The sequence below is a fragment of the Noviherbaspirillum soli genome (assembly GCF_015352955.1).
GTDB lineage: Bacteria > Pseudomonadota > Gammaproteobacteria > Burkholderiales > Burkholderiaceae_D > Noviherbaspirillum_A > Noviherbaspirillum_A soli.
Genome location: NZ_JACYOX010000005.1, coordinates 112,495 through 166,282 on the forward strand (window position 1 = coordinate 112,495; position 53,788 = coordinate 166,282).

At 64.4% G+C, this 53,788-nt stretch carries 40 protein-coding genes (1 of these 40 cut by a window edge); 26 read left to right on the forward strand and 14 right to left on the reverse strand.

Annotated elements, in window-relative coordinates; all coding sequences use genetic code 11:
* The 4 genes from xdhB to IGW04_RS06965 all read left to right on the forward strand — a co-directional run.
* Positions 1-1,004 carry the 3' end of a xanthine dehydrogenase molybdopterin binding subunit gene (xdhB, locus tag IGW04_RS06950; RefSeq protein ID WP_194712324.1) on the forward strand. The gene continues 1,336 nt to the left of window position 1, outside the view, so only the last 1,004 of its 2,340 coding nucleotides appear in the window; its start codon lies off the left edge, out of view; the stop codon is at positions 1,002-1,004.
* A 10-nt stretch (positions 1,005-1,014) separates the two neighbouring features.
* Positions 1,015-2,010: a xanthine dehydrogenase accessory protein XdhC gene (xdhC, locus tag IGW04_RS06955; protein ID WP_194712325.1), complete on the forward strand. Its 996-nt coding sequence runs from the start codon at positions 1,015-1,017 to the stop codon at positions 2,008-2,010.
* Complete coding sequence (gene guaD / locus IGW04_RS06960) at positions 2,007-3,323, forward strand: guanine deaminase (protein ID WP_194712326.1); 1,317 nt, start codon at positions 2,007-2,009, stop codon at positions 3,321-3,323. Before xdhC ends, guaD begins: the two co-directional genes overlap by 4 nt.
* Before the next feature lie 268 nt (positions 3,324-3,591).
* On the forward strand, positions 3,592-4,704 hold the full coding sequence (locus IGW04_RS06965; protein WP_194712327.1) for a porin: 1,113 nt from the start codon (positions 3,592-3,594) through the stop codon (positions 4,702-4,704).
* Between the two features lie 184 nt (positions 4,705-4,888).
* Here the strand turns inward: IGW04_RS06965 and IGW04_RS06970 are convergent, their stop codons facing one another.
* Positions 4,889-5,287, reverse strand: coding sequence for a hypothetical protein (locus IGW04_RS06970; RefSeq protein ID WP_194712328.1), 399 nt, complete (start codon positions 5,285-5,287; stop codon positions 4,889-4,891).
* Between the two features lie 81 nt (positions 5,288-5,368).
* On the opposite strand from IGW04_RS06970, the gene IGW04_RS06975 reads away from it, so the two are divergent.
* From IGW04_RS06975 to IGW04_RS06985, 3 genes are all read left to right on the forward strand, one after another.
* Positions 5,369-8,653: an ankyrin repeat domain-containing protein gene (locus IGW04_RS06975; RefSeq protein WP_194712329.1), complete on the forward strand. Its 3,285-nt coding sequence runs from the start codon at positions 5,369-5,371 to the stop codon at positions 8,651-8,653.
* A gap of 138 nt (positions 8,654-8,791) precedes the next feature.
* Positions 8,792-9,739, forward strand: coding sequence for a LysR family transcriptional regulator (locus IGW04_RS06980; protein WP_194712330.1), 948 nt, complete (start codon positions 8,792-8,794; stop codon positions 9,737-9,739).
* Between the two features lie 28 nt (positions 9,740-9,767).
* The gene (locus IGW04_RS06985; RefSeq protein WP_194712331.1) at positions 9,768-11,162 is read left to right on the forward strand and encodes an 8-oxoguanine deaminase; all 1,395 of its coding nucleotides are present in this window, start codon (positions 9,768-9,770) and stop codon (positions 11,160-11,162) included.
* A 417-nt stretch (positions 11,163-11,579) separates the two neighbouring features.
* Here IGW04_RS06985 and IGW04_RS06990 read toward each other — a convergent pair whose 3' ends face one another.
* The 5 genes from IGW04_RS06990 to IGW04_RS07010 form a co-directional block, all read right to left on the reverse strand.
* The gene (locus tag IGW04_RS06990) at positions 11,580-13,133 is read right to left on the reverse strand and encodes a DHA2 family efflux MFS transporter permease subunit (protein ID WP_194712332.1); all 1,554 of its coding nucleotides are present in this window, start codon (positions 13,131-13,133) and stop codon (positions 11,580-11,582) included.
* A gap of 1 nt (position 13,134) precedes the next feature.
* Entirely contained in the window at positions 13,135-14,334 is a 1,200-nt protein-coding gene (locus IGW04_RS06995; protein ID WP_194712373.1) for an HlyD family secretion protein, read from the reverse strand.
* A gap of 2 nt (positions 14,335-14,336) precedes the next feature.
* Entirely contained in the window at positions 14,337-15,827 is a 1,491-nt protein-coding gene (locus tag IGW04_RS07000) for an efflux transporter outer membrane subunit (protein ID WP_194712333.1), read from the reverse strand.
* Positions 15,828-16,203: 376 nt separating this feature from the next.
* Positions 16,204-16,812: a hypothetical protein gene (locus tag IGW04_RS07005; RefSeq protein ID WP_194712334.1), complete on the reverse strand. Its 609-nt coding sequence runs from the start codon at positions 16,810-16,812 to the stop codon at positions 16,204-16,206.
* A gap of 448 nt (positions 16,813-17,260) precedes the next feature.
* Complete coding sequence (locus IGW04_RS07010) at positions 17,261-17,647, reverse strand: hypothetical protein (RefSeq protein WP_194712335.1); 387 nt, start codon at positions 17,645-17,647, stop codon at positions 17,261-17,263.
* A gap of 232 nt (positions 17,648-17,879) precedes the next feature.
* Between IGW04_RS07010 and IGW04_RS07015 the strand changes: the two genes are divergently transcribed.
* From IGW04_RS07015 to IGW04_RS07030, 4 genes are read left to right on the forward strand one after another with little or no spacing between them, the layout of a single operon-like run.
* Positions 17,880-18,863, forward strand: coding sequence for a S1C family serine protease (locus tag IGW04_RS07015; protein ID WP_194712336.1), 984 nt, complete (start codon positions 17,880-17,882; stop codon positions 18,861-18,863).
* A 19-nt stretch (positions 18,864-18,882) separates the two neighbouring features.
* Complete coding sequence (locus IGW04_RS07020; RefSeq protein ID WP_228526905.1) at positions 18,883-19,899, forward strand: AAA family ATPase; 1,017 nt, start codon at positions 18,883-18,885, stop codon at positions 19,897-19,899.
* Positions 19,874-20,842: a DUF58 domain-containing protein gene (locus IGW04_RS07025; RefSeq protein WP_194712337.1), complete on the forward strand. Its 969-nt coding sequence runs from the start codon at positions 19,874-19,876 to the stop codon at positions 20,840-20,842. Before IGW04_RS07020 ends, IGW04_RS07025 begins: the two co-directional genes overlap by 26 nt.
* On the forward strand, positions 20,843-21,901 hold the full coding sequence (locus IGW04_RS07030) for a VWA domain-containing protein (protein WP_194712338.1): 1,059 nt from the start codon (positions 20,843-20,845) through the stop codon (positions 21,899-21,901).
* 107 nt (positions 21,902-22,008) lie between these two features.
* Here IGW04_RS07030 and IGW04_RS07035 read toward each other — a convergent pair whose 3' ends face one another.
* Complete coding sequence (locus tag IGW04_RS07035; protein WP_194712339.1) at positions 22,009-22,911, reverse strand: LysR family transcriptional regulator; 903 nt, start codon at positions 22,909-22,911, stop codon at positions 22,009-22,011.
* Positions 22,912-24,119: 1,208 nt separating this feature from the next.
* Positions 24,120-25,643 carry an MDR family MFS transporter gene (locus tag IGW04_RS07040; protein ID WP_194712340.1) on the reverse strand — a complete coding sequence of 508 codons (1,524 nt, stop codon included), beginning with the start codon at positions 25,641-25,643 and terminating at the stop codon, positions 24,120-24,122.
* Positions 25,644-25,851: 208 nt separating this feature from the next.
* Between IGW04_RS07040 and ku the strand changes: the two genes are divergently transcribed.
* Positions 25,852-26,733, forward strand: coding sequence for a non-homologous end joining protein Ku (gene ku, locus IGW04_RS07045; RefSeq protein ID WP_194712341.1), 882 nt, complete (start codon positions 25,852-25,854; stop codon positions 26,731-26,733).
* The gene (gene ligD, locus IGW04_RS07050; RefSeq protein WP_194712342.1) at positions 26,730-29,348 is read left to right on the forward strand and encodes a DNA ligase D; all 2,619 of its coding nucleotides are present in this window, start codon (positions 26,730-26,732) and stop codon (positions 29,346-29,348) included. The genes ku and ligD overlap by 4 nt, the downstream gene beginning before the upstream one ends.
* 252 nt (positions 29,349-29,600) lie before the next feature.
* Here the strand turns inward: ligD and boxA are convergent, their stop codons facing one another.
* From boxA to IGW04_RS07075, 5 genes are all read right to left on the reverse strand, one after another.
* Positions 29,601-30,848: a benzoyl-CoA 2,3-epoxidase subunit BoxA gene (gene boxA, locus IGW04_RS07055; protein ID WP_194712343.1), complete on the reverse strand. Its 1,248-nt coding sequence runs from the start codon at positions 30,846-30,848 to the stop codon at positions 29,601-29,603.
* Positions 30,849-30,896: 48 nt separating this feature from the next.
* Complete coding sequence (gene boxB / locus IGW04_RS07060) at positions 30,897-32,324, reverse strand: benzoyl-CoA 2,3-epoxidase subunit BoxB (RefSeq protein ID WP_194712344.1); 1,428 nt, start codon at positions 32,322-32,324, stop codon at positions 30,897-30,899.
* Between the two features lie 52 nt (positions 32,325-32,376).
* Positions 32,377-34,035, reverse strand: a complete 1,659-nt coding sequence (gene boxC / locus IGW04_RS07065) for a 2,3-epoxybenzoyl-CoA dihydrolase (RefSeq protein ID WP_194712345.1) — start codon at positions 34,033-34,035, stop codon at positions 32,377-32,379.
* Positions 34,036-34,481: 446 nt separating this feature from the next.
* Entirely contained in the window at positions 34,482-35,267 is a 786-nt protein-coding gene (locus IGW04_RS07070) for a hypothetical protein (protein ID WP_194712346.1), read from the reverse strand.
* Between the two features lie 96 nt (positions 35,268-35,363).
* Positions 35,364-36,263, reverse strand: a complete 900-nt coding sequence (locus tag IGW04_RS07075; protein WP_194712347.1) for a helix-turn-helix transcriptional regulator — start codon at positions 36,261-36,263, stop codon at positions 35,364-35,366.
* A gap of 189 nt (positions 36,264-36,452) precedes the next feature.
* On the opposite strand from IGW04_RS07075, the gene IGW04_RS07080 reads away from it, so the two are divergent.
* The 4 genes from IGW04_RS07080 (at position 36,453) to IGW04_RS07095 (ending at position 40,621) form a co-directional block, all read left to right on the forward strand.
* Positions 36,453-36,929: a DUF4863 family protein gene (locus IGW04_RS07080; RefSeq protein ID WP_194712348.1), complete on the forward strand. Its 477-nt coding sequence runs from the start codon at positions 36,453-36,455 to the stop codon at positions 36,927-36,929.
* Between the two features lie 90 nt (positions 36,930-37,019).
* A complete protein-coding gene (locus IGW04_RS07085) occupies positions 37,020-38,585 on the forward strand; it encodes a benzoate-CoA ligase family protein (protein WP_194712349.1) in 1,566 nt (521 codons plus the stop codon).
* Positions 38,586-38,587: 2 nt separating this feature from the next.
* Positions 38,588-39,394 carry an alpha/beta fold hydrolase gene (locus tag IGW04_RS07090; RefSeq protein ID WP_194712350.1) on the forward strand — a complete coding sequence of 269 codons (807 nt, stop codon included), beginning with the start codon at positions 38,588-38,590 and terminating at the stop codon, positions 39,392-39,394.
* 57 nt (positions 39,395-39,451) lie between these two features.
* Positions 39,452-40,621 carry an ABC transporter substrate-binding protein gene (locus IGW04_RS07095; protein ID WP_194712351.1) on the forward strand — a complete coding sequence of 390 codons (1,170 nt, stop codon included), beginning with the start codon at positions 39,452-39,454 and terminating at the stop codon, positions 40,619-40,621.
* Between the two features lie 763 nt (positions 40,622-41,384).
* On the opposite strand, the gene IGW04_RS07100 is transcribed toward IGW04_RS07095, so the two are convergent.
* The gene (locus IGW04_RS07100; RefSeq protein WP_194712352.1) at positions 41,385-41,564 is read right to left on the reverse strand and encodes a hypothetical protein; all 180 of its coding nucleotides are present in this window, start codon (positions 41,562-41,564) and stop codon (positions 41,385-41,387) included.
* A 191-nt stretch (positions 41,565-41,755) separates the two neighbouring features.
* On the opposite strand from IGW04_RS07100, the gene IGW04_RS07105 reads away from it, so the two are divergent.
* From IGW04_RS07105 to IGW04_RS07145, 9 genes are all read left to right on the forward strand, one after another.
* The gene (locus IGW04_RS07105; protein WP_194712353.1) at positions 41,756-42,628 is read left to right on the forward strand and encodes a branched-chain amino acid ABC transporter permease; all 873 of its coding nucleotides are present in this window, start codon (positions 41,756-41,758) and stop codon (positions 42,626-42,628) included.
* A 2-nt stretch (positions 42,629-42,630) separates the two neighbouring features.
* Positions 42,631-43,653, forward strand: a complete 1,023-nt coding sequence (locus IGW04_RS07110) for a branched-chain amino acid ABC transporter permease (RefSeq protein ID WP_194712354.1) — start codon at positions 42,631-42,633, stop codon at positions 43,651-43,653.
* Positions 43,643-44,404: an ABC transporter ATP-binding protein gene (locus tag IGW04_RS07115; RefSeq protein ID WP_194712355.1), complete on the forward strand. Its 762-nt coding sequence runs from the start codon at positions 43,643-43,645 to the stop codon at positions 44,402-44,404. The genes IGW04_RS07110 and IGW04_RS07115 overlap by 11 nt, the downstream gene beginning before the upstream one ends.
* Before the next feature lie 7 nt (positions 44,405-44,411).
* On the forward strand, positions 44,412-45,113 hold the full coding sequence (locus tag IGW04_RS07120; protein ID WP_194712356.1) for an ABC transporter ATP-binding protein: 702 nt from the start codon (positions 44,412-44,414) through the stop codon (positions 45,111-45,113).
* A 329-nt stretch (positions 45,114-45,442) separates the two neighbouring features.
* The gene (locus IGW04_RS07125; RefSeq protein WP_194712357.1) at positions 45,443-46,606 is read left to right on the forward strand and encodes an ABC transporter substrate-binding protein; all 1,164 of its coding nucleotides are present in this window, start codon (positions 45,443-45,445) and stop codon (positions 46,604-46,606) included.
* Positions 46,607-46,682: 76 nt separating this feature from the next.
* Positions 46,683-47,738, forward strand: coding sequence for a branched-chain amino acid ABC transporter permease (locus tag IGW04_RS07130; RefSeq protein WP_194712358.1), 1,056 nt, complete (start codon positions 46,683-46,685; stop codon positions 47,736-47,738).
* A complete protein-coding gene (locus IGW04_RS07135; RefSeq protein ID WP_194712359.1) occupies positions 47,735-49,519 on the forward strand; it encodes a branched-chain amino acid ABC transporter ATP-binding protein/permease in 1,785 nt (594 codons plus the stop codon). The genes IGW04_RS07130 and IGW04_RS07135 overlap by 4 nt, the downstream gene beginning before the upstream one ends.
* 16 nt (positions 49,520-49,535) lie before the next feature.
* Positions 49,536-50,285, forward strand: a complete 750-nt coding sequence (locus tag IGW04_RS07140; RefSeq protein ID WP_194712360.1) for an ABC transporter ATP-binding protein — start codon at positions 49,536-49,538, stop codon at positions 50,283-50,285.
* A 383-nt stretch (positions 50,286-50,668) separates the two neighbouring features.
* Positions 50,669-53,662, forward strand: coding sequence for a hypothetical protein (locus IGW04_RS07145; RefSeq protein ID WP_194712361.1), 2,994 nt, complete (start codon positions 50,669-50,671; stop codon positions 53,660-53,662).
* The last annotated feature ends 126 nt before the right edge of the window (positions 53,663-53,788 follow it).

Genomic DNA, 53,788 nt, shown 5'->3' on the forward strand with positions numbered 1-53,788 from the left:
AAGGCATCGCGATCACGCCGGTGAAGTTCGGCATTGCCTTCAACGTCAGCCACCTGAACCAGGCCGGCGCACTGGTGCATGTCTATGTCGACGGCTCGGTGCTGGTCAACCACGGCGGCACCGAGATGGGCCAGGGTTTGAACACCAAGGTGATGCAGGTGGTGGCGCATGAACTGGGCATCACGCTCAACCGGGTGCGGGCCACCGCCACCGACACCAGCAAGATCGCCAACACATCTGCCACCGCCGCCTCCACCGGCGCAGACCTGAACGGCAAGGCGGCGCAGGCGGCGGCGCGCCAGGTGCGCGAGCGGCTGGCCGAATTCGCCAGCGGCCGCTACGGCGGCGCCGCCAGCGAGGTGCGCTTTGCCGCCGACCAGGTGCATGTGAACGGCGAGGTCTATCCCTTCGTCGAGATCGTGGCGCAGGCTTACCTGGCGCGGGTGCAGCTGTGGTCGGACGGCTTCTATGCCACGCCCGGCCTGCACTGGGACAGCAAGACCATGACCGGCCATCCGTTTTCCTATTACGCCTATGCGGCGGCGGTGTCGGAAGTGGTGGTCGACACCCTGACCGGCGAATGGAAACTGCTGCGCGCGGACGGCCTGTACGACGCCGGCAACTCGCTGAACCCGGCCATCGACGTCGGCCAGGTGGAAGGCGCATTCATCCAGGGCATGGGCTGGCTGACCACCGAGGAACTGTGGTGGAACGAGGCCGGCAAGCTGATGACGCATGCGCCCTCGACCTACAAGATCCCGGCGGTGTCCGACTGCCCGGAAGCGTTCTCGATGCGCCTGTTCAACAACAGCAACGTGACCGACAGCATCCACCGCTCCAAGGCCACCGGCGAGCCGCCGCTCCTGATGCCGTTCTCGGTGTTCTTCGCCATCCGCGACGCGATCGCCAGCGTCGGCGACAACAAGGTCAGCCCGCCGCTGCGCGCGCCGGCCACCAGCGAAGCGATACTCGATGCGGTGGACGCGGTCCGCGCCGCCGCCTGAGGAAGCCGCCATGTTCATCTGGCTCTCCGAATTGCTGAAGCAGCAGGCGCCGGCCGTCCTGGTGACGGTGGCGCATGCCGAAGGCTCGGTACCGCGCGAAGCCGGCGCCAGGATGCTGGTAACGGCTGACCGGCTGCACGACACCATCGGCGGCGGCCATCTGGAATACGTGGCCGAGCGGATGGCGCGCGCGATGCTGGCGCAGGCGCCGGACGAAGCCGGCGCGCAACGCCGGCTGGAACGGCTGCCGCTCGGTCCGACGCTGGGGCAATGCTGCGGCGGCGTCGCCTTTCTCGCCTTTGAGCGGGTCGAGCCGGCCGGCCATGCGCATTTCCAGCAGATCGCCGACGCGCTGGCGCGCAATGCGGCCTGCCTGCGGCGGGTGCCGCTGGACAGCGCCGCGCCGCCGCTGCTGGAACCAGCCCTGGCCAACCCGGAGCCGACCCGCTTCCTTAGCGATGCACAGGGCGCGCGCTGGCTGCTGGACCGGTGCGCGCCGCCGGCGGCCCAGCTCTACCTGTTCGGCGCCGGCCATGTCGGCGCGGCCATCGTGCGCGCCATGGCGGACCTGCCCTGCCAGATCATCTGGATCGACGAACGCGAGGACATGTTTCCGGCGCAGTTGCCGGCCAACGTCCGCATGGAAGCCACCGATACGCCGGAGGCGCTGGTCGCTACCGCACCCGGCCATGCCAGCTTTCTGGTGATGACCCACAGCCATGCGCTGGACCAGGCACTGGCCGAAGCGATACTGCGGCGAGAACGCACAGGCTGGTTCGGCCTGATCGGCTCCAAAACCAAGCGCGTGTCCTTCGAACGCCGGCTGCGCCAGCGCGGCATCACGGACGAGCGGCTGGCCGGCATGGTCTGCCCGATAGGAATACCAGGCATCGCCGGCAAGGAGCCGGCGGTCATTGCAATCGCGGTCGCGGCGCAGCTGCTGCAGCTCTGGCAGGCCCAGGCCGCAGCCGGCGCGGCCGAACACGGAAAGAAGCAACAGGCATGAGCAACACCATCCAGGCATACCGCGGCAGCGTGCTGCATTTCAACGACGACCCGGCCTTCGCCGGCGACAGCTATCACTGGCATGAAGACGGGCTGCTGGTCGTCGATGGCGAGCGCGTGCTCGCCGCCGGCGACTACGACGCGCTGGCCGCCACCCTGCCGGCCGGCGCGCAGCTGCACGACCTGCGCGGCAAGCTGATCCTGCCAGGCTTCATCGACACCCATATCCATTACCCGCAGAGCGACATGATCGCCTCGCCCGCGCCCGGCCTGCTGCCCTGGCTGGAAACCTATACCTTCCCCACCGAGCGCAAGTTCCAGGACCCGGAACACGCCGGCGACGTCGCCCGCTTCTTCCTCGACGAACTGGCGCGCAGCGGCACCACCACCGCCATGGTCTACTGCACCGTGCATCCGGAATCGGTGGATGCCTTCTTCACCGAAAGCAGCGCGCGCAACCTGCGCATGATCGCCGGCAAGGTGATGATGGACCGCAACGCGCCCGCCTTCCTGTGCGACACCGCCGAGAGCGGCGCCCGCGACAGCGAGGCGCTGATCAGGCGCTGGCACAAGCAGGGCCGGCAGCTGTATGCGCTCACGCCGCGCTTTGCGCCGACCTCCACCGAAGCCCAGCTCGAACTGACCGGCGACCTGGCGCGCGCCTATCCCGATACCTACATCCAGAGCCACGTCGCCGAGAACACCGACGAGATCGCCTGGGTCAAGACGCTGTATCCGCAGGCGCGCAGCTATCTGGATGTCTATGACCGCTACGGCCTGCTGCGCGACCGCGCCATGTACGGCCACTGCATCTACCTCGACGATGCCGACCGCGCCCGCATGGCCGAGACCGGGGCCGCGGCGGCGCTCTGCCCGACCTCCAACCTGTTCCTGGGCAGCGGCCTGTTCGACTTCCCCGCCGCCGACGCCGCGCGCATGCGGCTGTCGCTGGCCACCGATGTCGGCGGCGGCACCTCGTTCTCGATGCTGCGCACCATGAACGAGATCTACAAGGTGGCCCGCATGGGCGGCACCTACCTGCCGGCGCTGCGCATGTTCTATCTCGCCACCCTGGGCGGCGCGCGCAGCCTGTGCCTGGAAGACACGATAGGCAGCTTCAGGCCCGGCAATGAAGCCGATTTTGTTGTATTGGACCCACAGTGCACGCCGCTGCTGGCGCGCCGCACCGGCCGCTGCGAATCGCTGGAAGAACTGCTTTTCGCCCTCGCGCTGCTGGGCGACGACCGCGCTGTCGCAGCGACCTATTCCGCCGGCCGGCTGCTCGCATCCTCCTCTGGCGCAGAGGCTGATTGACGACACTGCCAGGCTGTTGTTCAACAACAACCCGGCCATCAAACTGACGAAGCATGGTTTCGTCTCGTTTGCACCACAAGACGGCATGTCGCGCCTGATCGCGGTGCAGACAGTGGCAAAAATCCATGACTGATATCCATGGCTATGAAAAAATAACCGTAATCAACATATGGCACCAGTTTTGCTTAGAGAGCAAATGTTCGATTTTTTTATCGTTTCGTGCCCCAAACGGAATTTTTTAACCACTTGTAAGAAACCCGGAGAAGTCATGCAATCCAAATCCCCTCTCGTCAAGCTGATGCTGTCCACCGCCATTGCTGCGGCCTTTGCCAGCCCTGCCATGGCGCAGACCAGCGTCAGTGTCGAAGGCATCGCTGACGTGTATGTCGGCTCGATGAAGAACAGCGGCGACGCCGGCCGCGTTACCTCGCTGGGCAGCGGCGGCATGTCGACTTCCTACCTGGGCTTCAAGGGCGTCGAAGACCTGGGCGGCGGCCTGAAGGCGTCGTTTACACTGGGCGCCTTCTTCCAGATCGACAGCGGCATCCAGGGCCGTTTCCCCACTGACACCCTGTTTTCACGCGACGCCAACATCGCGCTGTCCGGCAACTTCGGCGCCCTGACCCTGGGCCGCATGATCTCCCCGGTGACCCTGCCGGCATTCCTGTTCAACCCGATCGGCGACTCCTTCACCTTCTCGCCGCTGATCCTGCACAAGGCCGTCCCCACCAATGGCTGGGCGAGTTCCTTCGCCGGCGACACCGGCTGGAGCAATGCGATCCGCTACACCACCCCGTCCTTCGGCGGCCTGACCGCCAACCTGTACTACCAGCCGGGCGAGGCATCCGCTGCTGCCGGCAAGAAGAACGTTGGCGGCAACGTGCTGTACTTCAGCGGCCCGCTGTCCCTGACCGCTGCCTACCATGACGTGGAAGTCAACAACCCGACCGACCCCATCAATGGCGTAAGCACCGTCAAGCCGGTGAGCCTGACCGGCGGCAATGTACCGTTTGGCACCCCCGCGCCCATCGCCGCGACCGAGCAGAAGCTGTGGCTGGTTGGCGGCGCCTACGACTTCGGAATGGCCAAGCTGTTCGCCACCTATGACCAGGCGAAGAACAACTTTGCCGACCTGCGCGACAAGACCGGCACCCTGGGCCTGTCGATCCCGGCTGGCGGCGCCGGCAAGATCCTCGCATCCGTCGCACAGACCCGCCGCACCAGCGACCTCTTCTCCGAACGTCGCCGTACCACCTATACCATTGGCTATGACTACAACCTGTCCAAGCGCACCGACCTGTACACCTACCTGATGAACGACAAGGTCACCAGCTACGACAACGCGCAGAGCTTCGCCGTCGGCGTGCGTCACCGCTTCTGATCCATCCCTGTCGCCGGCATGGCGTCCATGGCGTCCGTGCCGTGCATGCTGTATTGGAAGACATCAGCCCCGCTTGCAGCGGGGCTTTTTTATTTTCACGCAAGGGCCGTGCACACGCTGGCGCGGCATGCACAGCCCTTGCAGCGATTCGATCGAGGCTGGCATGTTCCTGGAACGCGGGACCTCAGCTTATTGACACATCGATGCCGCATTTTCTCTTGAGAAGAAACGCTGCGGTACGAAGCAGCGGATCGCCGGCGCCAATCGCAGTGGACGGGTTGCCGATCGACTTCCAGTCCCTGAAGCCCTGCACGCCGGGTGGCATGCCCAATTCCTTCATGGCCAGCGCGTACCAGCCATAGCGGTCGACTTCCCCCTGGAATTCGGCAGCATGTCCGCGCTCGGCCATCAGGTCGCTGGCGCGCCGTGCTATCCGGCCCTGCTCATCGGGAGACGACCGGGAAAAGGCGTTTTTTGCCAGCAGCACATTGAGCGCAGCGTCCACGCGCCTGCCTGACGCGAGATTGCGCCGCAACAGAAAAACAAAAATGAGCAGAGTAGCGGCGAGCGCGAGGATTTCCATGAGTAGCCTTGCCATTGAACGGCGTTGATCGGGGGGGGGGCAAGTTTAGCAAACCGCAAGCCTCTCACCCATCCCTGCGGCATGGCGCCCATGCCACCAGCGTACCGGCTGCCGCGATGGGACGGCACTGAACTTCATTTTCCACCAAGCCACAAACGGCGCTTCTTTCCGGCCGACCTGACAGGTTTTGCAGGCCTCGCACAAGCGGCACCTTGTTTAACATTTCAAGAGAGCACGGACATGGATGGCAGAGATTGCATTTCACTTAGAACCAGCATCGATGGGGGCACCAACTCGGACCGGGTCACGTCGCTCGATGTCGACTTTGAAACGGAAGAATCCTCCTCCGAAGAGGGCCATTTGAATTTGCTCCCCAGGCCAAGCGCCCAACAACAGCCGCCCGTTGGCAGGCCCGCGGTGTACAGCCGTGCCGCACCGCCGCCAACGCCCGTTACCGACAGGCCGGTCGATGGCGCAAACATGCGGCCCGCGGAGTCGATATTTTCAACTGCTTCATTCCCGCCTCATTCGCCATCCGCCAGATCTCTCATGTGCAACGCTTCCCCTTTGCCGCGACGTTCGAAGGCGAAGGTTCTCAGCCCACTGATGAAAGCCGCAAGACGGGATGACATAGCCGGGATTGATCGCTTGCTTGCGCAGAAATCCGGAGGCATTCGGCCCGCGCCCGCCGCGGCCAATGACAACATGCCAGAGGCGCACCTCAGCGAGGTCGACCAGGACGGATACACCGCACTGCATCACGCCGCTTTCAAGGGAAGCAACCGCGCCTTGCTTGCACTGCTGCAGCACGGCGCCGGCGTAGACCTGCTGACTTCCGGCGGCGCCACGGCGCTGATGCTGGCGGTGCAGCAAGGGCGCGGCGTCGCTGTCGAAATCCTGCTGACGCATGATGCGGTGTCGACTGCATCCGACAGCAATTCGACTACGTCCGCATTGACGGAAAAGCCCAATCTCCACGCCTACGAGTCCGCCGCGCAACGCCACCGGGACAGGCCAGAAGCCGAGCGCCAGGAAGAACTTTGCAAGGCGGTGTTCAAGGAAGATTTCAAGACTGCCGCGCGCATGGTGGCTGCCGGCGGCATGGACATCGAGTGCCTCGACCAGCGCGACACTACCCTGCTGGGATACGCCGTTCGCAGTGGCAATGAAAACATGGTCCGCCTGCTGCTGTGCGCTGGCGCGGAGGTCAACGGCATCGATCCGGCTGATACAAGCCCATTGATGCATGCCGTGGCGGCGCAGCAGGCTGCCATCATCCCGGTTTTGCGTGATGCAGGCGCATCGCCGATACAGCAAAGGGCGGACGGCGAATCGGCGCTGACACTGGCCATGCGGTTCGATTCGCTGCCCATCATGCATGCGCTCATTGCCAAGGAGACCGGCTTTCTGAGCGATGGCAGGCGCGGCGAAACACTGCTGACGCTCGCCGTGCATTTCAACAGCAGTCAGATCGCCGCGGAACTGCTGACCCTGGGCTGTGACTTGCCTGACGAGGATGGCAACTGCGCGCTCGCTGTCATTGCCCAAAAAGGCGACTGGAAGGGAGTGGAATTTCTGCTGGCGGCCGGCGCCGATCCGGACCATCAGTCCGATGACGGCCATAGCGCCTTCACCCTGGCGGCCGCCAAGGGCCATTTCCATGTCGTCGACACTCTGCTCAGCCACTGCCGAAAGAGCACCGGTCCAAAAGCGCGCCAGGCGGTGGCGGGATTATTGGAACAGGCCGACAAATGGGGCCGCACGGCATTGATGCTGGCTGCGCTGAACGGCCATGGGGAAACGGCGGAATTTCTGTTGAAGCAAGGGGCCAACCTGCATGGCCGCGACATCAAGGGCATGAATGCGCTGCTATGGGCTGTCGCCAGCGCGGATCCTGACATGGTGAACCTGCTCTTCAACCATCATGCCACCCATTTGCTATTGGACCATGCCGGCAATTCCGGCATCGTGATCGCGGCTACAAACGGCAACCTGGACACACTCAAGGTCCTGCTTACGCCTGTTCGCGCAAACAAGCTCTATGACATCAATACGCCCAACAAGAAAAAGGACACGGCGCTCATCCTCGCGGCCGCCGATGGCCACGAAGCCGTCGTCAGGGAACTGCTGCAGGCAAAGGCCCATGTCCTGCACGTCAATGCGGCCGGACGCAGCGCGAAGCTGGAAGCCATAGCCCAGGGGCACGAGGCGATCGCCGATCTGCTGGAGATGGCGGAACAGGCCTTCCTGAAATCGGCCGAGCCCACAACAGGCATACTGGCGGCGCTCGCCAGGATACCGGTGCTTGGCCCCCTGTTGCCTAGCATCGCCGCCGTCAAGGCTCCGGAAGTCGACAGGGAAGGCAATTCCGCGCTGGCCCTGGCAGCCCGTTATGGTCACAGGGACATGGTCTCCAAGCTGATCGGCGATGCCGACACCACGCTGTCAATCAACACGGGATCGGAAATGCAGTCAGTCGAAAGTGACAACGACAACGACAACGACAACGACAACGACAATGGCAATGGCAATGGCAATGGCAACCCTCCTGTTGGCGAAAGGCTGATACACGGATGGCAGAAGCTTTCCATTAGCAGCGCCGTGGATATCGAGCAGCAGAACGTCAATGGCATGACTCCCTTGTGCCTGGCCGTGGCCAATGGCCGTGATGATGTTGCCAGCCTCCTGCTGGAACGCGGCGCGTTGGTCAACCATGCAAGCCATAACCACTGCACACCGCTCTGGCTGGCCGCCAGCGTGCCGACCTACCAATCCAAGGCGGCACCCGACAGGGATCGACCTGTGGCGCATGGGACCGGCGAGGCGCTGATCAACCTGCTGCTCGACAAGGGAGCCAATGTCAACCAGCCATCCGCCCGTGGAGAAACGCCGCTGCATGCCGCCGCGGCCTTTGGCCGGCTTGCTACCGTCAAGACCCTGCTCGAGCACAAGGCCAGCCTTGACGCGCCAGACCGGTTTGGCCTTTCGGCGCTGGGGCACGCCGCAGTGAATGGCCATGCCGATCTGGTCAAATACCTGCTTGAACAGGGAGCCAAGCCGGATGCCGCGCCTGGCTCCCACGCGCCGCTCACATTGGCCGCGGCCAATGGCCATGACGCGATTGTCATCCTGCTCAGGCGGCGCGGCGCAACGGTCCAGCATGCCGATGCCTACGGCCGCACCGCGCTGATTTTCGCCGCCAAGCAGGGAAAAGTATCCACCGTCGAGCTGCTGCTGAAATTTGGGGCAAACCTGCATCACAAATGCCGGCAAGGCTATACGGCGCAGCAGCATGCCAGCCGGGCCGGACACAGCGGCGTCGTCGCCTTGCTGCAAAAAGGTCACCCTCGCCCGCGCGACAACTGATCTGCCCTGCCGCGTTGGCAGGCATGGCAAGTCTTCCGCCCCCAGGTTTTCCCACGCCTGCCGACGGTACAACCTGGCGCCCCACCCGCCGCTTCCGGTATAGTCCGGGTCAACGCTTCAACAGCCCGCCCGCCTTCCATGTCCCGCCTGCCCGCCCACATCGACATTCACCTGATCCGCATCCTTTACCTGCTGCTATCGGAAAAGAATGTGTCGCGGGTGGCGCTGAAGCTGAACCAGCCGCAGCCGTCGATCTCGGCCTCGCTGCGCAAGCTGCGCGAGCTGACCGGCGACCCGTTGCTGGTGCGCGGCTCGCGCGGCATGGTGCCCACGCAGCATGGCGAAAGCCTGCTGAAGCCGGCCAAGCGCATTCTCGACGAGACCGAGCGGCTGTTCGTGCAGAAGCTGCCGTTCGAGGCGCGCGAGGAAGCACGCACCTTCCGCATCGCCGCGCCCGATTACCTGGACAGCCAGTTCCTGCCCAACGTGGTGGCGCGGGTGCGGCGCGAGTCGCCGAAGAGCCGGGTGGTGATCTTGAACATCAGCCGCGACATCGACCATATCCGACTGCTGTCGGACGGCGACCTCGACCTGGTGATCGCCAACTGGGACGAGCCGCCCGCGCACCTGCACCTGGCCAAGCTGTTCCAGGACCCGATCGCCTGCATCATGCGCGCCGACTGCGCCTATGCCCGCCGCACCGCGCCGGATGCGATGACGGTGGAAGACTACCTGTCGCTGCCGCATGTGGCGCCGTCGCAGATGATGCCCGGCTATCACGGCGTGATCGAGTCCTTCCTGGAACGCCACAACCTGCGGCGCAACGTGGTGGTGGAGTCGGCATACTTCGGCCAGATGCCCTACATGCTGCTGCAAAGCGACCTGGTGCTGACCACCGGCCGCCAGTTCCTGCGCTTCTATGAACAGAACCTGCCGCTGAAGACCTATAGCGTGCCGCTGAAATTTCCGCCGATGCGCTTCTACCAGCTCTGGCATGACCGGGTGCATCATGCGAGCGAACACAAGTGGCTGCGCGACCTGATCGGCGCGGTCGCCCGCGAGCTGCAGCCACGCGCCGCTTCCTGAACGCCTTCATTCAACACCATCCTGAACCATGCCTCTTTCCCCTGCTTCCTCCGCCGCCGGCAAGACCCTGCTGGTGCGCAACGCCCGCCTGCTCGTCACCATGGATGCACAGCGCCGCGAGATACCGGATGGCGCAGTCTTCATCCGCGGCCATGTGATCGAACAGGTCGGCCCGAGCGCCGAGCTGCCGGGCGAGGCCGACGAGATCATCGACGCCAGCGGCCGCCTGGTCATGCCCGGCATGGTCAATACCCATCACCACATGTACCAGAGCCTGACGCGGGTGGTGCCGGATGCGCAGGACGGCGAGCTGTTCAAGTGGCTGGGCGCGCTGTATCCGGTCTGGGCAGGGCTGACCGGCGAGATGATACGGGTCTCCACCCAGACCGCGATGGCCGAGCTGATGCTGTCGGGCTGCACCACCAGCAGCGACCATCTCTACATCTACCCGAACGACTGCCGGCTGGACGACAGCATCGAGGCGGCGCGGCAGATCGGAATGCGTTTCCATGCCACCCGCGGCGCGATGAGCGTCGGCCAGAGCAAGGGCGGCCTGCCGCCGGACGCGGTGGTGGAGCAGGAAGACGCGATCCTGAAGGACAGCCAGCGCCTGATCGAGACATGGCATGACGCCAGCCGCCACGCGATGCTGCGCATCGCGGTGGCGCCCTGCTCGCCGTTCTCGGTCTCGCGCGACCTCATGAAGGCATCCGCCGAGCTGGCGCGCAGCCATGGCGTGGCCATGCATACCCACCTGGCCGAGAACGTCAACGACGTCGCCTACAGCCTGGAGAAATTCGGCATGACGCCGGCGCAATACGCCGAGGACTGCGGCTGGGTCGGCCATGATGTCTGGCATGCCCACTGCGTGCAGCTCGACCAGCCCGGCATCGAGCTGTTTGCCCGCACCCATACCGGCGTGGCGCACTGCCCCTGCTCGAACATGCGGCTGGCCTCCGGCATCGCGCCGGTGCGGCACATGCTGGACCATGGCGTGCCGGTCGGCCTGGGCGTGGATGGCAGCGCCTCCAACGACGGCGCGCACATGCTGGGCGAGGCGCGCCAGGCCATGCTGCTGCAGCGGGTGGGGTTCGGCCCGGATGCGATGACGGCACGCCAGGCGTTGGAGCTGGCCACGCTGGGCGGCGCGAAGGTGCTGGGACGGGACGACATCGGCGCGCTGGCGCCAGGCATGTCGGCCGACCTGGTGATGTTCAGGCTGGACCAGCTGGCTTATGCGGGCGCGCTGCATGACCCGGTGGCGGCGCTGGTGTTCTGCACGCCATCGAATGTGGATTGCAGCATCATCCATGGCCGGGTGGTGGTGAAGGAAGGCCAGCTCGCCACGCTGGACCTGGGGCCGCTGGTGGAGCGCCATAACGGGCTGGCGCGGGCGTTGATGGAAGCGGCGCGGCACGGTTGACGAGGTTGAATGCGGTTGACCTGACGATGGTGGCCGTATTGTTCCGGGCACTGGATTCCGTCTTCTCGCCGCGTCGCGGATGGCGCAGGCAATTTTCGACTGGTCAGGCTCGGGGTAAGCCTTCATGGCAGCGGTTACAGGGGCTTCCGCGGTTGCGGCTGCACTTGATATGCGCACAGCGACAGTTGCCGTTACTGTTGAATTGGCTGTTGGGTTTGAATCGCGTTGAGCGCGCCGCGGCAGCGGCGTTCGAAGCGGAAAAGGTGCTGCGTCGGTAGGGCGTAATACCCCGAAGGGGCATTACGCCATCAGTCGATCAACGAAGTCGGCCGACAATGCCATCCCGGTCGGCGACCACGGTGCAATGCCCTTCGGGTATTGCACCCTACGGAAGGCAACCGCACTGCCCCCGCCCCCTCAATGCGCCCCACCCGCATCCACCGGCGTCTTCGACCTCACCGGCCGCGTCATCCATACCAGCCCGATCAGCAGAATGAACAGGATGGCCGACATGTAGAAGATGTCGGTCGCGCCCAGCGTGCCCGCCTGCACCGACAGGCTGCGCTCGATCACGGCCCAGGCGCCCTGCTCCGACATGCCCTGCGCCTGCATCGCCTGCACCGCCTGGCTGAAAGCCGGGTTGGATGGCCCGGCATGCTCGGCCAGCTGTGCATGGTGCAGCGTGCTGCGGCTGTCCCACAGCGTCGAGGTGAGCGAGGTGCCCATGCCGCCGAACATGATGCGCACGAAGTTCGACAGGCCGGCCGCCGCCGGGATGCGATCCGGCGACAGGCCGGACAGGATGATGGACGTCAGCGGAATGAAGAACATCGCCATCGCCGCGCCCTGGATCACGGTCGGGATCATCAGCGTCATGGTGTCGACTTCGGGCGTGAAGCGCGAGCGCAGGAAGAACACCAGCGCGAAGATCAGGAAAGCGGTCGAGGCGACGAAGCGCGCGTCCACCTTGGGCAGCATCTTGCCCACCAGCGGCGAGAGCAGGATGGCGAAGATGCCGACCGGCGCCATCACCTTGCCGGCCTCGGTGGCGGTATAGCCGATCTGGGTCTGCAGCCACAGCGGCAAAATCACCAGGCTGCCGAAGAACAGGCCATAGGCCACCGAGATCGCCACCACGCCGCCGCTGAAGTTGCGGCCCGCGAACAGCGACAGGTCCACCACCGGATGGTCCTCGCCCAGTTCCCAGATGATGAAGTAGACGAAGGCCACCAGCGCCACCGCGGTCAGCACGATGATCTCGCCGGAGGCGAACCAGTCCAGCTCCTTGCCCTTGTCCAGCATCAGCTGCAGCGAGCCGACCCAGATCACTAGCAGCGCCAGGCCGATCTTGTCAATCGGCAGGCGCACCGTCTTCGATTCGCGGGTGTGGTAGATCGACCAGCTGGCCCACGCCGCGAACAGGCCGATCGGGATGTTGATGTAGAAGATCCACGGCCAGGTGTAGTTGTCCGAGATCCAGCCGCCCAGCAGCGGCCCCATGATCGGCGCCACCAGCGTGGTCATGCCCCAGAACGCCAGCGCCATGCCGCTCTTGGCCGGCGGATAGCTGGCCAAGAGCAGCGACTGCGACAGCGGGATCATCGGCCCGGCCACCGCGCCCTGCAGCACGCGGGCGGCGATCAGGATCTCGATGCTGGGCGCGACGCCGCACAGGAAGGAAGCCAGCACGAACAGCAGGATGGAGGTGATGAACAGCCTCACCTGGCCGAAGCGCATCGTCAGCCAGCCGGTCAGGGGCACCGAGATCGCGTTCGACACGGCAAACGAGGTGATCACCCAGGTGCCCTGCTGCGGCGACACGCCCATGTCGCCGGAAATGGCCGGGATGGACACGTTGGCGATCGACGAGTCGAGCACGTTCATGAACACCGCCAGCGACAGCGCCAGCGTGCCCAGCACGAGCGGCGTGCCGCTCAGCGGCGGCAGGGCGGCGCGGGGAGCGGTGGCCATCTCAGCGCTTCGCCACGGCCGCGCTGTTGTCGGCGATGATGCGGGCGATGTCCTGCTCGGCCTCGCGGTCGGCGGCATCGAATACCCGGGTCTCGTAGGCCGGCGCGGTGCGCGCCGCGCCGCTGGATGTCAGGGACGTGCCTTCGGCATGGGCGATATCCACCTTCACTTCCATCGACAGGCCGATGCGCAGCGGCTTTTCAGCCAGTTCCTTAGGGTCGAGCCTGATGCGCACCGGCACCCGCTGCACCACCTTGATCCAGTTGCCGCTGGCATTCTGCGCCGGCAGCAAGGCAAAGGCGGCGCCGGTGCCGGCGGCAAGGCCCACCACCTGGCCGTGATAGACCACGTCGTCGCCATACAGGTCGGAATGCAGGGTCGCCGGCTGGCCGATGCGCATCTGCGCCAGCTGGCCTTCCTTGAAGTTGGCGTCCACCCACAGCGCATCCAGCGGCACGATGGACAAGAGCGGCGCGCCGGGCGCGACGCGCTGGCCAACCTGCACCGAGCGCCGCGCCACATAGCCGGTGATGGGCGCCGGCAGCCTGGTGCGGGCATAGGCGAGATAGGCGGAGCGCACCTGCGCGGCGGCGCGCAGCACGTTCGGATTCTCGGCCACCGGCGTGCTGCTGGTCAGCGCCTGGTTGGACGCCAGTTGCTCGCGCGCGGCCTGCAGCGCCGACTCCGCCGCCTTGACGGCATTGCGCGCATGATCGATATCCTCGCCGGACACGGCGCCGGTGCCGGTCAGGCGGGTGCGGCGCGCCAGGTCGTCGCGGGCGCGGGCCAGCTCGGTGCTGCGCAGCGCGATGTTGGCATTGAGCGCGCCGGTGTTGACGAACAGGGTGCGGGTCTCGCGCACGGTCTGGGCCAGCTGCGCCTCGGCCTGGGCCAGCGCCACCCTGGCGTCAGCCGGATCGAGTTCCACCAGCGGCTTGCCCATTTCCACCCGCTCGGTGTCGTCGGCATGGATGGCGATGACGGTGCCGCCGACCTGGGGCGTGACCTGCACCACATTGCCGGCGACATAGGCGTCGTCGGTGCTTTCGAAATGGCGGGCGAAGATAAACCACCAGATGCCGTAGGCCACCAGCGCGGCCAGCACCAGCAGGGTGAAGCCAATCAGGAAAACACGGCGCTTGCCGTTGCGGGCCGGGGCCGGCGTTGGGGCTGGCGCGGCCTGTGGAGCGGAACTTTGCATGGTCATGATGCGGATTTCGATGAAGGAGAGGATTGTTCGGTGGCCAGGCCGGCGGCATCGGCGTCGAAGCCGCCGCCCAGCGCCCGGATCAGGTTCACGCGCAGGTCGGCGCGGCGCGCCTGGTTTTCCAGCTCGACCTTGCGCTGCACGATCAGCGCCAGTTCGCTGGCCAGCACCGGCAGCATGTTGGTGGTGCCGACCCGCTCGCGCTCGCGCGCCAGGCGCAGCGCATTGCCGGCGGCCTGGGTGGCGGCACGCTGATGGCCGCCCTGCGCCTCGGCTGCGCGCAGCGACTGCACCTGGTCGGCCACATCGCGCAGCGCATCCACCAGCGTCTGGTTATAGCCGGCGACCGCATTGTCATAGCCGGCGACCCGGCCCTTGAGCTGCGCGCGCAGGCGGCCGCCTTCGAACACCGGCAGGCGGATGGCCGGGCCAATGCCGACGATGCGGCTGCCCGCCTCCAGCAGGCGCGGCAGCGACAGCGTGGAAAAGCCGGCGAAGGCAGTCAGGTTCACATTCGGATAGAACTGCGCCTTGGCGCTGGCGATCTCGCCCTGCGCCGCCTCGACCCGCCAGCGGCTGGCGACGATATCGGGCCGGCGGCCCAGGAGGCCCAGCGGCAGCTGGTCGGGCAAGGCCGTTGCCGAGTCCGGCGGCAGCGCCGGCGCGGCGATCGCCAGGCCGCGGTCCGGGCCCTTGCCCGTCAGCGCGGCCAGCTGGTTGCGGGTCAGGGCCATCGCTTCCTGCCACTGCACGATCTCGGCGCGCAAGCCTTCCAGCTGCTGGCGCGTCTGTTCGCTCTCGCTTTCCGTGTCCAGGCCGGCCTTGAAGCGCAGCGCGGTCAGGCGGCCGAGCTTTTCGCGGGCCACCAGTTGCTGCCGGGTCAGTTCCAGCTGGGCGTTCTGGCGCGCCAGCTGCAGCCAGGCGCGGCTGATGGCGGCCGTCAGCGTCAGGCGCGCGCTGTACTGCTCGGCGTCGACCGCCCTGCCCTGCGCCAGCGCGGCGCGCAGTTCGGCATCGTGCCGCCCCCAGAAGTCCAGTTCATGGGAGAAATTCAGCGCAAGCTGGGTGTCGGCCTTGTATTCGCCAGCCAGCGGCGGCGGAATCAGACCGGTCTCGGTGTAGCGCTGGTAGGTGCTGCTGAGGCCGGCGCCCACGGTGGGCAGGCGGTTGGCGCGGCTCAGGTCGACGGCAGCCTGCGCCGAGGCCAGGCGCGCCGCGGTGACCTGCAGGCCGGGATTGTCGGCCAGCGCCTCTTCCACAAGCGCCCGCAGCGGCGCGCCGCCGAGTTGGGCCACCCAGTCCAGGGTGGGCCAGGCGCCGCCCTGGGCCGGCAGGCTGGCGCTGGCGGATAGGTTGGACGGCATCTGCAACTGCTTGCCGCTCTCTATGCCCTTGAAGCTGGCGCAGGAAGACAGCAGCAGCGCGCCAGTCAGGGCGACGGCGCCGGCCTTGATCCTGGCGGATCGTATTGGCGTGAATCTCGTCATGCTGTACTCGTGGAAATGTTCGGATAGGAACCGGATGACCCGGCATCATGCGCCAGGAAATGCCAGCAGGGCGTTTCAATGTCGGCTTTAATTGACTAGGCAGTAATATAGCCGAAACACGGAAAGCAGAACCGCAGAACAATACTTCCCTGCGTATATAGCGTCAACGCGCAGAAAGATGGTACGAGTCTGTTCCAGGCGGGAGTGTACGTTGCCCCGCCGCCCGGATAAATGCTGCGGACGGCAATGCATTATTGTCTTTAGGGAAACAATGGTAATGGAGATGCCTGGCACGCCCTGTAGACCACGGCTTTACCAATGCAGATCCCCTGGCGCGGGCGTGCAGCAGCCACGCCAGAGGCTCGCTCGGGCGCTGTCAGAAGCGGTAGGTAACGCCAGCCCTGATGACTGGATATACGCGGAAATTGTCGACCTTGTCGCTAAGGCTGGCACGCTCGACGCTGACGTCCTCGGCTAATTGTGCGCACATTGGCTCCGGCAGGCCGCACCCGCTGGTAGCCAGCGCCACGCGCGGTCTGCCTTGCAGCATTGCACCCACATCCAGAGCGACCCCCCAGCCCTTTTCCGCACGGGGCGCCTTGCCCCAGCCCAGCCCGAGGTAGGGCGCGAGATTGCGGAAGTCGATGCGGCCATCCAGTCTTCCGGCTTCCAACGCGCTGTAGCGACGGTTGTTGATCACATAGCCGCCGCTGGCATTGGGCCGGCCGGCCGCATCGATCCGGTTGCCATTGAACATCAGGCCGCCGGTCAGGCGAAAACCCTGGTCGACCGGGTAGTAGTCCAGCAGCATGTCAATTGTGCGCAGCCTGAGCTGGAAATCGTAATCGACAGAACGGGTGCGCTCGGACTGGTCATGTTCGAGCAGGCTTGCGCCAACGCGCAGGCTCAGCTTGTCGTTCAGGGGCGTGACGACATGGACCGCAAATCCGGTCGTACCTGCCGACACCGAGAGGTCGTGACCCATGGCAAATCCGGTAACCGGAAAGGCAACAACAGCAGCCATAGAAAACAGCAACTTATTCATTTATGATAATTTCCAGGAAGATAACAGATAGAAGGCAGCTTTTAGCGACATCAGTCATTATAAAATTTATTTCCTGGAGATAATTCCAGATTTGATTTTTAGAAACTTTTCGTTGTTTTTATACGGCAATATATTTCTCCAAGGATACAATATGCCGTATATGGGATATGATTCGTCCGTCTCCTCCTTCCGTTAAGGGAACGGGTTAGCCCGCGGCCGCAAGGCAACGCGGGCTTTTTTTGTTGTTGGCGGTTCCACCGAAATCAGGCAGAATGCGCGGGCTTCATACAAAAAAATCCATTGCCTGAAGGTGAGGAGACAAAAAAAGCCCGCGTCCAACGACGCGGGCTTTTTCCTTTTCTCCCCGCCTGCTGCGCGGGACGGCCTACTATCTTCCGGCGTCGACGTCGGCGTCTCCGGGATCGATGGCTTCCACGTTTTCCACCCGATCGGTATCGATGTCATTGCCATCGGCCTCGATGCTGTCGCGCGCTGCCGCGGCCCGCTCGCCGGTGCCGCCAGAGTCGGAATCGCTGTCGAGATTGGCATCGCCGACGTCGGGACCGGCGGTGCCGCCAGCCATCGAGGCATCCGGGTCGGAGGTGGTGCCCATTTCCATGTCCAGGCCGACATCGCGTGAAAGACCCGGCCCCTGCATGTCGCTGCCGGTATCGGAAATGTCGCTGGGACCGAGCGCGTCGGTGCCGTGGCCCCGTCCCAGGCTGCGATCCGGGCCGCTGGTGAGATAGTCCGGGTCCAGGGTGCTGTCTGCCATGATCTGCTCCTTATTCATCGATTGATAAATTTAGATGTGAAGCAGGTTGAACAGTTCGGCCGGCAGGCCAGTCCGGGCTTGCGTGGAATCATCGAAAGGCCAGCTGCCGCCTTGAATTTGCGAACAATCAAGCGATGAAAAAAATCGACGCACTGCCGATGCAAACAAGTTCGATAAGTGATACCTTCGACAGACCGTTTGCATTTTAATCAGACTATCCGGACAGGATCTGATGAAGAAAGCGCCGCTCTACAGCAGCTCACGCCGCAGTCCTCCCAGACAGCCTGCGTCGCCCCCTGACGGCGCGCCGGTTCCAGAAGACAGCCGCAAGCCTGCTTCGCCCTCTCCCGCAGCCGCTGCCAGCCCAGCGCCCTCTTCCACAACGTCCATCCACGGCAAGCCACGCCGCATGCAGCGCCTGCGCAGCGTAATGGCGCGCCATGAGCGCCTGCTGCTGGTGCTCGGCTCGGCATTGCTGACCCTGACGCTGATGATGGCCTGGACCGCCAGCCGGCCGCTGCCGCGCGAGCTGAAGCAGGAAGACATCGACGCAGCGGTGCTGCACACCATGCAGGAAAAGGTGATGCCCTCGGCCGAGGCGCGCGCCTTTCGCGCAGTCCATCCCTCGGTGGTGCGCATACGCCAGCTCGGCCATGTCGACGGCAAGGAAGGCGATGTGGTCAAGGGCGTGGGCACCGGCGTGGTGATCCTGGACAAGGGCGTGATCCTGACCAACCTGCATGTGGTGGCCGGCGCCGAGCGGGTGCAGATCACCTTCGCCGACGGCAGCGTCTCCGAAGCCGGCGTGATGAATGTGCAGCCCGAGAACGACCTTGCGGTGCTGCAGGCCAAGACCATACCCGACGACCTGGTGGCCGCCACCCTGCGTCCCAGCCGCGACCTGGCGATGGGGGACCATGTGATCGCCGTCGGCTTCCCGTTCGGCATCGGCCCGTCGGTGTCGGCCGGCATCGTGTCCGGCCTGAAGCGGGAATACCGCTCGCCGGAAGGCAACAAGATCCTATCCAACCTGATCCAGTTCGACGCCGCCGCCAATCCCGGCAATTCCGGCGGACCGCTGGTGACGATGGACGGCGAGGTGGTCGGCATCGTGACCGCCATCCTCAACCCTGGCGACCAGGGTGTATTCATCGGCATCGGCTTCGCGGTCCCGATCGAAAACGCGGCGGCGGCGGTCGGCATGTCGCCCTTCTGAACGCAAACGGAACAATCCCATGATAGAACGTCAGACCGGCGGCACCGATGTATCGCGGCAGATGGAGCAAGTGCTCTATGAAGTCAAGAAAGTGGTGGTGGGACAGGACCATTTCCTGGAGCGGGTGCTGGTGGCCATCCTGGCCCAGGGCCATCTGCTGGTGGAAGGCGTGCCCGGCCTGGCCAAGACCCTCACCGTGAAGACCCTGGCGCGCACCCTGCGCGGCAATTTCAAGCGCATCCAGTTCACGCCCGACCTGGTGCCGGCCGACCTGGTCGGCACCCGCATCTACAACCAGAAGACCGGCGACTTCTCCACTTCCTTCGGCCCGGTGTTCACCCACCTGCTGCTGGCCGACGAGATCAACCGCGCGCCGGCCAAGGTGCAGAGCGCGCTGCTGGAAGTCATGCAGGAATACCAGGTCACCATCGCCGGCGAGACCCACAAGGTGCCGCAGCCCTTCCTGGTGATGGCGACCCAGAATCCGATCGAGACCGAGGGCACCTATCCGCTGCCGGAAGCCCAGGTCGACCGCTTCATGATGAAGATCCTGGTCGGCTATCCGACCGAGGAGGAGGAATTCGTGATCGCCAACCGGGTCACCGGCCCGGCGCCCTCGGTGGCCGCGGTCACCAGCATGGAGCACCTGGCGGAGCTGCAGCGGGAATGCCGCAACGGCTATGTCGACCCGTCGCTGATCCAGTACGCGGTGCGGCTGGTGGCCGCCACCCGCGAGCCGGAAAAACTGGGCGTGCGCGACGTGGCGCCCTACCTGACCTACGGCGCCAGCCCGCGCGCCACCATAGGCCTGGTGGAATGCGCACGGGCGCTGGCCTTCCTGCGCGGCCGCAATTACGCGCTTCCGGAAGACATGGTCGACATCGCGCCCGACGTGCTGCGGCACCGGCTGTCGCTGTCCTACCAGGCGCTGTCGGAAGGCATCAACAGCGACATGCTGATCCAGCGCATCATGAAGCACCTGCCGGCGCCGGAACGCGCGCTCGAAGCCCATGTCCGCTACGACAACAACGCCTGAAGCCCTGCTGCACCGGCTCGAATGGACCGTGCTGCGGCGGCTCGATGGCCTGCTGCACGGCGACTACCGCACCCTGTTCCGCGGCCACGGCGTGGACCTGGCCGACCTGCGGGAATACCAGCACAGCGACGATGTGCGCCATATCGACTGGAACGTCACCGCCCGGCTGCAGACGCCGCATGTGCGGGTCTATAACGAGGAGCGCGAGACCAGCGCCTGGTTCCTGCTGGACCTGACCTCCTCGCTCGACTTCGGCTCCGGCGCGATCAAGAAAGGCGCGATCGCCACCGAACTGGTGGGCGTGCTGGCGCGCATGCTGTCGCGCCACGGCAACCGGGTCGGCGCCGTGCTCTACAGCGGCAAGGTGGAGGCGGTAATCCCGGCCGGCAGCGGGCGCCGCCATGTGCTGCACATCCTGCACCGCATGCTGGCGCTGGCGGAACAGACGCGCCAGCCGGCGGCCCGGCGCGCCGCATCGGCGCCGGCGCCGTCGAAAACCCGGCTGCAGGACCTGCTGCAGTCCGCCGGCCATGCCATCGCCCGGCGCTCGCTGCTGTTCGTGGTGTCGGACTTCATCAGCGAGCCCGGCTGGGAAAAGCCGCTGGCCCAGCTGTCGCAGCGGCATGAGGTGCTGGCGGTGCGGCTCTACGACCCGCTGGAGCAGGACCTGCCCGACCTGGGCTTCCTGATGATGCAGGATGCCGAAAGCGGCGAGCAGCTGTTCGTCGACACCCACGACCGCGGCTTTCGCAAGCGCTTCGCCGCGCTGGCCGAAGCCCGCGAGAACGCGCTGCGCAGCGCGTTCTCGCATGCCGGCGTCGACGTGCTGGAACTGTCCACCGAAGACCATCTGATGGACGCGGTGCTGCGCTTCGCCGACCTGCGCCGCCGCCGCAGCAGCCTGTCGGCCGGCGGCGTGCTGCCCAAACATCTGGAGCATTAAATGACTTTTCTGTGGCCAGAAATGCTGTTCCTGCTGCTGCTCGTGCCGCTGCTGCTGGGCCTGTACTTCTGGCTGCTGCGACGCAGGAAGCGCATGGCGGTGCGCTACGCCAGCCTGGCCATGGTCAGGGAGGCGATGGGGCCGGCGCAGCGCATGCGGCGCCACATACCGCCGCTGCTGTTCCTGCTTTCACTCATCCTGATGCTGCTGGCCGTGGCCCGTCCGGCGGCGGTGGTCACGCTGCCGTCGATGAACGAGACCGTGATCCTGGCCATCGACGTCTCGGGCAGCATGCGCGCCAATGACGTGCAGCCCAACCGCCTCGCCGCGGCGCAGGCGGCAGCGCGCGCCTTCATCGAGGACCAGCCGCAGACCACCCGCATAGGCGTGGTGTCCTTCGCCGGCACCGCCTCGCTGGTGCAGGCGCCGACCCGGGTCAAGGAAGACCTGCTGGCCGCGATCGACCGCTTCCAGCTGCAGCGCGGCACCGCGGTCGGCAGCGGCATCCTGGTGTCGCTCAAGGCGCTGATCCCGGAAGTCGAATTCGACCTGCAGTCGGACAATCCGCGCCCGGCCAAGCGCGAAGGCGGCGCCCGCTCGCTCGACAAGCAGGTGGCGCAAGGCCAGGCCCCGGCCCAGGAATTCAAGCCGGTGGCGCCCGGCTCCTACTCGTCGGCGGTGATCATCCTGCTTACCGACGGCCAGACCACCACCGGCCCTGACCCGCTGGAATCGGCAAAGATGGCCGCCGAGCGCGGCATCCGCATCTTCACGGTCGGCGTCGGCACGGTCAATGGCGAGATCCTGGGCGAGGAAGGCTGGTCGATGCGGGTGCGCCTCGACGAGGATGCGCTGAAGGACATCGCCAAGACCACCCATGCGCAGTACTTCTATGCCGGCAATGCCACCGACCTGACCAACATCTACAAATCGCTGAATTCCCGTCTGGTGATGGAAAAGAAATCGACCGAGATCACGGCGCTCTTCTCGGCGGTGGCGGCCTTCCTCGCGCTGCTGGCAGCCGGACTGTCGATGCTGTGGTTCAACCGGATACTGTAGCGGCTGCCCGCTGATGCACAGCGGGCGCATCATGCCTTGGGCTGCATGTTGAGCGTCCTGCAGGCTACAGTACCGCTGCAAGCCGGAAGCGCGCCGGACAACTCCTGCTAGCCATCCTCGAACAGCGCCTGCCTGAGCGCCTCGGCAAAGGTCAGCGCCGCCACCGGCAGCGTACGGCCGGCGCGCGCCACCAGCTGCAGCCGGCTGCCGGCCAGCGCCGCATCGGTCAGGGGCAGGCTGACCAGCTCCCCCAGCGCGCAGTCGCGCCGCGTGCCGGCTTCGAACTGAAAGCACAGCGCATCGCCATGGCGGGCAAAGGCCTTGATGGTTTCCACCGAGCTGGACTGGACCACCGTGCGCAGCTTCAGCCTGGATCTGGCGATGTGCGCATCGATCAGCCGGCGGCTGCCGAAGGAGGTATCGCCCAGCGCGACCGGATAGGCCTGGCAATCAGCCAGGCGCAGGCTGCGGCGCGACGCCAGCGGATGGTCGGGCCGCATCATCACATGCAGCGGTTGCGCCATGTCGGCCAGCAGCTTGACCTGCGGCGGTGGCGGCGGGTCATGCGCCACCACCAGCTCGACCTCGTCCTGCATCAGCGCCGCCATCAGGCTCTGCGTCCCGCCCACCTGCAAATGAAACTGCACGCCGGGATGCCTGGCCTGCCAGCCGGCGACGATGCGCGGAACGATGTCGGTGCCGACCGACTCCGCGCAGCCCAGCCGCACCTCGCCGCGCATCAGGCCGCGCAGCTGCTCGACCTGGCTGGTTGCCGACTCCAGTTCGGACAGGCTGCGCCGCACGAACGACAGCATCACCTCGCCGGCAGCGGTCAGGCGCACGCCGCGCGGCAGCCGCTCGAACAGCGGCGTGCCGAGGTCTTCCTCGGCATCCAGTATCTTGCGGTTGAGCGCGGTGGACGCCACATGCAGCGCCTCGGCCGCCTTGCGGATCGAGCCGGCGCGGGCAACCGCGTCCAGGTACACATACAGCCGCGGCGGATGCAGCATCGTCACTCCATTTCGTTTTCATGCCAGTGCGGCGGCTACAGCAGCGCCAGCCGCAACGAGGTCACCATCAGGCCAGGCAGCAGCACGCCGGGGACGCAGATCATCAGCAGCGCCGCAAACAGCCGCGGTTTATTGAGCCCGGAGCCGGCCGGCAGGGCCCGGTGCTATTGAATTCAGGACGGCCCGATAGCAAGCGCCCACCGACGGGGGACGCGCGGCTCTCTCCGCAAGAGCAATGCCCCGGATTCCGGAAGCTGGCGGACTACCAGCCGCTTCCACCGTGCCTTCGGTGTTGCAAGGGCTGTGCCAGAGCCATGGATGGGAAGGTGGGGATGCGGTGCACGGATATGGAGCGGGGTGCACTGTGGTGGGATGGGGGCTATGGCACAAGGTGCCGTTGCCGTTGCCGTTGCCGTTGCCGTTGCCGTTGCCGTTGCCGTTGCCGTTGCCGTTGCCGTTAGGGTCCCCGTCTGTGTACCGCCGTGTCGGCGATGCCCGGAGCGGGAAAAGGTGCGGCGTCTGTTTGAGTGGAGCGCAGCGGAGCGAGTTTAGCCGCGCCCCGCTCCGGGCATCGACGGCACGGGAACCCCGCGCAGCGGGGCGGCACAGTCGGGGTCGCCTTTTTTTGGTTACTTTTTTTGGCGAAGCAAAAAAAGTGACTCGCCCGCCGGGGCGAACACCCGGCCTGGTCATGACGGCAGTGCTGTCGCCTTGGGTCACCAGGGGTAAGGCGTCACTGCGAAGCAGCAGTTGCTTTTGCAGTTTGCTGTTTGCGTTGAAAACGTCAACAACAACGTCAACGTCAACGTCAACACCGACAGTGCTGCCCGGGCGTTGCCGGGTGACGCAAGGCGGCTGCACTGCCGTGGAGACAAGCCGGGAGTCCGTCCCGGCGGCCGGGTCACTTTTTTTGCTTCGCCAAAAAAAGTAACCAAAAAAAGGCGACCCGGTGATCGCGCCCCCGCTGCGCGGGGGTTCCCGTGTCAGCGGTACCCGGAGCGGGGCGCGGCTAAACTCGCCAAGCTACGCTTGGCTCAGACAGACGCCGCACCTTTTCCCGCTCCGGGCACCGCTGACACGGCGCGCTCAACGGGACTTCACTGCCACTTCAAAAGCAACGGCAACGGCAACGGCCACTTCGAAAGCAACGACATGCCCCCACCACCATAGCTCAGCCCACCATCGCATCCCATGGCCCCCCGCCTCCATCAACGCCCGCCAGGCCCGGCCAACACCGTATCCGGCAGCCGCCACGCAAACAGGAAGGAGAAGCAGGACAAGGCTGCGCTGATGAAGAAGATATGGCTGAACGACTGGCTGACCGCCGCCGCCACCTGCACGCGCTCGTCGCCGGACAGCCGGGCCAGCGCGCCGCCGACCAGGTCCTTCATCATCTCGCCGCCACCCACCGTGCCCGCCAGGTGCGGCGCGCTGGCCTGGAGCGCCGACAGCAGCATGGCGGTCAGCACCGCCACGCTGATGGCCGCGCCCAGCGAGCGCGAGAAGGCGGCGGTGGCGGTGGCCACGCCGATGTCGCGGCGCGCCACCGCGCTCTGCACCGCCACCAGCGCGGTGGGGAACTGCAGGCCTATGCCTATGCCGATGGCCACCATCAGGATGCCGCTGAGCAGATACCGTTCCGGTCCGAGCAGGCCCAGGCCGGCGATGCCAAAGGGCACGATGGCCGCGCCGATGCGCTGCAGCGGCCGGAAACGGCCGGTGCGCGCCATCAGCTGGCCGCCGGTGTAGGCGCCGAGCGGAATGGCCAGGGTCAGCGGCACCAGCTGCAGCGCCGCGCCGTCGGCGCCGCTGCCGGTCAGCATCTGCAGGCGCAAAGGGATCAGCACCGACAGCGATACCACCTGCGCAAAGGCGATGAACAGGATGCCGCAGCACAGCACCACCGTGGGAATGCGAAACAGGTACAGCGGCAGGATGGGCTCGGCCGCCAGCGCCTGCTGGCGCAGGAAGACGGCCAGCACGGCCAGCGCGCCGCCGAACAGCGCCAGGTTGCGCGTCTCGTCCCAGGCCACGCCCTGGCCGATGCGCGTGATGCCAACCAGCAGCGCGGTCAGGCCCACCGACAGCAGGAACGCGCCGAGATAATCGATGCGGCGCTCCACCCGCGGCGGCGACAGCGCGGCCAGCGCGCGACGCGAGACGAAGAATGCCGCCAGGCCCAGCGGCAGGTTGATCCAGAACACCCAGCGCCATGACAGGTAGTGCGTCAGCAGCCCGCCCAGCAGCGGCCCGGCGACGCTGGCCACCGCGTAGGTGCCGCTGACATAGCCCTGGTAGCGGCCGCGTTCGCGCGGCGACACCACGTCGGCGATGATGCCCTGCGAGATCGAGATCAGGCCGCCGCCGCCCAGGCCCTGCAGCACCCGGCCCACCACCAGCATCGCCATCGAGGTCGACAGCGCGCACAGCACCGAAGCGACCAGGAAGATGCCGATCGACACCGACAGCATCAGCCGCCGGCCGTAGAGGTCGCCAAGCTTGCCGTAGATCGGCGTGATCACCGCCACCGCCACCAGGTAGCCCGACACTACCCAGGCCAGCCAGGCGAAGCCGCCCAGCTCGGCCGACAGCACCGGCAAGGCTACCGAGATGATGGTCTGGTCCAGCGCGCCCATCAGGATGGCGAGCAGAACGCCGATGATGATGGAGCGGACCTGGGCATGGGTAAAAACGGGACGTTCGGTTGCGGCGGGCTGGGACAGATCGGTCATGATGCGAGGATGGCGGAAGCGGGTGGCATGGCAAGGCGGCAAGTATCGCAGATTGGCGCGGCGGACGCATTGCGCCGGGCTGCAAGCGGCCCCTGCTGACATGCGGCGACGTTTGTCATTCCTACATTGCTTTCAGAAATTGTCCTATGGCGCCCTCTCCTGTCCTGCCATAGCCTGAACTGGGGCAAAGTAAAACAAGGAGGACGCCATGCAGAGAAGCCTGTGGAAGGGCGCGATCAGCTTCGGCCTGGTTCATATCCCGGTGCAGATGTTTTCCGCCGAAGACCGCGGCCACGAGCTCGACCTCACCATGCTGGACAAGCGCGACTTCGCGCCGATCGGCTACAAGCGGATCAACAAGGACACCGGCAAGGAAGTCGACTGGGACGACATCGTCAAGGGCTACGAATACGAGAAGGACCATTTCGTCGTGCTGTCGCCGGAAGACCTGAGGCGCGCCAACGTCGAAGCCACCCAGACGGTGGACATCATGACCTTCGTCGATGCCGCCGAGGTGCCGGTGGTGTACTTCGAGCATCCCTATTACCTGACGCCCGACAAGGGCGGCGAGAAAGTCTACGCGCTGCTGCGCGAGGCGCTGGCCCGCTCCGGCATGATGGGCATTGCCCAGGTGGTGATACGCGCCCGCCAGCACCTGGTGGCGCTGCTGCCCATGGGCGACATGATCGTGATGAACACCCTGCGCTACAACGACGAGATCCGCGCGATCGACGATTTCGAACTGCCGCGCAGCAATAGCCGCAAGCTGGCGCTGCAGGAAAAGGAAATCGAGATGGCGCTGGCGCTGGTCAAGGGCATGGCCGGCGACTTCGAGCCCGAGCAGTATCACGACACCTACCGCGAAGACGTGCTGGCCCTGGTGCAGCGCAAGATCAAGGCCAACCAGACCAGGCTCATCACGCCGCCCGAAGCCGAAGAGGAAGCGCCGGCCCGTGGCGACAATATCGTCGACCTGATGGCGCTGCTGCGGGAAAGCGTCAACAGCCGCGGCAAGCCGGCCGCGAAGAAGGCGCCCGCCAAAAAGGCGGCGCACCATGAACCCGCCAGGAAAACCCGGGCCCGCGCATGACACTGGACAAATATTACGCAAAGCGCGATTTCGACAAGACGCCGGAGCCACGCGGTGAAGTGGCCCGGCCCGGCGCACGGCTGTCCTTCGTGATCCAGAAGCATGCGGCCAGCAAGCTGCACTACGACTTCCGGCTGGAACTGGACGGCACGCTCAAGAGCTGGGCCATCCCCAGGGGTCCGAGCCTCGATCCGAAGGAGAAGCGGCTGGCGGTCCATGTGGAAGACCACCCGGTGTCCTATGGCAGCTTCGAAGGCACCATACCGGCGCATGAATATGGCGGCGGCGAGGTCATCGTATGGGACCGCGGCAGCTGGACCCCGGTCGGCGACCCGGCCGAAGGCTATCGCAAGGGGCATTTGAAGTTCAGGCTGGACGGCGAGAAGCTGTCCGGCGGCTGGGCCCTGCTGCGCATGCGCAGGCCGGGCTCGGACAAGGACAACTGGCTGCTGGTCAAGGAACGCGACGAGGCCGCGCGCGAAGGCGCGGAAGCGGAGATCACGGAGCGCCTGCCGGACAGCGTGTTGTCGGGCAAGGGAATCGGCAAACCGGCGCGGGCACCCCGCGCCAAAGCCGGGAAAGCCGCAGCACCAGCGCGCGCCGAGGCCGTGCCCAGGGCGGCGAAGCGAGCCAGCCCCGCCAAGACAGGCCAGGGCATCAAGGCCCCTCTGCCAGCCATGCTCGAGCCGCAACTGGCCACGCTGACCGACCGCGCGCCGGAAGGCGACAACTGGCTGGCCGAGATCAAGTTCGACGGCTATCGCGCCCTGTGCCGCATCGACAAGGGCAAGGCCGTGTTTTATACCCGCGCCGGCAATGACTGGACCGCGAAGTGGCCCGACATTGCGCAGGCCGCCGCGCAACTGCCGGCCGACAGCGCCTGGCTGGACGGCGAAGTGGTGGCGCTGGACGAACAGGGCAATGTCAGCTTCCAGATGCTGCAGAACATGGCGCAGCACCGCGGCCGCCTGGCCTACTACGTGTTCGATCTGCCTTACCTGAACGGCTATGACCTGCGTGCTATGCAGCTGTCCCAGCGCAAGGAATTGCTGCGCACGCTGCTGGAGAAGGCCGACCCGGCCGGGCCGGTGCGCTACAGCGACCATCTGCAGGGCAAGGCGGCCGACGCCTTCTCGCATGCCTGCATGCATGGCCTGGAAGGCATCATGGTCAAGCGCGCCGATGCGCCCTACGCCGCCACCCGCAGCGAAAGCTGGCTCAAGGTCAAGTGCCAGCAGCGCCAGGAGTTCGTGGTGGGCGGCTACACCGATCCGGCGGGCAAGCGCGAGAAGTTCGGTGCGCTGCTCTTGGGCGTGTTCGGGGACGATGGCAGCCTGCGCTACGTCGGCCGGGTTGGCACCGGCTTCAATGCCGACAGCCTGCGCGCGCTGCACAAGGATTTCGCCGATCTGGCCACCGATGCGCCGCCGTTCCGGGAGCCGCCGAAAAAACGCGGCGCCCCCGGCCTGCACTGGCTGCAGCCCAAGCTGATTGCCGAAGTGAAGTTTGCCCAATGGACCAATGACGGCCTGATACGCCAGGGCGCCTTCATGGGCATGCGCAGCGACAAGCAGGCGCGCGAGATCCGCCAGGAGCGGCCCGTGCCGGTGGAAGAAGCCGAGCAGCATGCAAGGGAAGAAGCCGGCGATGCCGCGCAAACCGCCGCCACTGCCACGCGCGCAAAGCGCGGCGCAGGCAGTGCAGGCAGTCGCAAGCCCGCGCCCGACGAGGCCGTGGTGGCCGGCGTCAGGCTCAGCCATGCGACCCGGATCCTGTTCAGCGAGGCCCGCGTGACCAAGCTGGACCTGGCGCATTACTACGAGGACATTGCCGACTGGATCCTGCCCCACCTGGAGCAGCGGCCGCTGACCCTGGTGCGCTGCCCGCAGGGCCATCACTGCTTCTTCCAGAAGCATGCGAACGAGACCACGGCAGAAGGCGTCGGCCGCATTGAAGTGCCTACCGGCGGCGCCACCGCAACCTACATGAGCGCCGGCACCCTGCCCGGCCTGATCAGCCTGGTGCAGATGGGCGTGCTGGAACTGCACACCTGGGGCGCCCGCGAGGGCCATCTGGACCGGCCCGACCGCATGATCTTCGACCTCGACCCGGATGCCGGCCTGGAATGGAAGAACGTGGTCGAAGGCGCGCAGCTGGTGCGCTCGCTGCTGCAGGACATCGGCCTGACCAGCTTCGTCAAGACCACGGGCGGCAAGGGCCTGCATGTGGTGGTGCCGCTGGCACCGCGGCATACCTGGGATGAGGTCAAGGCGTTTTCGAAGGCGGTGGCGGCGCAGCTGGAGCAGGTGCTGCCCGACCGCTTCATCGCCAACATGAGCAAGGCCAAGCGCGGTGGCAGGATCTTCGTCGATTACCTGCGCAATGCGTCCGAGGCGACCGCGGTGGCGGCCTATTCAACCCGCGCCAAGCCGCATGCGCCGGTGTCGACGCCATTGCACTGGGATGAACTGGCCGACCGCGGCCTGCGCTCGGACCGTTACACCGTGCTGAACCTGCGGCAGCGGCTGGCCGGCCTCAAGGAAGACCCGTGGGCCGACTACTTCAGGCTGAAGCAGGAGATCAGCACGAGGATGCGGAGCGCCTTCGAGGCGTGACGCCGAAGGGCCTGCGCTGCCGCTATCGGCAGCGCAGGCTCACTCCAGCCTCGACAGGATCGGTAGGGTGCAATACCCGAAGGGCATTGCACCATTGGCTGCATACCGGAACAGTCATGTCAACGACCTTCCTTGGCCCACGAATGGTGCAATGCCCCTGCGGGATATTGCACCCTGCGCCAGCAGGTGCGTGTGGCAAGGATGCCGTATGCGCGCTACACCGGAGGCCGCTTGATGAGGCTGTGCCGGCAGTCAGTAGGTCTCGACGTGGAAGCGCCCTTCCTTCACCATCTTTGCATGCAGCGCGGCCCAGTCCATGCCGGCGGCGGCGCAGGCTTCGCGCAGCGCTTCCATCACGCCCGCCTCCATGCCCTTCAGGCCGCAGATGTAGACGTAGGTATCGCCGCCGAGCAGTTCGGTCACGGCCGTGCCGGCCTCGCGTATCTTGTCCTGCACATAGGCGCGCGGCTGGTCGGGCTGGCGCGAGAAGGCCAGGTGCATGTCGATGAAGGCCGGCGGCAGCTTGAGCAGCGGACCGAAGTAAGGCAGCTCCTCGGGCGTCCGGGCGCCGAAGAACAGCATCAGCTTGCCATCCAGCGGCTGGCCCTTGGCGAACATGCGGCGCCGGTGCTCGGTCATGGCGCGCATCGGCGCCGAGCCGGTGCCGGTGCAGATCATCAGGATGTTGGAGCCGGCATGGTTGGGCATCAGGTAGTTGGCGCCGAACGGGCCCGTCACCTGCACCTGGGCGCCCTTCTGCAGGTCGCACAGGTAGTTGGAGCCGACGCCCCTGACCGGCTTGCCCTCATGGTCGGACACCACCCGCTTCACCGTCAGCGACAGGTTGTTGTAGCCTTCGCGCTCGCCGCCGCGCGGGCTGGCCACCGAGTACATGCGGATGTAATGCGGCTTGCCGTTCTCGTCCACGCCGGGCGGGATGATGCCGATCGACTGGCCTTCCAGTATCGGAAAGAACTGGTTGCCGAAGTCCAGCACGATGTGATGGATGTCGCTTTCGGTATCGGCGCCGGTGAGCCGGTAATTGCCGGCAACGGTGGCCGTCACCGGGTTCTTGTTCAGGTACAGGTTGATGTACGGATGGGCGGCCGACCATGGCGCGATCGCCGAGGTGGGCGACACCGCGGCATTGATCTGCATGCCTTCGGCCAGCGCCTGCTCAACCGCGGTCTCGGCCGGAGTTTCCACCGCGCTGTCTTCCGGCACGTCCTGCTGCGGCGGCAGCTCGTCCCAGCTGAACTGTTCCTCCAGGCTGTAGGCGGCGCTCCTGGGCAGGGTGCGCCAGTGGTCGATCGAGCCGGTGGGGCATGGCGAGATGCAGGCATTGCAGCCATTGCAGATCGCGGGGTCGACCACGTAGTTGCGGCCGTCATGCGTGATCGCGTCGATCGGGCAGGTCTCCTCGCAGGTGTTGCAGCGTATGCAGACCTCGGGATCGATCAGGTGCTGGCGGATCAGGACAATCTGTTCGGGAGCGTTCATGGGGCTGATTCCATCGAAGGCGCGCCCTTGAGCGCGCCTGTGCATTGCTTAGTTGAAGCGGACGTACTCGAAGTCCACCGGCTGGCGGTTGATGCCCACCGGCGGCGGCGCGATCCAGTTCGCCATCTTGCCCGGCTCGACCACGCGCCCCATCAGCGACGCGACATAGGCGCGGTCTTCCTCGCTGGGCAGCCAGTTGCGCACATTCGCCGCCCATTCGGCTTCGGAAATCACGCGGCCGTCCGGCGACACCTTCTGGCCGGCGAAGGTGCCGATATGGCGATTGAAGGCCTTGTGCGGCGTGACCAGGCGAAAGGCCAGGCCGGCCTTTTCCAGCACCCGGTTCCAGCGCGCCACGCCGGCCACCGAGTCGCGGATGTAGTCGTCGCGCAGCACTTCGTTCAGGGCATTCAACATCGGCACTTCGCGCTCTATCAGCTCGCCGTTGGCGATGTCGAGGATCTTGTACTGGTTGTTCTTCAGCAGATGGTCGTCGTCGCGCTTGGTCTCTTCATAGCGGCCCTTCAGGCCCGTGCTGTAGAAGGTGGCCGCATTGGACGACTGGTCCGCGCCGAACAGGTCGATGGTCACGCTGAAATGGAAGTTCAGGTAGCGCTGTATGGTCGGCAGGTCGATCACGCCATGCTTCCTGACCTCTTCCGGATCCTCGATGCCATGCTGCTTCATGATCGCGGCGGTACGCGCCAGCACGCGGGAAATGCCCGACTCGCCCACGAACATGTGATGCGCTTCCTCGGTCAGCATGAAGCGGCAGGTGCGCGACAGCGGATCGAAGCCGGACTCCGACAGCGCATTCAACTGGAACTTGCCGTCGCGGTCGGTGAAGTAGGTGAACATGTAGAAGGCCAGCCAGTCCGGCGTTTCCTCGTTGAAGGCTTCGAGGATGCGCGGATTGTCCTGGTCGCCGGAATTGCGCTGCAGCAGCGCTTCGGCTTCCTCACGGCCATCGCGGCCGAAGTACTTGTGCAGCAGGTAGACCATGGCCCACAGGTGGCGGCCCTCTTCCACGTTGATCTGGAACAGGTTGCGCAGGTCATAGTTGGACGGCGCGGTCAGGCCCAGGTGGCGCTGCTGCTCGACCGATGCCGGCTCGGTGTCGCCTTGCGTGACGATCATGCGGCGCAGGTTGGCGCGGTGCTCGCCCGGCACTTCCTGCCAGGCCGACTCGCCCTTGTGCTCGCCGAAATTCACCTTGCGGTTCTCGTCCTGCTGCGCCAGGAAGATGCCCCAGCGGTAGTCCGGCATCTTCACATGGTCGAAGTTGGCCCAGCCTTCCGGGGTCACATTGATGGCGGTGCGCAGATAGACGTCGAAATTGTTCGAGCCGTCCGGTCCCATGTCGCGCCACCATTGCAGGTAGTTGGGCTGCCAGTGCTCCAGCGCGCGCTGCAGGGTGCGGTCTTCCGAGAGATTGACGTTGTTCGGGATCTTTTCGCTATAGTCGATTGTGCTCACAATATTTCCCTTTAAAGAGAGGCTGTTGCCGATGTGCTGACTGTGTATCTGATTAAACGCGGTTCATGTCGAACTGGGCCTTGTTGCCGCTGCCATAGACCTTCAGCGCGCCAAGCTCGCCCACCGCGTTCGGACGGATGAAGATCCAGTTCTGCCATGCGGTGAGGCGGCCGAAGATGCGGGTCTCCATGGTTTCCGGGCCGTTGAAGCGCAGGTTCGCTTCCAGGCCGGTCAACGCATCCGGCGACATGCTGGCCCGCTCCTCGATCACCATCCGGGTTTCATCGGCCCAGTCGATGTCGTCCGGGTTGGAGGTGATCAGGCCGAGCGCCATCGCCTGGTCGGCATCGAGCTTCTGGCCCTGGGTCTCGCGGACCTTCGCAACGGTCGCCTCGTCGTCATAGAAGCGGCGCTGCAGGCGCGACTGGCGCGTGACCATGGGCAAGGCGCCGAAATTCATTTCGGAAACCGCAATCTTCGGCGCCTTCTCGGGGCTGTCCGGCAGCGCGAGCATGTAGATGCGGTCGGCCGACAGCGCCACTTCCAGCAGCGAGCCGGCGAAGCAGGAACCCTCCTCGATCAGCGCAAACAGCGAGCGCGAGGACACGTCCAGCCGGGCGAAGGTGCGGCGCATCAGGCCCAGGGTCTGGCGCACCAGCCAGTGCGACTGGTTGGCCAGCATCACGGCATCGGCATCCAGCACGGCCTGCACGTCGCCCTCGGTCTTGAGCAGCCAGGTGCCGATGTCGAGTTCATTGGTGCGCATGTGCAGGATCGCATTGTCGAGTTCGCGCGCCATCTGCAGCGGCCACCACTGCACGCCGGCTTCCTCGATCGCGGCAACCGTCGCCGGCTGCGGTCCTTTCGGGCCGCGCACCGTCAGCACTGCATTGCGGGCGGCGCGGTCGATGGCCACGGTCACATAGTCATAGTCGATGCCGTTCTCGCCGACCTTGCGGTTCAGGGGCGTGAGCTTGACGCTGCGGCCATCGGCAGGACGGTCGCTCTGCGCCGCCAATTCCTGTGCGCGCTTTTGCACCGCTTCCTTGAACTGGGCCGGCTTGGCGATCGCATCCACCAGTTTCCAGTCCACCGCGCGCTGGCCGCGCACGCCCTCGGACGTGGTGCAAAAGATGTCGGCATGGTCATGGCGAACTTTCCTCTTGTCGGTCAGGCGGGTCAAACCGCCGGTGCCCGGCAGCACGCCCAGCAGCGGCACTTCCGGCAGGCTGACCGACGAGGAACGGTCGTCCACGAGGATGATTTCATCGCAGGCCGCGGCCAGTTCATAGCCGCCGCCGGCGCAGGCGCCATTGACCGCGGCGATGAACTTCAGGCCTTCATGGCGGCTGGAGTCTTCCAGGCCGTTGCGGGTTTCATTGGTGAACTTGCAGAAGTTGACCTTCCAGGCATGGCTCGACTTGCCCAGCATGAAGATGTTGGCGCCGGAACAGAAGATGCGGTCCCTGGCGCTGGTGATCACCACCGTCCTGACTTCAGGATGCTCGAAGCGGATGCGCTGCACCGCGTCGTTCAATTCGATATCCACGCCCAGGTCGTAGGAATTGAGCTTCAGCTTGTAGCCTTCGCGCAGGCCGCCGTCCTCGTTCACGTTCATCGTCAACGTCGCCACCGGGCCGTCGCAGTTCAGGGTCCAGTGCTTGTACTGCTCGGGGGAAGTTTGATAATCGACTTGCGGCGAAGTGCTCATGACGTCATCCTTGAAAGCAATATGGTGCATTAACGAAGTAGTGAACGCACTATATTGCATCATCGTGGAGGCGTCAAGAATTTAAATGCAGTTTAATTCGACATCCACAAGCAGGAATTGGCTAGAGCGATTTTGGCCAGACTAGCCTCATGCCGCAGATTTAGGCGCGGCGCAACCTGCATCCTGCACATACCCCTGATGCTGTAGGGTGGAATACCCCGAAGGGGCATTCCACCATGCGTGGACCAGAGAAGGTTCTTGAGATGGTCTTTGCGGTATGCGACCGCGGTGCAATGCCCTTCGGGTATTGCACCCTACTAACCCTCGGCCGACTCTTCCAAAGGCAATCCTGCTTGGCCGGTGGATGCCAGTCAGGCTGGAAATACGCTAAGGCCTGCCATCGCCATGCGGGGACGAAAGGCTCAGCGCATGTGCCTTCTGTTTGTTTAGGCCGCGAAACTTTTTTGGAATTGGATCACCAGCTCATCCAGAAACCCGAGATTGCCCGTGCGAACGGTGTGTTTGTGCCGTTCGGGCTTTCGCGCCTTCTGGCGACTCCATGCAGTGCAAAATTGACGCGCCTGCTCGACAAGACGCTGCCGCGTGTCCAGGGTAGCGAGCCTGAAATCATCGCTCTGGAGCCCTGCGGCGAACGCCATAAACTTGCCGAACATCTCATCGTCCTTGCTCCAACGCGCCGGCAAGCCCAGGCATGACCGTATATAAACAATCTGGCTCCCGGCAAGACGCCATTGGCCTGGCAAGTAGCCCTTGCCCGGATGGCGGTCCAGAACCGTCCGGAATGCTTCAGCGGCTTGCTGCCATGAAATACGGAATGCGGCGGACGCTTTCTTGCGCGGGTCGACCTTGTCGTCGAGCGTCCTTACCGTGATGCGGTCTTTTTCGAACAAAGAGTTGAGAAACGTTTTCTTTGAAGTGTCCTTCCACTCCGGAAAGGCCTGCTCGAAAAGCTGCCTGCCGAGCTTCTGGTCCTGCCTGCTGAAAAACCAGTTCTCGATCGATTCGAGGACGGATTCCTTGCCGGTGCGGATGAACAGCACAGTGCCTGTCATCTCCGAACCGTCTGCGCCCTTGTGCTTGACCTCCCTGGCCCGCACGCTCCGGTCAAGGTCAAAGCCGGCGGTTCTTCTCCCCATTTCCATCAGCCTGATCAACTGACCACGCCGCTCGGAAGCGTGGCTGCTTGCCATGAGGGAGACATGATTGTGCATGCGAAGTCCTGACGCAATGGAATCCAGGCAGGGTCCTGGTTGATCCGGTCGGTACGCAGTTGCATGCCACGGGTTCCAGCGCCATGCGCCCCAAAATCAAACCGCCCCCTTCGCCCCTGCCAGCGCCTTTCCCCGCAACTGCTCCGTCAATCCGACAAACGCCGCCTCCTGCGTGATGTCGCTGGTGTCAAAGGTCAGGTCCGCCTTCGAATAGAACTGCGCGCGGCTGTCGAGGATGCTCTTCAGGTCGTCCATCGCTTCCCGGTTGCCCGACATCGGACGCTTGTCGCCCTGCGCCAGCACCCGTTCCATATGCTCTTCCGGCGTGGCCTTGAGCCAGACCGTATAGCAGTGCGACAGCAGCAGGTTAAAGGAAGCCGGGTCGGACACGATGCCGCCGGGGGTGGCGATGACGGCGGTGGGAAAGCGCCGGATCGCGTCTTCCAGCGCGCGGTATTCATAGCGGCGGTAGGCATTGGCGCCGTACAGCGCATGGATCTCGGCGATGCTGCAGCCGGCCAGCGCCTCGATCTGCCGGTTCAGTTCGACGAAGGGCACCATCCAGGTGTCGGCCAGCATCTGGCCCAGCGTGGACTTGCCGGCGCCGCGCAGGCCCACCAGCGCCACCCGCTGGCGCCGCGCGCTTTCGCTGGTGGGCGTCTCGAACAGGTCGGTCATCGCGGCCCGCGCCTGCGCCAGCTCGGCCTCGGAGCGGCCGCGCAGGATCTCGCGGATCATCAGCCATTCCGGCGAGGAAGCGGTTTCGTCGCCGATCATCTCGGCCAGCGTGCAGTTGAGCACCAGGGTAAGTTGCCGCAGGAACTGGATAGAGGCATTGCCTACGCCCGACTCGACATTGGCCAGATGGCGTTCGGACACGTCGGCCAGCCTGGCCAGCGCCTTGCGCGTCATGCCGCGCCGGGCGCGCAGCGTCTTGAGGCGCTCGCCCAGGGTAATCAGGAAAGGGTCTTTGATTGGGTCGGATAAGTCCGTCATGCTGTTTTTACCCTTGATTGCCGCTCGCCTGGGCCAGCCGCATTTTTGCGATGAATTATATTATGACTGACGGTATTGACCGTTGCAAGATAGTGCATGTACACTCGATTTCAGATGCAATATAAGTTACGTTCTTGACGAAAATAAAGGCACTCACTATAAGCGAAGTGCCGTACGAGGAGAACCCTTGTGGATGTTCAACAGTTCCAGCAACGCATCAGCCGCCTGACATCCGAGATTTCCGGCGCTTCGCTCGATGCATCGCTCGAAGCCCGCCTGAATGCCGACCACGGTCCTGGCAGCGACACCTATGAAGAGCTGTTCGCCGCCTGCCGGATCGGCGTAGCCGAAAGCTGGCTGTGCAACCGGGAAGGCGGCGGCATCCGCTACGGCCGGGTGCTCAAGGCCACCGACGCCACCCATGGCTACTCGGTCGACGTGGTCGACATGCAAGACCTGGCCGGCCCGCATCACAGCCACCCGAATGGCGAGATCGACCTGATCATGCCGCTGACGCCCGGCGCCCGCTTCGACGGCTGCCCTGCCGGCTGGCGCGTGTATGAAGCCGGCAGCGCCCACCACCCGACCGTGACCGGAGGCCGGGCGCTGGTTCTGTACCTGCTGCCGCAGGGTTCGATCCAGTTCACCGCCGCGGCCTCAACATGATTATTCCGCCGTGCCACCGCATCCCCGGCGCAGCGCCACCGGGCTGACCGGCGGCGCCGCGTCAAGACTTCAGCAGCTGGAGGAGACACCATGCAGCACCCATACGAGCAGCCGCCCGAGCGGTTCAACTTCGCGCAACACATCCTGGAGATCAATCGCAGCCGCGCCGGCAAGCCCGCCTATATCGATGATCGTGAAACCTTGAGCTACGGCGACCTGGACCAACGGGTGCGCCGCTGCGCGGCCGGCCTGCTGGCGCTCGGCCTGCGGCCGGAAGAGCGGGTGCTGGTCATCATGCACGACACCACCGACATGCCGGTGGCGCTGCTGGGCGCAATGCTTGCCGGCATCGTGCCGGTGCCGGTCAACACCCTGCTGCCGGCGGCCGACTATGCCTACATGCTGGGCCACTGCGGCGCGCGCGTGGTGCTGGTGTCGGCCGGCCTGCTGCCGGTGGTGCAGGACGCCATTGCCCAGTCAGGCAGAAAGCCGCAGCTGGTGGTCTCGGGCGATGCGCAGCAATTGCCGGAGGGAGCGATCGGCTTCAACACGCTGCTCGACGCGCGTCCGCTGCCCGAAGGCGGCCATGCCGACACCCATGCCGACGACTTCGCCTTCTGGCTCTACTCCTCCGGCTCGACCGGCCGGCCCAAGGGCACGGTGCATTCCCATGCCAACCTGTACTGGACCGCCGAGCTGTATGGCAAGCCGGTGCTGGGCGTGCGGGAGGACGACGTGGTGTTCTCGGCGGCCAAGCTGTTCTTCGCCTATGGCCTGGGCAATGGCCTGACTTTCCCGCTGTCGGTCGGCGCCACCACGGTGCTGATGGCCGAACGGCCGACGCCGCAGGCGGTGTTCAGGCGCCTGATCGAGCACAAGCCCACGGTGTTTGCCGGCGTGCCCACGCTGTATGTCGGCATGCTGGCCTCCCCTGAACTGCCGGCGCGCGGGCAGGTGGCGCTGCGCATCTGCGCCTCGGCCGGCGAAATGCTGCCGCGCGAGGTCGGCGAGCGCTTCCGCGACCATTTCGGCGCCGACATCCTGGACGGCCTGGGTTCCACCGAGATGCTGCATATCTTCCTGTCCAACCGCAGCGGCGACGTGCGCTATGGCGTGACCGGCAAGCCGGTCGAGGGCTACGACATCGAGCTGCGCGACGAACAGGGCAAGCCGGTCGGCGTCGGCGAGGTCGGCGACCTGTACATCCGCGGCCCGAGCGCGGCGCTGATGTACTGGACCAACCGCGACAAGACGCGCGCCACCTTCCAGGGCGAATGGGTCAGGAGCGGCGACAAGTATGTAAGGGACGCCCAGGGCTACTACAGCTACGCCGGCCGCAGCGACGACATGCTCAAGGTCAGCGGGCAGTATGTATCGCCGATCGAGGTCGAGTCGGCGCTGATTGCCCACCCGGCGGTGCTGGAATGCGCAGTGGTCGGCAAGCCCGACGAACAGGGCCTGACCAAGACCATGGCCTATGTGGTGCCGCGCGCCGGCCAGGCCGCCGATGATGCGCTGCGCGCCGAGCTGAAAGCCTTCGTCAAGGGCCGGCTGGCGCCGCACAAGTACCCGCGTGACATCATCTTCGTCGAAGACCTGCCCAAGACCGCCACCGGCAAGATACAGCGCTTCAAGCTGCGCGCGCTGGAGGCATGAGGATGGCCGAGCAGAATCCCGCCCCCGCCTCCTCCTTCGTTGAACTGGACTGGCGCGGCCGGCCGCTGTCCCTGGAATACCAGTGGGTCGGCAGCGCCGATGCCGGCCGGCCGGTGGTGGTGTTCCTGCATGAGGGCCTGGGCTCGGTGGCCATGTGGAAGGACTTCCCGCAACGCTTCTGCGACGAGCACGGCCTGCGCGGCCTGGTCTATTCCCGCTACGGCTATGGCGAGTCGACGCCGCGCCCGCAGGGTGAACACTGGGCGCCGGACTTCATGCATCGCCAGGCGCATGAAGTCCTGCCGGCGCTGCTCGGCGCGCTGGGCGTCGAGCAGCCCTGGCTGTTCGGCCATAGCGACGGCGGCTCGATTGCGCTTTTGCATGCGGCACGCTTTGCAGAACACCTGCGCGGTGTTATCGTCGTCGCTCCGCATATCTTCGTCGAGGACATCAGCGTCGCCAGCATCGAGGCGGCCCGCGAAGCGTACCTGTCGCAGGGCCTCCGGGATAGGCTGGCGCGCTATCACGCAGATGTCGATTCAGCCTTCCGGGGCTGGAATGACATCTGGCTGGACCCGGCCTTCCGCGACTGGAACATTGAAGCCGAACTGGCGCGCATTAGCTGCCCGGTGCTGGCCGTTCAGGGCGAGGACGACGAATACGGCACGCTGGAACAGGTCCATGGCATTGCCCGCAAGGCGCCGCAGACCAAGGTCCTGGTGCTGCCGCAGTGCGGACATTCGCCCCACCGCGACCAGCCGGCGGCGTTGAGCAGGGAAGCTGGCAGATTCATCAACAGCCTGGCCTGAAGAAGCCTGGCGAACAGCAGTCATACAACAAACAAGAACGTCCAATCAGGAGACACCATGCAGATCAGATTCACGCCCGCACGCCTGGCCATCGCCGCCGCCGTATTCGCCCTGGGCAGCCAGGCCCATGCGCAGAACGCGCCGATCAAGGTCGGCCTGATGCTGCCGGCCACCGGCACCTTCGCCAATCTCGGCACGATGATAGAAAACGGCTTCAAGCTGTATGTCGCCGAACAGGGCGGCAAGCTGGGCGGCCAGGAAGTGCAGTATTTCAAGGTCGACGATGAATCCGATCCCGCCAAGGCGGCCGACAATGTCAACAAGCTGATCAAGCGCGACCAGGTCGACGTGCTGGTGGGCACCGTGCATTCGGGCGTGGCGCAGACCATGGCCAAGGCGGCGAAGGAATCGAACACCCTGCTGATCGTCCCCAACGCCGGCGCCGACGTCGTCACCGGCCCGATGTGCGCAAAGAATATCTTCCGCAGTTCCTTCTCCAACTGGCAGCCGGCCTATGCGATGGGCAAGGTCGCGGCCGAGCGCGGACACAAGAAGGTGGTCACCATCACCTGGAACTATGCGGCCGGCAATGAGTCGGTCAAGGGCTTCACCGAAGGCTTCGAGGCCGCCGGCGGCAAGGTCATGCAGGCGCTGACCCTGCCCTTCCCCAACGTCGAATTCCAGGCGCTCCTGACGCAGATCGCGGCGCAGAAGCCGGACGCGGTCTATGCCTTCTTCGCCGGCGGCGGCGCGGTCAAGTTCGTCAAGGACTATGCGGCCGCCGGCCTGATGAAGGGCGCGCCGCTGTACGGCCCCGGCTTCCTGACCGACGGCACGCTGGAAGCGCAGGGCGAGTCGGCGCAGGGCATGTACACCACGCTGCACTATGCAGACAACCTCAACACCCCGCGCGACAATGCCTTCCGCCTGGCCTTTGCCAAGGCGTACAAGGTCAATGCCGACGTGTATGCGGTGCAGGGCTATGACGCGGCGCAGATGCTGGCGGCGGGCCTGAAGGCGGCCGGCGGCGACATCAAGAACCGGGACAAGCTGGTGGCGGGCATGGAAAAGGCCGAGATCGACAGCCCGCGCGGCAAGTTCAAGCTGTCGTCCGCGCACAATCCCGTGCAGGACATCTACCTGCGCCAGGTGAAGGGCAACCTGAACGAGGTCAAGGGCGTGGCGGTGAAGGCGCTTGCCGATCCGGCCAAGGGATGCAAGATGTAATGGGCGGGCTGGCCCGCTTCTGAGTCGGGGGCAGTTGCAGAGCCTTTGAAGTGGCCGTTGCCTTTGATGTACGCGCAGCGACAGTTGCAGTTGCTTTTGACTTCGCCGTTGCTGTGGCCGTTGCCTTTGACGTACGCGCAGCGACAGTTGCAGTTGCTTTTGACTTCGCCGTTGCCGTTGCCGTTGCCGTTGCCGTTGCAGTTGGGTCCCGTTGAGCGCGCCGTGACGTCGGTGCATGGAGCGGGAAAAGGTGCGGCGTCTGTTTGAGCGCCGCGCAGCGGAGCGAGTTTAGCCGCGCCCCGCTCCATGCATCGACGTCACGGGGACCCTCGCGCAGCGAGGGCGCGATCACCGGGTCGCCTTTTCTTGCCTACTTCTTTTGGCGAAGCAAAAGAAGTAGGTCGCCTGCCGGGGCGAACACCCGGCCTGGTCATGACGACAGTGCAGTCGGCTTGTTTTACCCGGCGTAAAGACGTCACTGCGAAGCAGCAGTTGCTTTTGAAGTTGTCGTTGGCTTTTCAACCGAAAACACGTCAACGTCAACACCGACAGTGCTGCCCGTGCCTTGCCGGGTGACGCAAGGCGGCTGCACTGCCGTGGAGACAAGCCGGGAATCCGTCCCGGCGGCCGGGTCACTTTTTTTGCTTCGCCAAAAAAAGTAACAAAAAAAGGCGACCCGGTGATCGCGCCCCGCTAGCGCGGGGTCCCCGTGCCAGCGGTACCCGGAGCGGGGCGCGGCTAAACTCGCCAAGCTGCGCTTGGCTCAGACAGACGCCGCACCTTTTCCCGCTCCGGGCACCGCTGACACGGCGCGCTCAACGGGAATGAAAGGCAACTGCAACGCCAACGGCAACGGCAACGGCAACTGCAACTGCAACTGCAACTGCAACTGCAACTGCAACTGCAACTGCAACTGCAACTGCAACTGCAACTGCAACTGCAACTGCCATTTTGGTAGGGTGGAATACCCCGGAGGGGCATTCCACCATCGGTCGGTTATGGAAGATGTCCGACATTACCTTTGTAGGCTTGCGAACCAAGGTGGAATGCCCCTACGGGGTATTCCACCCTACGAAACGACGAAACGTGCAATTTTTGAGGCCGCGGTAATTTGACTCACAGCTAATCATCATCATGGATCTCCCCACCTTCCTCATCCAATGCCTCAACGCCATCCAGTATGGCCTGCTGCTGTTCCTCGTCGCCAGCGGCCTGACCCTGATCTTCGGCATCATGGGCGTGATCAACCTGGCCCATGGCAGCTTCTACATGATCGGCGCCTACATGGCCTTCGCCCTCGCCCCCCTCTTCGGCGACCAGTTCATCCTGCAACTGCTGGCCGGCATCGTGCTCGCGGTGATACTGGGCTTCGTGCTGGAATGGGTATTCTTCAGCTACCTCTACCAGCGCGACCACCTGCAGCAGGTGCTGATGACCTATGCGCTGATCCTGGTGTTCGAGGAAGTGCGCAGCATGTTGTTCGGCAATGACGTGCATGGCGTCACCGCGCCGCCCTGGCTTTCCGGCGGCATTTCGCTGGGCGGCATGATGACCTATCCGGTCTATAACCTGTTCGCCTCGGCGGCCTGCATCGTCGTCGCCATCGGCCTGTACTTCGTGGTCAACCGCACCCGCCTGGGCATGATGATCCGCGCCGGCGCCAGCAACCGCGACATGGTGCGCGGCCTGGGCATCAATATCCGCCTGCTGTACCGCATCGTGTTCGCCGCCGGCGTGGCGCTGGCCGCGCTGGCCGGCATGATCGCCGCGCCGGCCGCTTCCGTCTATCCCGGCATGGGCGGGCAGATCCTGATCATCTGCTTCGTGGTGGTGGTCATCGGCGGCATCGGCTCGATTTCCGGCGCACTCATTGCCGCGCTGCTGGTGGGCTTCGTCGATACCTTCGGCAAGGTGTTTTTCGCGCAATACAGCGGCATCAGCGTCTACCTGCTGATGGCGCTGATCCTGATCTGGCGGCCGGAAGGCCTGAAGAGCAAAGGTTACTGATCATGAACAGCACGCCTCTTTCCCTTCCTGTAAGCCGCACTTCGCGCCGCGGCCTGCAAGCCTCGCTGCTGCCGCTGGCAGTGGTGCTGCTGCTGGCGGCCCTGCCCGCCTTCATGTCCTCGTACAGCGCCGACCTGGTGCTGCGCATCATGGTCTATGCGATCTTTGCGCTGAGCCTGGAACTGCTGGTGGGCACCACCGGCCTGGTCAGCCTGGGCCATGCCGGCTTCTTCGGCATTGCCGCCTATGTGACGGTGCTGGCTTCCGGCGACAATGCCGCGTCGGCATTCTGGCTGCTGCCGGCATCCATGCTGGCGGCCGGCCTGTATGCGCTTGTCACCGGCGCGCTCAGCCTGCGCACCCGCGGCGTGTATTTCATCATGGTCACGCTGGCTTTCGCGCAAATGGCCTACTTCGTCTTCCACGACACGCCAGTCGGCGGCGGCAGCGACGGCATCTTCCTGACCTCGCGTCCGGTGCTGGCCATCGGCGGCGCCACCCTGCTCGACCTGGAAAAATCCGGCCACATTTACTACCTGGCGCTGGCCTGCCTGGTCGGCACCTATGCGCTGCTGGCCGCGGTGCTGCGCTCGCGCTTCGGCCATGCGCTTGCCGGCATACGCATCAACGAGCAGCGCATGCGCGCCGCCGGCTTCAACACCTATTTCTACAAGCTGGCCGCGTTCGTGCTGGCGGCGATGCTGGCCGGCGTCGCCGGCTTCCTGATGGCGGCCAAGAATGGCGCGGTCAACCCCGAACTGCTGTCGTGGCACGAGTCGGGCGGCGTACTGATGATGATCATCCTCGGCGGCCTGGGCAGCCTGCGCGGCGCGGTGCTGGGCGCGGTGGCCTTCGTGCTGCTAAAGGAATTCTATGCATCGTCGGCCATCTTCGGCGCCTTCGCCGAGCGCTGGCAGCTGACGCTGGGCCTGACCATGATCCTGTTCGTGGCCCTGCTGCCGCAGGGCCTGATCGGCCTGGCGCGCCGTTTCACACGTTCACCGGAGCCGCATCATGCGCACTGAACAAACCATTCCCCTGCTGCAGGCCGGATCACTGACGCGCCGCTTCGGCGGCCTGACCGCCGTGCGCAATGTGTCGATCGACCTGCACATCGGCGAACTGCACGCCGTGATCGGCACCAACGGCGCCGGCAAGTCCACGCTGATCAACATGCTGTCCGGCGAGATTCCGGCCTCCGAAGGCCTGCTGAAGTTCGACGGCGTGGACGCCACCGCCTGGCCGCAACCCAGGCGCTCGCGCGCCGGCATCGGCCGCAGCTATCAGCGCACCACCATCTTTCCGCAGTTCTCGGTGCTGGAAAACTGCCGCCTGACCGCGCAGGCCGCGCTGCAGCGGCCCTGGCACCTGTGGCAGTCGGCACGCGACTGCGCGCACAGCGTGGGCATAGCGCGCGAGGTGCTGGAAGTGGCGGGCCTGGCCTCCTTCGCCGAGCGCCCTGCCGGCAGCATGAGCCATGGCCAGAAGCGCCAGCTGGAAATCGCGATGTGCCTGGCAACCCGCCCGCGGGTGCTGCTGCTCGACGAGCCGCTGGCCGGCATGGGCGCCGAGGAGTCCGAGCGCATGCTGTCGCTGCTGGAACGCTTGAAGCGCGACCATGCGGTGCTGCTGGTCGAGCATGACATGGACGCGGTGTTCCGCGTGGCCGACAAGATCACCGTGATGGTCAACGGCGAAGTCATCGCCAGCGACATCCCCGACAACATCCGCACCAATCCCGACGTCCAGACCGCCTACCTGGGCGAGGCCCACTGATATCGCCATGCTAGATCTCACCGGAATCAACACCTACTACGGCGACAGCCATATCCTGCAGGGCGTGGACCTGCACATCCCTGCCGGAAAGGCCGTGGGCCTTTTGGGCCGCAACGGCATGGGCAAGACCACGCTGATCCGCTCGCTGATGGGCTATGTGCCCATGGCTAGCGGCAAGGTGGTCTGGAACGGCCGCGACGTCACCTGCTGGCCGCCGGAGAAAATGGCGCGGCTCGGCATAGGGTATGTGCCGGAAGGCCGCGGCATCTTCCCCAACCTCTCGGTGAAGGAAAACCTGATCATGAGCGCGCGCCCCGGCGTGGACGGCCGCAATGCATGGACCTATGATCGGGTGCTGGCGCTGTTCCCGCGCCTGACCGAGCGCCTGGAAAACGGCGGCGCCCAGCTCTCCGGCGGCGAGCAGCAGATGCTCTCCATCGGCCGGGCGCTGATGACCAACCCGACCCTGATGATCCTCGACGAAGCCACCGAGGGCCTGGCGCCCCTAATCGTGCAGGAGATCTGGCGCGTGATCGGGCAGATACGCGAGACCGGCATCAGCACGCTGATCGTGGACCGCAATTACCGGATGGTTCTGGCCAATACGGACCTGGCGGTGGTGATGGAAAAAGGACGCATCGTGCTGGCCGGGGAGTCGGCCGGGCTGGCGCGGGATCATGAGGCGCTGACGCGGTATCTGGGGGTGTAGCAGGAAACGCCAGGCGGGAGGGTCGAAAGCAATCGTCACCACTGCTTCATTACCGACTCTTACCGAAATCAGGAATTCCTCGTCGCCATAAGCCTTTGCGCCGATTCAGGCCCGCTTTGCCCCAAGCAAAACCGGGCCTGTCCCACCCTCTTTGATGCTATAGTTCGGCGAGCAAAAATCCCGGAGTTCCAGCTGGCATGCACCGTCGGCCATCCGGCCCAGGCGCCCGGGCCACGCTGCCCGCGCCCTCCCAGCCCACCCAGGATCAACGCGACCAACAACCGACGGGACCACCCCGCAAACCGCTTTTCCCAATCCGGAGACCCAACATGAAAAAAACCTTCGCCGCCGCCCTGCTGCCCGCCCTGGTCGCCCTGGCCTATGCCGGCACCGCCGCTGCCCAGATCAAGGTCGGCGTCAGCGTCTCGGCCACCGGCCCGGCCGCTTCGCTCGGCATCCCGGAAAAGAACACCATCTCGCTGCTGCCCAAGACCATCGCCGGCAAGACCGTCGAATACATCGTGCTCGACGACGCCACCGACCCGACCACCGCGGTGAAGAATGCCCGCAAGCTGGTCAGCGAGGACAAGGTCGACCTGTTGATCGGCTCCACCGTCACGCCCAACTCGCTGGCCATGACCGACGTCGCCGCCGAGTCCGAGACGCCGATGATCTCGATGGCCGCGTCGGCCTCCATCATCGAGCCGCAGGACGCCAAGCGGCGCTGGGTGTTCAAGACGCCGCAGAACGATTCCCACATGACCACCGCCATCCTGTCGCACATGGCCGACAACGGCGTCAAGACCGTGGGCTTCATCGGCTTTTCCGATGCCTACGGCGAAGGCTGGTACCGTGAAATCTCCAAGCTGGCCGACACCCGCAAGATCAAGCTGGTGGCCAACGAGCGCTTCGCCCGCCCGGACACCTCCGTCACCGGCCAGATCCTGAAGATCCTCTCGGCCAACCCGGATGCGGTGCTGATCGCCGGCTCCGGCACGCCGGCCGCGCTGCCGCAGAAAACCCTGAAGGAGCGCGGCTACAAGGGCAAGATCTACCAGACCCACGGCGTGGCCAACAATGACTTCCTGCGCGTCTGCGGCAAGGACTGCGAAGGCACCTGGCTGCCTTCCGGCCCGATCCTGGTGGCCGAGCAGCTGCCTGACTCGAACCCCGTGAAAAAATCCGCCCTGGCCTACAAGTCCGCGTATGAAAAGGCGTATGGCGCAGGCACCGTGTCCACCTTCGGCGGCCATGCCTGGGATGCCGGCGCGCTGCTGGCCAATGCCGTGCCGGCCGCGCTCAAGGCCGGCCAGCCGGGCACGCCGGCCTTCCGCAAGGGCCTGCGCGACGCCATCGAGAATACGAAGGAAGTCGCCGGCGCCCATGGCATCTTCAACATGAGCCCGACCGACCACCTCGGCTTCGACCAGCGCTCGCGCGTGATGGTGCAGATCGTCGATGGCAAGTGGAAGCTGGGCGGCGACGCCAAGTAATTCCGTTTCGCATCGTGATCACCGGGGCGCGATTATAATCGCGCCTTTTTAACGTCCTCCATCCGGGGAATCAAACATGGATTTATCAATCGCCGCCATCCTGGCCCAGGACGGCATTACCAGCGGCGCGATCTATGCGCTGCTGGCGCTGGCGCTGGTGCTGGTGTTCTCGGTCACGCGCGTGATCTTCATTCCGCAGGGCGAGTTCGTCGCCTTTGGCGCGCTGACCGTGGCCGCATTGCAGTCCAGCCGCTTTCCGCATTCGGCCACGCTGCTGGTGGCGCTGGGCGTGGCCTGCTTCCTGTACGAGGTCGTGGGCACGCTGCGCAACGCCGAACGCCGGCATGGCGCGGCGCGCAGCATCCCGGTGGCGGCGTTGAAATTCCTGGTGTTCCCGATTGCCCTGTTCTTCGTCGCCCGCACGGTGGCGGCGGCGCAGGCGCCGATGCTGGCGCAGGTGGCGCTGGCGCTGGCCATCGTGATCCCGATGGGGCCGATGGTGTATCGCCTGGCCTTCCAGCCGCTGGCCGAGGCCAGCACCCTGGTGCTCCTGATCGTGTCGGTCGGCACCCACTTCGCATTGATTGGCCTGGGACTGGTGATGTTCGGCGCCGAAGGCTCGCGCACCACGCCGTTTTCGGATGCCCGCCTTGAAGTCGGCGCGCTGGCCATTTCCGGGCAGAGCCTGGTGATCGTGGCAGTGTCCATCCTGCTCATCGTCGGCCTGTATCTGTACTTCGAGCGCACCCTGTCGGGCAAGGCGCTGCGCGCCACCGCGGTGAACCGCCTCGGCGCGCGCCTGGTCGGCATCGGCACCACCCAGGCCGGCCGCCTGGCCTTCACGCTGGCCGCGGCCATGGGCGCGCTGTGCGGCGTGCTGATCGCGCCGCTGACCACGGTCTACTACGACAGCGGCTTCCTGATCGGCCTGAAGGGCTTTGTCGGCGCCATCATCGGCGGCCTGGCGAGCTACCCGATCGCCGCCGCCGGCGCGGTGATGGTGGGCCTGCTGGAATCGTATTCCTCGTTCTGGGCCAGCGCGCTGAAGGAAGTGATCGTCTTCACCCTGATCATCCCGGTGCTGCTGTGGCGCTCGCTGACCTCCAGGCATGTCGAGGAGGAGGAAGAATGATGAACAAGTCCTTTCTGCTGTTTGCCGTGATCATGGCGGCCCTGCCGCTGCTGCCCACGCCGGAATTCTGGATCACGCTGGCCAATTACATTGGCCTGTATTCCATCGTCGCATTGGGCCTGGTGCTGCTGACCGGCGTCGCCGGCCTGACCTCCTTCGGCCAGGCTGCCTTCGTCGGCCTGGGCGCCTATGCCACCGCCTACCTGTCCACCCAGTTCGGCCTGTCGCCGTGGGTGGGCCTTGCGGCCGGCCTGCTGGTAACGGCCGGCGCGGCCTTCTTCATCGGCGCGATCACGATGCGGCTGTCCGGCCACTTCCTGCCGCTGGGCACCATCGCCTGGGGCCTGTCGCTGTATTTCCTGTTCGGCAATCTGGACTTCCTCGGCAAGTACGACGGCCTCAACGGCGTGCCGCCGATCACGCTGTTCGGCATCACGCTGGGCAGCGGCCGCGCGATGTTCTACCTGATCTGGTTCGTGGTTCTGGCCACCGTGATCGCGCTGCACAATCTGCTCAATTCGCGGCCGGGCCGCGCCATTCGCGCGTTGAAGGGCGGCGGCGTGATGGCCGAGGCGATGGGCGTCAACACCGCCTGGATGAAGATCGTGATCTTCGTCATCGCCGCGCTGCTGGCCTGCATCTCGGGCTGGCTATATGCCCACATGCAGCGGGCGGTGAATCCGACGCCGTTCGGCCTGAACCAGGGCATCGAATACCTGTTCATGGCGGTGGTGGGCGGCGCCGGCCACCTGTGGGGCGCGATCCTGGGCGCGACGGTGCTGACCGTGCTGAAGGACCAGCTGCAGTCGCTACTGCCCAAGCTGCTGGGCGCCAGCGGCAACTTTGAAGTCATCGTGTTCGGCGTCCTGATGGTGCTGCTGCTGCAGCGCGCGCGCGAAGGCCTGTGGCCCTTCATCCGCCGCCGCTTCCCGCAGAAGCCGCAGGCCGTGGCGCCGGCGTCGGCGCCGGCCCTGCCGATGCGCGCGAAGCAAACCGGCGGCGAGATCGTGCTGGAAGTGGACAAGGCGCGCAAGGAGTTCGGCGGCCTGGTCGCGGTCAACGACATGCAGTTCAATGTGCGGGCCGGCGAGATCATGGGCCTGATCGGGCCCAACGGCGCCGGCAAGTCCACCATGTTCAACCTGGTGACCGGCGTGCTGCCGGTCACGCGCGGCGAGATCCGCTTCCGCAGCGGCGGCCAGCTGCAGCGCATCGACGGCCTGGCCTCGCGCGAGATCGTGCGGCGCGGCATTGCCCGCACCTTCCAGCATGTGCGCCTGATGCCGACCATGAGCGTGCTGGAAAACGTCGCCATCGGCGGCCATCTGCGCGGCACGCATGGCGACGTGGCCGGCATCGCCACCAGCATCCTGCGCGCCAACCGGGCCGAGGAGGACGCGCTGCTGTTCGAGGCGAAGACCCAGCTGGAACGGGTCGGCCTGGGCCACCTGATGCACGAGGAAGCCGGCAGCCTGGCGCTGGGCCAGCAGCGCATCCTGGAAATCGCCCGCGCGCTGTGCTGCGACCCTACCCTCTTGCTGCTGGACGAGCCGGCGGCCGGCCTGCGCTACAAGGAAAAGCAGGCCCTGGCCGAGCTGCTGAAAAAGCTCAAGGCGGAGGGCATGAGCATCCTGCTGGTGGAGCATGACATGGACTTCGTGATGAACCTGACCGACCGCCTGGTGGTGATGGAATTCGGCACCAAGATCGCGGAAGGCCTGCCGGCCGAGGTGCAGCAGAGCCCGGCGGTGCTGGAAGCCTACCTGGGCGGCATAGACTGAAGCGGCGGGAAAGACAATGAGCACACCTATTCTTGAAGTAAGCGACCTGCATGTGGGATACGGCAAGGTCGAGGCGCTGCATGGCGCCAGCCTGACGGTCGGCGCGGGCCAGATCGTCACCGTGATCGGCCCCAACGGCGCCGGCAAGTCCACCATGCTGAACGCGATCGCCGGCGCGCTGCCCGCCGCCGGCGCGGCCCGCGGCCGGGTCATGCTGGACGGCCACGACATGACCGGCGTGGCAATCGAGTCGCGGGTGGCGCGCGGCATGTGCCTGGTGCCCGAGAAGCGCGAGCTGTTTGCCAGCATGACGGTGGAAGACAACCTGCAGCTGGGCAGCTACCGCCGCTACAAGGCGCGCGAAAGCCATTACAACGACCAGCTCGACGAGGTCTACCGCCTCTTTCCGCGCCTGAAGGAACGGCGCAAGCAGGAAGCCGGCACCCTGTCCGGCGGCGAGCGCCAGATGCTGGCGGTGGGCCGCGCGCTGATGGCCAAGCCGCGCCTGCTGATGCTGGACGAGCCCAGCCTGGGCCTGGCGCCGCTGATCGTGAAGGAAATCTTCCACATCATCGTCGGCCTGAAGGAAACCGGCGTGGCGATCCTGCTGGTGGAGCAGAATGCGCGCGCGGCGCTGCAGGTGGCGGACCATGCCTATGTGCTGGAAACCGGCGACATCGCGCTGCAAGGCCCGGCGCAGCAACTGGCCAATGATCCCAAGGTGATCGACACCTATCTGGGCCTGACGCGCAAGGCGCAGGACTAGGAGCCTGCGCGGCAGAAGAATCGGCGGCTGCGACCTGCGGAAAAGCGCTCCAGTTCGGCATCGCTACCTGCATCCACGGGGCAAAGCAGTGCTTTGCCCCGTGGGTATCAGCACTATCAAACCGTCATCGTTTTTAGCGAGACGACTAGGTTGTTTTCGAACGTTTCGCTGCGCCGCCTTCTGCCGCGGAGGCTCGCAGGAGCGGTCATAAGCAAGGCCAAGCGGAAAACTCCTACGGATACATAGGGTCTTGGGTCTTGGCCGTTGTCCGGCAGGCGTCGGCGCAGACAGATCAAAGCGGAATTCACACGTTGGCGGGATAAAAAATTTCCTATTGTTTCTAACGGCGCTAGTGCATCGCCTGTGAAACGAAAAGGAAGAATATGGACAGTTACTTCAGACTCAACCGGCTCGTCAATAAAACAAACAATCAACAGAAGAAGGACGCAGAAAAAGGCCTTGAAATCGATCATGGCCGTGCCAGCGAAGACAGTGCCATACCTGCTTCAGGCACTTCGCATACGCTTGATGTGCGTTACTTGGAAGGGCAGCCACGTCCGCCACTCGATGATGGAATGTCGGACCTAAGAGACCGTATGTTCCTAGCGTTTTGCAGAGGTGAGATACCGGATGACCCCGAACTGCAATCAAAATTAGCCGAAATCTGTATCAACAGAGGTTTTGAAACGGCACTTGCCTGGCTAGTTGCAAAGACGGAAATGACCCAACTCAACTACTGCTCCAGCAGCTACACTGGCCAGCTTGACACAATTGCGAAGACGCTGGATTACTTGGGACTTCCCTTGCAAACGCTCCATATTGATCTGCCAGAGCTGCAATTTTCCGACCTTGAAAAATTCACTACAAGCCTAGAACGCAGTCACTCGCTCAAGCGGGTCGATTTTTGCGACACTCGCATGAGCAGGTTATGCAAGGACTGGCTCCATGCGATCACGGGAGCTGACAGAAACATCACTGTATTTGGCGGAATCATTGATGACGACAATCCCGCAAATGCGAAGTCGCAGGGTAGAAACGTGCCGGCTACGGCATTGAGCGGAACTGGACTGAAACACATATCCCGCCTGCAGTTAAGAATTCAGGGTGACATCGCGATGTCGGCAATGGAAGCGGCGCGACAGATTGATTTTCAAGAATTATCAGAAGTGCGCTTGCCAGGTATTGCGGGGTTTTCGGCAAAAGTAAAGACCGGGTTGAAGCGGTTTTTTCAGAAAGCCTATGAGGTACCCTATTTCATGCTGCATACCACCTTCTCCAGTAATGTCCCTGCCATATTGTCGGCCGGACGCCTGTTGTCACGCGCCCGGCTGGAGGCGCAAGCCAGCCCTTCGAGATTCATTGGCCTGAAAGACCCATCTGATCTTGAAAACAATGCGCATTACATGGTGTTTGCATCAATGGGAACAAACGCTGCAACCTTGCGGCCGCCATCGGATTATGAAAGAGCCATAAAGTCGCGCATTCCCTGCACCTCCTTCATCATGAATGTTGACGCCTTTATTCAGAACGATCGGTCGTCATCGCCGCACATCATGATCAAGTCGTACGATTGGGGAGAGAGCGAACAGCAGGTCATCCGCATCCCGAATACCTCGATCACAATTACTCGATGCGGGATGGATGCCCAGAACGGACCTGTTGCCCCAGGCGCCATGATCCGATACCGATACGACAATGCCGCCACCCATTTTTCGAAAGAATACGGATTGCCTCTACGTGAAGACATCGTAACGGGCGCAAACTATCGGCAGCTCATCCCGCTGCTTATCGTGCAGCATTTGAATCAATTGAGTTCCGAAGAACAATGCGCATTCCTGCACGGCATAAGCCACGATGGGGCGCAGGACTTAGGTTGGCCTAGAACTGCGCAAGGCATTCTTGAAGCCTTCAGTACGCTCGAAATCGCGCTCGGGGGCAGCATGCCCTTGCGCCTGGAGTATGTAGACCGTATCGACTACAACGGGATATGCATCGACTTGAAAAACCTCCGCAATGCGGTCAAGGAAGGCCGCATTGATGAAATTATCGGTTTCATGCAGAAAACGTCTGACTTCTGTACCCACAGGATCCCGGACTGGATTATCGAAGGGATACATGATGACGCTATGAGAAATTGGCTAATGGCCTGCGCGCAAAGGCAACCAGGCCGGGAGACAGACAAGTTCCTGGCCGTGTTGGATTACCTTGCGCCTGGACATCAGAACATCATGAAGGCCCGTACGCGCGGGTTGAACGTTGTTCACGCCGCGCATGACCTCCTGCTCCAGTGTGGAGAATTAAATGCCGTTTGCGTTGCGCCGTCTCAAGTCAATCTGCTGGTAAAGGAGTTGAGCAGGCAGCAAACGTCGATTGAAAGCTATCTGGAGGAAAATCGCCAATTCGCCATCAGCAGCGTTAACGCTTTCCAGGAATTATTCGCCAGCATCGGGGATGTATCAGAAATGGGCTTGCAATCCACGTTGAAAACGAAAGTCATTGCAAACCCTGCATTCCAGAGCGTAATCGAAGACCCAAAAAACACGAAGATCCTGCTCTATCTGGCGGCAGCAACACCGGCATTGATTACAAAAATGTTCGGCAATATCGACCTGCAATTGTTCCACGCTAAAAACAGGTATACCGGGCTTAACATTATTGGCGGTGTCGACGGCATGCGGGCATATGGAGCGCAATCGAAAGTAAACCAGTCGGTCTTGAGTGATCTTCTGTTCAATGTTCCAGTAACAAGCCTTTTTGTCGCCAGCAACGGCAAGCCGGTATGGAAACTAAGGCAGCAAGATAACGGCACCATGCTGGAAGCGGCCAATGCTTATCGACTACTTTTTGGTGCATTACGCGACGTGTTGCGCCAGGAGAACTTGGCCCAGGTGGCCATGACAATCGGGGAGCGGCTATTGCTGGAGCGCTACGACGCGGGAAAATGGCATGACTACAAGGAGCGTTTCGGAAAACTGGCAAGCCTGTCGATGAATAGATCAATAGAAGACGGCAGTGGAGAAAGTAAATACCGATTGGACGCAGCAGATGTCATCGAGCGCCGATCTGTATTGGATTCTGAATATGCACACTTCAGGCTAGATGCGCGTCACCTGCAATCCATACTGGCCGATACCTACGGCAATGCCAAGCTGGATTTTGATGACCTGGTCAACACAATCGCAGCAACTCCGGAAGCCGATGAAAACCACCGGATCACCGCAGTTCACCTGTTCCACCGGATGAAACTTCTGGAGTTCGAGTTTTACAAGGAACAGGTAATCGGCGGGCTAGCCATGAATGCGCAGGAAAAACCTGGGGCGGCGTCACCCTTCGACGCCTATGCAGCAGAGTTGATAAACGCCATCGAGCAGAACTAAGAGCATCTAACAAAATGGAATTTTCGTTGTCATAGCAACTCGTCGATAATTATCGTGGCGAGGCAATATGGCACGCGAACTGGTTGATGATGAATTGTGGCAAACAGTCCGACCCCTACTGCCAGT

Excerpts from the sequence above, each read along its gene's own strand:
- xdhC (WP_194712325.1), top strand. The coding sequence starts at position 1,015 with ATGTTCATCTGGCTCTCCGAATTGCTGAAGCAGCAGGCGCCGGCCGTC.
- guaD (WP_194712326.1), top strand. The coding sequence starts at position 2,007 with ATGAGCAACACCATCCAGGCATACCGCGGCAGCGTGCTGCATTTCAAC.
- IGW04_RS06965 (WP_194712327.1), top strand. The coding sequence starts at position 3,592 with ATGCAATCCAAATCCCCTCTCGTCAAGCTGATGCTGTCCACCGCCATT.
- IGW04_RS06970 (WP_194712328.1), bottom strand. The coding sequence starts at position 5,287 with ATGGAAATCCTCGCGCTCGCCGCTACTCTGCTCATTTTTGTTTTTCTG.
- IGW04_RS06975 (WP_194712329.1), top strand. The coding sequence starts at position 5,369 with ATGGCGCCCATGCCACCAGCGTACCGGCTGCCGCGATGGGACGGCACT.
- IGW04_RS06980 (WP_194712330.1), top strand. The coding sequence starts at position 8,792 with ATGTCCCGCCTGCCCGCCCACATCGACATTCACCTGATCCGCATCCTT.
- IGW04_RS06985 (WP_194712331.1), top strand. The coding sequence starts at position 9,768 with ATGCCTCTTTCCCCTGCTTCCTCCGCCGCCGGCAAGACCCTGCTGGTG.
- IGW04_RS06990 (WP_194712332.1), bottom strand. The coding sequence starts at position 13,133 with ATGGCCACCGCTCCCCGCGCCGCCCTGCCGCCGCTGAGCGGCACGCCG.
- IGW04_RS06995 (WP_194712373.1), bottom strand. The coding sequence starts at position 14,334 with ATGCAAAGTTCCGCTCCACAGGCCGCGCCAGCCCCAACGCCGGCCCCG.
- IGW04_RS07000 (WP_194712333.1), bottom strand. The coding sequence starts at position 15,827 with ATGACGAGATTCACGCCAATACGATCCGCCAGGATCAAGGCCGGCGCC.
- IGW04_RS07005 (WP_194712334.1), bottom strand. The coding sequence starts at position 16,812 with ATGGGTCACGACCTCTCGGTGTCGGCAGGTACGACCGGATTTGCGGTC.
- IGW04_RS07010 (WP_194712335.1), bottom strand. The coding sequence starts at position 17,647 with ATGGCAGACAGCACCCTGGACCCGGACTATCTCACCAGCGGCCCGGAT.
- IGW04_RS07015 (WP_194712336.1), top strand. The coding sequence starts at position 17,880 with ATGAAGAAAGCGCCGCTCTACAGCAGCTCACGCCGCAGTCCTCCCAGA.
- IGW04_RS07020 (WP_228526905.1), top strand. The coding sequence starts at position 18,883 with ATGATAGAACGTCAGACCGGCGGCACCGATGTATCGCGGCAGATGGAG.
- IGW04_RS07025 (WP_194712337.1), top strand. The coding sequence starts at position 19,874 with ATGTCCGCTACGACAACAACGCCTGAAGCCCTGCTGCACCGGCTCGAA.
- IGW04_RS07030 (WP_194712338.1), top strand. The coding sequence starts at position 20,843 with ATGACTTTTCTGTGGCCAGAAATGCTGTTCCTGCTGCTGCTCGTGCCG.
- IGW04_RS07035 (WP_194712339.1), bottom strand. The coding sequence starts at position 22,911 with ATGCTGCATCCGCCGCGGCTGTATGTGTACCTGGACGCGGTTGCCCGC.
- IGW04_RS07040 (WP_194712340.1), bottom strand. The coding sequence starts at position 25,643 with ATGACCGATCTGTCCCAGCCCGCCGCAACCGAACGTCCCGTTTTTACC.
- ku (WP_194712341.1), top strand. The coding sequence starts at position 25,852 with ATGCAGAGAAGCCTGTGGAAGGGCGCGATCAGCTTCGGCCTGGTTCAT.
- ligD (WP_194712342.1), top strand. The coding sequence starts at position 26,730 with ATGACACTGGACAAATATTACGCAAAGCGCGATTTCGACAAGACGCCG.
- boxA (WP_194712343.1), bottom strand. The coding sequence starts at position 30,848 with ATGAACGCTCCCGAACAGATTGTCCTGATCCGCCAGCACCTGATCGAT.
- boxC (WP_194712345.1), bottom strand. The coding sequence starts at position 34,035 with ATGAGCACTTCGCCGCAAGTCGATTATCAAACTTCCCCCGAGCAGTAC.
- IGW04_RS07070 (WP_194712346.1), bottom strand. The coding sequence starts at position 35,267 with ATGCACAATCATGTCTCCCTCATGGCAAGCAGCCACGCTTCCGAGCGG.
- IGW04_RS07075 (WP_194712347.1), bottom strand. The coding sequence starts at position 36,263 with ATGACGGACTTATCCGACCCAATCAAAGACCCTTTCCTGATTACCCTG.
- IGW04_RS07085 (WP_194712349.1), top strand. The coding sequence starts at position 37,020 with ATGCAGCACCCATACGAGCAGCCGCCCGAGCGGTTCAACTTCGCGCAA.
- IGW04_RS07090 (WP_194712350.1), top strand. The coding sequence starts at position 38,588 with ATGGCCGAGCAGAATCCCGCCCCCGCCTCCTCCTTCGTTGAACTGGAC.
- IGW04_RS07095 (WP_194712351.1), top strand. The coding sequence starts at position 39,452 with ATGCAGATCAGATTCACGCCCGCACGCCTGGCCATCGCCGCCGCCGTA.
- IGW04_RS07105 (WP_194712353.1), top strand. The coding sequence starts at position 41,756 with ATGGATCTCCCCACCTTCCTCATCCAATGCCTCAACGCCATCCAGTAT.
- IGW04_RS07110 (WP_194712354.1), top strand. The coding sequence starts at position 42,631 with ATGAACAGCACGCCTCTTTCCCTTCCTGTAAGCCGCACTTCGCGCCGC.
- IGW04_RS07115 (WP_194712355.1), top strand. The coding sequence starts at position 43,643 with ATGCGCACTGAACAAACCATTCCCCTGCTGCAGGCCGGATCACTGACG.
- IGW04_RS07120 (WP_194712356.1), top strand. The coding sequence starts at position 44,412 with ATGCTAGATCTCACCGGAATCAACACCTACTACGGCGACAGCCATATC.
- IGW04_RS07125 (WP_194712357.1), top strand. The coding sequence starts at position 45,443 with ATGAAAAAAACCTTCGCCGCCGCCCTGCTGCCCGCCCTGGTCGCCCTG.
- IGW04_RS07130 (WP_194712358.1), top strand. The coding sequence starts at position 46,683 with ATGGATTTATCAATCGCCGCCATCCTGGCCCAGGACGGCATTACCAGC.
- IGW04_RS07135 (WP_194712359.1), top strand. The coding sequence starts at position 47,735 with ATGATGAACAAGTCCTTTCTGCTGTTTGCCGTGATCATGGCGGCCCTG.
- IGW04_RS07140 (WP_194712360.1), top strand. The coding sequence starts at position 49,536 with ATGAGCACACCTATTCTTGAAGTAAGCGACCTGCATGTGGGATACGGC.
- IGW04_RS07145 (WP_194712361.1), top strand. The coding sequence starts at position 50,669 with ATGGACAGTTACTTCAGACTCAACCGGCTCGTCAATAAAACAAACAAT.